General features: G+C 66.2%; 39 protein-coding genes (2 of these 39 only partly in view). 10 read left to right on the top strand and 29 right to left on the bottom strand.

The genetic code is table 11. From position 1 onward, the window contains the following. The 4 genes from ON32_RS03710 to ON32_RS03695 form a co-directional block, all read right to left on the bottom strand. Nucleotides 1-11,089 carry the start of a LacI family DNA-binding transcriptional regulator gene (locus tag ON32_RS03710; RefSeq protein ID WP_040788662.1) on the bottom strand. It extends 53,153 nt beyond the left edge of the window, so 11,089 of the gene's 64,242 nt are visible here — the first part of the coding sequence; its start codon is at nucleotides 11,087-11,089; its stop codon lies beyond the left edge, outside the window. A 99-nt stretch (nucleotides 11,090-11,188) separates the two neighbouring features. Then, nucleotides 11,189-11,719 carry a YbaB/EbfC family nucleoid-associated protein gene (locus ON32_RS03705; protein WP_040788661.1) on the bottom strand — a complete coding sequence of 177 codons (531 nt, stop codon included), beginning with the start codon at nucleotides 11,717-11,719 and terminating at the stop codon, nucleotides 11,189-11,191. A 4-nt stretch (nucleotides 11,720-11,723) separates the two neighbouring features. Continuing rightward, complete coding sequence (locus ON32_RS03700; protein ID WP_040788660.1) at nucleotides 11,724-12,065, bottom strand: hypothetical protein; 342 nt, start codon at nucleotides 12,063-12,065, stop codon at nucleotides 11,724-11,726. A 43-nt stretch (nucleotides 12,066-12,108) separates the two neighbouring features. Next, the gene (locus ON32_RS03695) at nucleotides 12,109-13,623 is read right to left on the bottom strand and encodes a hypothetical protein (RefSeq protein ID WP_245550780.1); all 1,515 of its coding nucleotides are present in this window, start codon (nucleotides 13,621-13,623) and stop codon (nucleotides 12,109-12,111) included. Between the two features lie 450 nt (nucleotides 13,624-14,073). Between ON32_RS03695 and dtd the strand changes: the two genes are divergently transcribed. Continuing rightward, nucleotides 14,074-14,517 carry a D-aminoacyl-tRNA deacylase gene (gene dtd / locus ON32_RS03685; RefSeq protein WP_040788850.1) on the top strand — a complete coding sequence of 148 codons (444 nt, stop codon included), beginning with the start codon at nucleotides 14,074-14,076 and terminating at the stop codon, nucleotides 14,515-14,517. A 28-nt stretch (nucleotides 14,518-14,545) separates the two neighbouring features. On the opposite strand, the gene map is transcribed toward dtd, so the two are convergent. From map to rpsH, 9 genes are all read right to left on the bottom strand, one after another. Beyond that, nucleotides 14,546-15,346, bottom strand: coding sequence for a type I methionyl aminopeptidase (map, locus tag ON32_RS03680; RefSeq protein WP_040788658.1), 801 nt, complete (start codon nucleotides 15,344-15,346; stop codon nucleotides 14,546-14,548). A 44-nt stretch (nucleotides 15,347-15,390) separates the two neighbouring features. Next, nucleotides 15,391-15,957 (bottom strand): adenylate kinase, encoded by a 567-nt coding sequence (locus ON32_RS03675; RefSeq protein WP_040788657.1) that lies wholly within the window; start codon nucleotides 15,955-15,957, stop codon nucleotides 15,391-15,393. Continuing rightward, nucleotides 15,954-17,276 carry a preprotein translocase subunit SecY gene (gene secY / locus ON32_RS03670; protein WP_040788656.1) on the bottom strand — a complete coding sequence of 441 codons (1,323 nt, stop codon included), beginning with the start codon at nucleotides 17,274-17,276 and terminating at the stop codon, nucleotides 15,954-15,956. The genes ON32_RS03675 and secY overlap by 4 nt, the downstream gene beginning before the upstream one ends. A 233-nt stretch (nucleotides 17,277-17,509) precedes the next feature. Beyond that, nucleotides 17,510-17,956, bottom strand: coding sequence for a 50S ribosomal protein L15 (gene rplO / locus ON32_RS03665; protein WP_040788655.1), 447 nt, complete (start codon nucleotides 17,954-17,956; stop codon nucleotides 17,510-17,512). 1 nt (nucleotide 17,957) lies between these two features. Then, nucleotides 17,958-18,137, bottom strand: a complete 180-nt coding sequence (gene rpmD, locus ON32_RS03660; RefSeq protein ID WP_040788654.1) for a 50S ribosomal protein L30 — start codon at nucleotides 18,135-18,137, stop codon at nucleotides 17,958-17,960. Between the two features lie 2 nt (nucleotides 18,138-18,139). Then, nucleotides 18,140-18,784, bottom strand: coding sequence for a 30S ribosomal protein S5 (rpsE, locus tag ON32_RS03655; protein WP_040788653.1), 645 nt, complete (start codon nucleotides 18,782-18,784; stop codon nucleotides 18,140-18,142). A gap of 64 nt (nucleotides 18,785-18,848) precedes the next feature. Continuing rightward, nucleotides 18,849-19,280, bottom strand: coding sequence for a 50S ribosomal protein L18 (rplR, locus tag ON32_RS03650; RefSeq protein WP_051132815.1), 432 nt, complete (start codon nucleotides 19,278-19,280; stop codon nucleotides 18,849-18,851). Between the two features lie 2 nt (nucleotides 19,281-19,282). Continuing rightward, a complete protein-coding gene (gene rplF / locus ON32_RS03645) occupies nucleotides 19,283-19,822 on the bottom strand; it encodes a 50S ribosomal protein L6 (protein ID WP_040788652.1) in 540 nt (179 codons plus the stop codon). 14 nt (nucleotides 19,823-19,836) lie between these two features. After that, nucleotides 19,837-20,235 (bottom strand): 30S ribosomal protein S8, encoded by a 399-nt coding sequence (rpsH, locus tag ON32_RS03640; protein WP_040788651.1) that lies wholly within the window; start codon nucleotides 20,233-20,235, stop codon nucleotides 19,837-19,839. 376 nt (nucleotides 20,236-20,611) lie between these two features. Between rpsH and ON32_RS03635 the strand changes: the two genes are divergently transcribed. The 3 genes from ON32_RS03635 (at nucleotide 20,612) to ON32_RS03625 (ending at nucleotide 23,122) form a co-directional block, all read left to right on the top strand. Next, a complete protein-coding gene (locus tag ON32_RS03635) occupies nucleotides 20,612-21,190 on the top strand; it encodes a DUF2231 domain-containing protein (protein WP_051132848.1) in 579 nt (192 codons plus the stop codon). A gap of 167 nt (nucleotides 21,191-21,357) precedes the next feature. Further along, nucleotides 21,358-22,065 carry a hemerythrin domain-containing protein gene (locus tag ON32_RS03630; protein WP_040788650.1) on the top strand — a complete coding sequence of 236 codons (708 nt, stop codon included), beginning with the start codon at nucleotides 21,358-21,360 and terminating at the stop codon, nucleotides 22,063-22,065. A gap of 145 nt (nucleotides 22,066-22,210) precedes the next feature. Then, entirely contained in the window at nucleotides 22,211-23,122 is a 912-nt protein-coding gene (locus ON32_RS03625; RefSeq protein ID WP_040788649.1) for a manganese catalase, read from the top strand. A gap of 55 nt (nucleotides 23,123-23,177) precedes the next feature. On the opposite strand, the gene ON32_RS03620 is transcribed toward ON32_RS03625, so the two are convergent. The 3 genes from ON32_RS03620 to ON32_RS03610 are packed head-to-tail and all read right to left on the bottom strand — an operon-like array spanning nucleotide 23,178 to nucleotide 32,705. After that, nucleotides 23,178-31,769, bottom strand: coding sequence for a LuxR C-terminal-related transcriptional regulator (locus tag ON32_RS03620; RefSeq protein WP_040788648.1), 8,592 nt, complete (start codon nucleotides 31,767-31,769; stop codon nucleotides 23,178-23,180). Nucleotides 31,770-31,793: 24 nt separating this feature from the next. After that, nucleotides 31,794-32,303: a YbaB/EbfC family nucleoid-associated protein gene (locus ON32_RS03615; RefSeq protein WP_157224062.1), complete on the bottom strand. Its 510-nt coding sequence runs from the start codon at nucleotides 32,301-32,303 to the stop codon at nucleotides 31,794-31,796. 54 nt (nucleotides 32,304-32,357) lie between these two features. After that, nucleotides 32,358-32,705: a hypothetical protein gene (locus ON32_RS03610; protein WP_157224061.1), complete on the bottom strand. Its 348-nt coding sequence runs from the start codon at nucleotides 32,703-32,705 to the stop codon at nucleotides 32,358-32,360. A gap of 437 nt (nucleotides 32,706-33,142) precedes the next feature. Here ON32_RS03610 and ON32_RS29855 point away from each other — a divergent pair, with 437 nt between their 5' ends. Together ON32_RS29855 and ON32_RS03600 are read left to right on the top strand one after the other, a co-directional pair. Further along, nucleotides 33,143-33,463 (top strand): helix-turn-helix domain-containing protein, encoded by a 321-nt coding sequence (locus ON32_RS29855; RefSeq protein WP_051132813.1) that lies wholly within the window; start codon nucleotides 33,143-33,145, stop codon nucleotides 33,461-33,463. After that, the gene (locus ON32_RS03600; RefSeq protein WP_040788646.1) at nucleotides 33,460-33,780 is read left to right on the top strand and encodes a hypothetical protein; all 321 of its coding nucleotides are present in this window, start codon (nucleotides 33,460-33,462) and stop codon (nucleotides 33,778-33,780) included. Before ON32_RS29855 ends, ON32_RS03600 begins: the two co-directional genes overlap by 4 nt. Before the next feature lie 114 nt (nucleotides 33,781-33,894). Here the strand turns inward: ON32_RS03600 and ON32_RS28675 are convergent, their stop codons facing one another. Further along, complete coding sequence (locus ON32_RS28675) at nucleotides 33,895-34,152, bottom strand: hypothetical protein (RefSeq protein ID WP_157224060.1); 258 nt, start codon at nucleotides 34,150-34,152, stop codon at nucleotides 33,895-33,897. A gap of 288 nt (nucleotides 34,153-34,440) precedes the next feature. On the opposite strand from ON32_RS28675, the gene ON32_RS26825 reads away from it, so the two are divergent. Beyond that, nucleotides 34,441-36,129 carry a hypothetical protein gene (locus ON32_RS26825; protein ID WP_051132812.1) on the top strand — a complete coding sequence of 563 codons (1,689 nt, stop codon included), beginning with the start codon at nucleotides 34,441-34,443 and terminating at the stop codon, nucleotides 36,127-36,129. Nucleotides 36,130-36,174: 45 nt separating this feature from the next. Here the strand turns inward: ON32_RS26825 and ON32_RS03590 are convergent, their stop codons facing one another. From ON32_RS03590 to rplN, 8 genes are all read right to left on the bottom strand, one after another. Further along, nucleotides 36,175-36,672, bottom strand: coding sequence for a hypothetical protein (locus ON32_RS03590; RefSeq protein WP_157224059.1), 498 nt, complete (start codon nucleotides 36,670-36,672; stop codon nucleotides 36,175-36,177). 46 nt (nucleotides 36,673-36,718) lie between these two features. Beyond that, a complete protein-coding gene (locus tag ON32_RS27540) occupies nucleotides 36,719-37,990 on the bottom strand; it encodes an alpha/beta hydrolase (RefSeq protein WP_083873963.1) in 1,272 nt (423 codons plus the stop codon). A gap of 468 nt (nucleotides 37,991-38,458) precedes the next feature. Then, complete coding sequence (locus ON32_RS03580; protein ID WP_040788643.1) at nucleotides 38,459-39,406, bottom strand: hypothetical protein; 948 nt, start codon at nucleotides 39,404-39,406, stop codon at nucleotides 38,459-38,461. Nucleotides 39,407-39,488: 82 nt separating this feature from the next. Next, the gene (locus ON32_RS03575; protein ID WP_040788642.1) at nucleotides 39,489-39,677 is read right to left on the bottom strand and encodes a hypothetical protein; all 189 of its coding nucleotides are present in this window, start codon (nucleotides 39,675-39,677) and stop codon (nucleotides 39,489-39,491) included. Between the two features lie 329 nt (nucleotides 39,678-40,006). Beyond that, nucleotides 40,007-40,192 carry a type Z 30S ribosomal protein S14 gene (locus tag ON32_RS03570; RefSeq protein ID WP_040788641.1) on the bottom strand — a complete coding sequence of 62 codons (186 nt, stop codon included), beginning with the start codon at nucleotides 40,190-40,192 and terminating at the stop codon, nucleotides 40,007-40,009. A gap of 4 nt (nucleotides 40,193-40,196) precedes the next feature. Beyond that, a complete protein-coding gene (rplE, locus tag ON32_RS03565) occupies nucleotides 40,197-40,760 on the bottom strand; it encodes a 50S ribosomal protein L5 (protein WP_040788640.1) in 564 nt (187 codons plus the stop codon). Between the two features lies 1 nt (nucleotide 40,761). Next, a complete protein-coding gene (gene rplX / locus ON32_RS03560) occupies nucleotides 40,762-41,079 on the bottom strand; it encodes a 50S ribosomal protein L24 (protein ID WP_040788639.1) in 318 nt (105 codons plus the stop codon). Between the two features lies 1 nt (nucleotide 41,080). Then, nucleotides 41,081-41,449, bottom strand: coding sequence for a 50S ribosomal protein L14 (gene rplN / locus ON32_RS03555; RefSeq protein ID WP_014349098.1), 369 nt, complete (start codon nucleotides 41,447-41,449; stop codon nucleotides 41,081-41,083). Nucleotides 41,450-41,788: 339 nt separating this feature from the next. Between rplN and ON32_RS03550 the strand changes: the two genes are divergently transcribed. Further along, nucleotides 41,789-43,825 (top strand): M13 family metallopeptidase, encoded by a 2,037-nt coding sequence (locus ON32_RS03550; RefSeq protein ID WP_040788638.1) that lies wholly within the window; start codon nucleotides 41,789-41,791, stop codon nucleotides 43,823-43,825. An 86-nt stretch (nucleotides 43,826-43,911) separates the two neighbouring features. On the opposite strand, the gene ON32_RS03545 is transcribed toward ON32_RS03550, so the two are convergent. Continuing rightward, complete coding sequence (locus ON32_RS03545) at nucleotides 43,912-44,391, bottom strand: hypothetical protein (RefSeq protein ID WP_040788637.1); 480 nt, start codon at nucleotides 44,389-44,391, stop codon at nucleotides 43,912-43,914. A 194-nt stretch (nucleotides 44,392-44,585) separates the two neighbouring features. Between ON32_RS03545 and ON32_RS03540 the strand changes: the two genes are divergently transcribed. Both ON32_RS03540 and ON32_RS03535 read left to right on the top strand, forming a co-directional pair. Beyond that, on the top strand, nucleotides 44,586-45,563 hold the full coding sequence (locus tag ON32_RS03540) for an ABC transporter substrate-binding protein (RefSeq protein WP_040788635.1): 978 nt from the start codon (nucleotides 44,586-44,588) through the stop codon (nucleotides 45,561-45,563). Between the two features lie 319 nt (nucleotides 45,564-45,882). Beyond that, entirely contained in the window at nucleotides 45,883-46,509 is a 627-nt protein-coding gene (locus ON32_RS03535; protein ID WP_051132811.1) for a GNAT family N-acetyltransferase, read from the top strand. A 169-nt stretch (nucleotides 46,510-46,678) separates the two neighbouring features. Here ON32_RS03535 and ON32_RS03530 read toward each other — a convergent pair whose 3' ends face one another. The 3 genes in view from ON32_RS03530 to ON32_RS03520 are tightly spaced (at most 44 nt apart) and all read right to left on the bottom strand, a layout consistent with a single transcriptional unit that may run on beyond the window. Further along, nucleotides 46,679-50,218 carry a non-ribosomal peptide synthetase gene (locus ON32_RS03530; protein WP_040788842.1) on the bottom strand — a complete coding sequence of 1,180 codons (3,540 nt, stop codon included), beginning with the start codon at nucleotides 50,216-50,218 and terminating at the stop codon, nucleotides 46,679-46,681. A 44-nt stretch (nucleotides 50,219-50,262) separates the two neighbouring features. After that, on the bottom strand, nucleotides 50,263-55,311 hold the full coding sequence (locus tag ON32_RS03525; RefSeq protein ID WP_040788634.1) for a non-ribosomal peptide synthetase: 5,049 nt from the start codon (nucleotides 55,309-55,311) through the stop codon (nucleotides 50,263-50,265). A gap of 39 nt (nucleotides 55,312-55,350) precedes the next feature. Continuing rightward, nucleotides 55,351-57,671, bottom strand: the 3' portion of a protein-coding gene (locus tag ON32_RS03520) for a non-ribosomal peptide synthetase (RefSeq protein WP_040788632.1). It continues 2,215 nt past the right edge of the window; 2,321 of the gene's 4,536 nt are visible here — the last part of the coding sequence; the start codon falls outside the window, past its right edge — the gene reads right to left on this strand; its stop codon occupies nucleotides 55,351-55,353.

The raw sequence follows: 57,671 nt of genomic DNA, 5'->3' as shown, positions 1-57,671 counted from the left end.
AGGCCAGCGTGGCGGACAGATCGCCGTCATGGGCGGCGAGAGCGCGCGCGAACGCCGGTGCCTGTCGGTTCTGCCCACCGACGCCGTCGGTGCGAACGAGCAGGACATCGGTGGCGGCCAGCTCACCGTCGGTGAGGTAGCGATGGTGTCGTTGCGTACCTTTCGCCGGTGGTCCGCCGGCCGAACCGTAGCCTTCCGCGTTCCGGGTGCCCAAACCGAGCACATTCATCAACCCGCCGCTACCGACCGGCGCTTCGCCGACCACCTGCGAGACCTCGTCGACCAGTTCCGCGGTGGATTTGGTCGAACCATTGGCCTTGGCGGCGTCGACCGCGTCGAAGAGCATGCCCATTCCGACGAAGGAATGGTCGAAGGTCACCGTCCGCGACTTGCCCGGGTCGGTCGGATCGAGGACGTCGACCCGACTGTCACCGACCCAGCCCGCCGTGTACCGGCCAGGCCTGCCGTCCTGCCCCGGATCCACCAGAACCAACGCGATGGTGGCCTGCGGCGGCAACTTGATGCTCTTCTGGTCGGCGCCTGCCGTGATATCCGCCTCGGCCTTCAACCGCACCTCGCGGTACTCCCGATCGGTCAGCGCCATGACCGCGTTCTGCGCCGCGGCGATCGCCTCGTCCACCATCTGCCGGCGCTGCGCGTCGGTGACCGGGGTGCGGGAGTCGTGCGCCTGCAAGGCCGTGCGCAGGCTTTCGCGGGCTGCCGCGACCGCCGCCGAGGAGGCGCGGTGACCGTCCACCGACCGGGACACCCCGTCGGAGACGATCGCGAACCGGATGGGCCTGCCGCCGACGAGGACCACATCGGCGGCCATCGCGTCCTGGTTGCCGTTCTTGTCCGGGCCCCGATCGCTCACCCCGACAACGGAACCCAGGTCCAGGTTGTCCCGGGCGAGTTGTGCCCAACTCGTCCGCAGCGGCTCGATCGCGGCGAGTGCCCGATGGACGAGTGCGCGTACCTCGGCTTCGTCGCCCGGGTGCAATACCGCGTCGCGCACGGTGTCCACCACGGTGGACCACTCCGGCAGGGCGTCGGCGAATCGCCCGGCCGCGGCAAGCCACTCCGGGGTGTGCTGTTCCCGCTCGCGCAACTCGGCGAGCAGCACCTCGACCTGCCCGCGCATACCGTCGAGTTCGTGATAGTGGTGCGTGTGCGCGGCCAACTCGGTCCAGCCGAGTCGCGGATCCTGTCCCGGGTCGAGCGACCGGCCACCCGCCCAGGCGAGCCGCGGATCGGCCGACGCCGCGGGTTCCTCGGGCACCAGGTCGCGCAGACGGCGGAGTTCGGTGTCGTACTGCCCCGACCGCAGCGCGACCCGCGTGGCATCGTCCACCGCCACACCCGTGGTGTGCAGCCGGTCCATCGCGGTTTCCATCCGAGCGCGCGCGGCGTCCCGTCGCGCGGCCAGATCGACCAGCGCCTGTCCCAACAGACGCCGCGTGCGCTGCGGCGGCGATGGGTCCGCACGGGCGGTCCCCACCCGAGCAACCCCGCCGGCTGCGTCGATATCCGGCTGCCCGCCGATATTCGAAACGGGGAACGAGACACCCGCCAATCCGCCGGTTCCGCTGTCGCCGAGGGGCACCACCGCGGTCCCGTCGGCGGCCCGCACAATACCGTGCAACCCCACCACACCCGACAAACCATCACGCCACACCGCGAAATCGACCGCCGGACCATCCCCATCCCGCACCCACAGCCGACCGTTCTCCCGATACACCCGCACCGCATGCGCACCCACCGCCCCCGGACGCTGGAAACCCTCGAACGCCACCGACGCGACCATCACCCCGCCCTCGGGCACCGCCGCCGCCAATGCGTCGAAATCGGCGAACCCCTCCCGGTGCCAATCCGCCCCCATCCATTGCGCGCCCGCCTCGCCGGACACCCCGTTCAGCGGCGCCGACGCCGGCTCCAGCATCGCGATCCGCGCACGCAGATCCGCCACCACCGCATCGTTCTCGGGATCAACACCCGGCATCCGCAACCGGACCGCCAACGAATGTCGCAACGCGCCCCGAGCCGCGACCAGGAAACAGTCGTTGGCCACCCCCTCCAACCGATGCGCGGGCAGCCACCGCGCGACCCCCGGGTTCCAGGCGTCGACATCGACACGGTCCCGGTACTCCGCCAGCGCCGCGTCGTCCAGGGCATGCAGCACCAGGTCCGGATCGGCCTGGGGGACTCCATCGCGCCGCTGCGCCACCGGAGTGGCGTCGTCGTGCCCGACCAACACCACATCCGGCGTTGAAAGACCACGATCGGCGCGGGTTTCCAACATCCCGGCCACATCCCGGGCCAGGGCAGGACCGTCCGGTCCGACCCACACCACCGCCGCCGCGGGCCGGCCGGCGGACGCGACACCGTCGACCGCGGCCGAGGTGGCCTGCATCAGTGTCGCGGGCCCGTCCTGGCTGTGGCGGTCCACCGCGTGGAAGCGGACCTCTTCCGCGGTATCCAGATCGCCGATCACCAGCATCGGCCCGGTTCGGCCGATCAGGTGCACCGCCGGATGCCCCGGCGCCTGCGCCGTCCACCGCTCGGCCGCCGCCACCAGGTCCACCCAGGAATCCAGCGTCGCCGCCCAGCGCGGGTCGGTATCGGACTGCTGCCGCAGTCGCTCCCGCTCACGCCGCAAGGCCAACCGCATCGCCTCGTCGCGGACCGCGGGCGGAATTCCCTCGGTTTCGGCGATCACCCCTGGCAACACCTGAATGAGCGCCCGCCGGGTGTCGTGATCGGTCGACGCCCACATATCCGCGACATCGGCGGGCGTGAACGCCGTCGCCTGGAAAACCCGCCACCGCAGTACGGCCCGGTCACGCTGCCGCTCGGTGAACCCGTTGTCCAGGGGCAATGTCGGCCGGGGCCGAGCATCCAGGGTGTCCGTTCCGTCGCCATGGGCCCGGATGCGCTGTTCGAGCGCATGCACCCGCTGGTCGGCCCGGTGGTATCGCTGTGTGGCGCGGATCAACCGGTCGATATCGCGCACCAGCGCCTCGTTCCGCACCCGGTCGGCCTCGAACCGGGCCAATGTATGCGGGTCGTCGGGGGACGCATCCGCCGGCAACTGCCGCGGCGCGTCCGAGTCGGGCGAGACCTCGGCCGCCATCCGACGCAGCACCTCGAGCGCATCGGCGTGATCGGCGGACACCAATTCCTCGACGGTGACCGGTAGTCCACCGATCGACGCGCGCAAAACCTCCCGCGCGTTCTCCCGCTCCGTCACGAGTAGCCGGTAGCCGTGCCGCAAACCGGGCGGGATCTCCAGGCTTCCGTCATACGACCGGGTGTCGTCGAGTCGCCGCACGCTGCGGTCGACCTCGTGAGACATATCGATATAGCGACGCGCCGCGTCCGCCACCCGCGCATTGTCCGGGATCTGCTCGTCCACCCGGATCGAACCGGGAAGTTCCGGCAGTCGCATCAACTCGCCGTGGCGCTGCTCGGCCACTGCCGCCTCGGCATCGGCCAGTGCGCCTTCCCGCAGGTCGCGCAGTGAGGTCGACCAATCCGACAGAGCAGCAAGGTAATTGGTCTCGTCCCGGGTCCACTGTGTCGGTGACCGGTCACCGGCCGTATCGAGCCACTGCCGCAGCTCGGTCACTCGTTCGGTGAGCGCGTGGAAATGGCGCGCTGCAATCTCCGCCCGCACCCGCGCCTCCGGGGCGGCATCCGCATCCGCGAGGCGCCGCATCTCGGCGGCGAGCCGACCCGGCACCGCCAGGCGTTCCGGATTCGCTCCCGCCGGCGCGGCCAATCGCCACAGTTCGGTGCGGGCCCGCGCGTATTCCTCGGCCAGAACCCGATAGTGCCGCCGAACCTCACCGGGCATATCGGCCGGCGGCGGGGGCAGCCTGTGCGGTGTCGGTCCGGTCGAGTCACAGGACACCAGCGTGAGGGTGATGTGGTCCGCGCCACCGTTGAGCAGGGCCCGGTTCAGCAGGCGGGCGCCCATATCCCGCAGATCGCTGTTTCGCCCGCCGTCCAGGACGATATCCATCTCGTCCGGTTCCGGGTTGGTGCCCCACAGCCCGTCGGTGCTCAGCAGCACGATATCGGTTTCCGACACCGTGCCGGAGGTGATGTACTCCCCGTGCAGGGCGTCGTTCGGGGGCGGCGGGCCGGCGTCGCGGCCGAGCACCCACGCGACACCGTGCGCATCCGGGTCGCGCAGTGCCTCCCGCTGGCTCAATCCCTGATCCACCAGATACGGCAGCGCCGAATGGTCCCGGGAAACCGCCTCGGACTCGCCCTCGGCCCGCAGCACCTGTATTCGGGTGTCGCCGACCCAACCCGCCGTGTACTGCCCGGGCCTGCCGTCTTGTCCCGGCCGGACCATGACCGCGGCGATCGTCGTCCGGGGCGGATTGGGGATGTCGGCGTACTCCTCCTCGGTCAGCCGCACCACCGCGGCCTGGGCCGCGTCGATCGCCTCCTGCATCGCCTGGTTCGCCTGCTCGGTGGTGAAAACCCCCCGCTGCTCGAATGCGAACGCGGCCAGATGCAACCGGGCGGCCCGTGCGGCGACCCGCGCGGCGCGATGGGAATCGAGCGACGACCCCACCCCGTCGCACACCACCGAGATACGGACCGGCCCTTCCGGGGTGTCCACCACCGCCGAATCCATCCAGTCCTGGTTGCGCCCTTTGTATATGTTGGCGCCCCTGTCACTGACCCCGAAGATCGTGTCGAGATCAATGTCGAAATGGTCGACCGGATCGGTGGAATTGTCGGGGACGGTGGTGTCCGGGGTGAAGGTGACCGGCCCCCACCCGCCGTCCACCTCGGCGACCGGCCGCAGGACGGGATCGGCGGCGAGCTGCCGAGCCATTCGGCGAACGTACTGGGTCTCCTCCTGGAACGGCCAATCCTCTTCCCCCTCCTGCAACAACGTCGCCACGTCCACGTCCCCCGACGGCGAAAGCCACGACTTCGTGGTCTGCCACTGCGCCGCCGCGGAGCCGAATTCCAGCAGTAGCTGCCGCTGATACACCGAAATCCCGTTCGGCGTTTCGGCGCCGAGTCGCCGAACGAATTCGTCGACCGCCCGCTGCGCTTCCATATAGCGGGCGACGGCGGATCGGACCGCACCCCGCACCTGCCGTTCCCTTGGGCCCGGTCCGTTGTCGTCGGGACGTTCGTCCAGCCCCTCCTCGTAACGTGCCTCGTCCAATCCGCGCGCCGTACGCAATCTGTCCGCCGCGAGAACCATCTCCTGCCGCGCATTGCTATAGGCGACCAGGTCGTCGAGCCCCGTCCGCAGCCACGACGCATCGGGGCGTCCCGCGGGTTCCGACGACACGGACTCCGGATCCGACGACGCAGACTCCGGATCCGACGACACGGGCTCGCTCGTCGTGGCTTGTACGGCGACACCGGTGATACTGCCCCTGGCCCCGGCCGCGCGAGCGTCGTCGACCAGGTCGGTCAGCGCGCCGCGCAGATCACCCGGGTTGTCGGCGAAAGCCTGGGCGAGTGTGGGCGTTCGACGACCGATATCCCCCCACCCGGCCGTGCGCGCCAGCACGATCTGCGCCTCGGCGAGTCGACCGGTGGTGATATAGCGGCCTTCCTCGGTCGGCGGGCCACCGGGGGTCTCGGGACGGGTGCCGAAACCGAGCGCGTGATCGAGTCTGCGGCCCGCGTGCCCGAGTTCCGCGTCCGCGCCGGCCTCACTTCCGGCGATCACGTACCCGGCCTCACCCGCGGCCTCGGCCATGGAATTTCCGACCGGCGAATGGTCGAAGGTCACCGTCCGCGCGGTATCCGGGTCGGTCGGGTCGAGCACATCGACCCGACAGTCGCCGACCCAGCCCGCGGTGTAGTTCCCGGACTCGCCGTCACGACCGGGATCGACCATCACCACCGCGATGGAAGTCTGCGGCGGCATGACAACCAGCCGGGCACCCGCATTGATCGCCCGTTGCGCCCGATCCCGGTCGTCGGTGTACTCCCGATCGGTCAGGTCCATGACCGCCGTCTGCGCCGCGTCGATGGCCTCGCGCACCATACGAGCCCGGTCGGCTTCGGTGAGTCCCTCTTCGGACGAGTGCTCCCGCAACGCATTTCGCAGACTCTCGTACGCCGCCGCGGTCGCCACATCGGCGGCCCGGTGGCCATCGATGGAATCGACCACCCCGCCGGCGGTGACGGCGATACGGATCGGGCGGCCGGCCACGACAATGACATCGGCTGCCATTGCATCCTGATTGGCGTTCTGCTCCGGTCCTCGATCGCTCATCCCGGCGATCGAGGACCGATCCAAAACCTCCTGTCCGAGTCGGGTCCAGTTGGACTGCAACGAGTCGGTCCAGTCGAAAAGGTCGCTGATGATCCGGGACATCTCGGGTTCGGACACGCGCGTCAGCGTCGCGTCGCGCGCCTCACGCAGCGCGGTGGCGACAGTGGTGGCCAAGGTCGCGTGCCAGGCCGCCGCGGACAGCCACCGTGCCGAACCCCGATCGTGATCCCGGATCTGCGCCAGCAGCACGGTGCACTGCTCGACCACGGCCACCAGCTCGTGATAGAAGTGCGTATTCGCCGACAGCACCTGCCACTCACGTGACGAGTCCTGCACCCGGGTCAGTTCGGTATCGAAATCCGGCAGGGACAACGCCCGGCGAGCGATATCGTCCAGCCCCAATGCGGTCGCAGCGCTTTCCATTTCCTGGCGTGCGGTGTCCAGCTCACCGCTCAACCGGGTGACCGTCTCGGTCAACCGCTGCAATGCCCTGGCGCGGTTCTGCGTGATCTCCTCGTCTTGGGCGGACCGATTGTCGTCCGGGGTGGCCTGCCTGTTCGGATCCGTAAGCGCCGACAGCTGTTCTTCGGAGGCCCGGACCTGCTCGGTCAGCGTGTGGTGACGCCGAACAACAGCATCCAGTCGTTGCAGCTCCGCCGCGTCCACGTTCTCGGCGCGCAATCGGGCCAATTCCGCCTCGAAGTCCGCCGTCAGCAACCGGGACAGCCGAGCCTGCGAAATCTTCCCGGCGAAAACCTCCACATCCCGCAGCGAGCCCGCCCACCTCGCCAACGTGTCGGCGTGCATGTACACCCGCACAATCCGCTGTGGGTCCGCCGAGGCCGGGCCCGACTCCAGTTCCGCGAATCTCTGCAACGCCCGCCCGAGCTCGTGGAAGCGCGGCACCACCACACGCAACCGGTCGCGGGCGTCGAGGATCCGCTCCAATTCCGCCACCGGCGTGTCGTCATCGACCGCCACTCCGGACAACTGATCCAACGCATCGGCGAACCGCGTGGGATCGCGCAGCGCGTCGAGCTCGCCCGCCGTGATCCGGCCGGTGCGCGCCGCGTCGGCGAACTCGTCGAGCGCGCCGCGCTGCTGGTCACGTAGGAGGGACAGCCCCTCATCCAGCAGCTGCTGGGCCCGTCGCTGTTGCTCTTCTCGATAGAAGGTCCGGGCGGCGCGACGCTCTTCCTCGGTGGGATCGTCGTTCGACCCCGAACCGGCGACCAACGGGTTCACCATCGAACCGTCGGCGCGAATCCCCATGACCCAGATTCGCTTCAGATCCGCGGGCACATTGTCCGGATCGAACGCTCTCGGCGGCCCGTTCTCGGGATCGTCGACCATCACCACGCCGTCGTCCAGGTACATGGTGAACGAGTGGCCGAGACCCACCCCGTCCTCGTTCTGCGTGGTGTATGCGTAGACCACGATCAGCGTGCCGCCATCGCCCAGCTCTTCCACCTGCTCGGCGAGGTGGGCGTGCTCCGGTACCGACTTCCAGTCGCTCTTGGACTGCTCTCGGCGGTCGGCCGCCAGAGCCCGCAACCGCTGCCGCTCCGCCTCGGCTTGTTGCAGCAGTTGCTGGGCCTGCTCCTCGGCCTTTTGCCGCTCGCTCCGCAACACCCGCTGCGGCACCTCGTCCAATCGGTCGATCCGGCTCTGGAGGTTGAGCAATCGGTCGTTGATCTGGCCCCGGAGCTCGCGCACTCGAGTGGCGTGCTGGTGCAGTTCCCTGATGCGCCGGACGGCCGTACTTCGCAGCTGCTGTTCCTGCTGCCGCGCCTCGTCCTGCAACCGCTGCTGCGCTTCCGGTTCCGCCTCTTGGAGCTGCTCCGCCAACCGCTGCTTCTGCCGCTGCACCTCCTGCCGCATCTCCGCGGCCACAGCCCGCTGCTGTGCCTGCAGGTCGCGAACTCCCGCATCCGCGGTTCGCGCCTCCGACGCCAGTTGCTGCTGCTGTTGGACCAACCGGTCTCGGGCCCGTTCCACCCGCGCGGTTCGCCGCTTCGCCCGTTTCCTGGCCGCGTTCGTCACCTGGTGACTCATACCGGCCACACGGTCGTATTCCGTGGCGGCCGACAGCCGCAGTCGCAACGCTTCCTGCCGCGGCGTAACACCCCGATCGCTGCCCGATTCGGTCAGCCTGCCACCCATGTGGCGCTGGAAATCCGTGGAGGACACGCCGTCTCGCCCCGCACGCCCCATCGGGCGGAATCCCGCATCGGGGTGACGCCCGATAACCGTGGCCACCGTCCGTGGAGCACACTGACCGTCCAGGCTCGCGTCGAGATCCGAATCGCCCTGTATATCCGGGTCTTCGGAGTCATCCATATCCGGGTCGGACGCACCGTCGTCGGAGTCGTTTTCCCCGGTGGTCGAGTCGTCCGGATCCGCAGTATCCGGGTCGGTCCGAACATCCGAATCCCCCCGATCCGCAACATCCGGATCGGACCGAACATCCGAATCCCCCCGATCCGCAACATCCGGATCCTGACGACCCGCGGTGTTCGGATCACTGTCACCGGCAGGCGAATCGTCCGCGTTTCTCGTGTCCGGCTCCCCACGACTCGTCGTGTCCGCACCGTCCCGCGCCCCGGTGGCGGTGGCAGTGGTGGTGGATCGATCCGTATCCACATCCGTCCGATTCCCCGCGTTCGGGGCGGTGTCACCGGTCGGGTCGCTCTCTCCCGACCGCGCCGAAGTGGCCGCATCGTCTCGGAGGGCCGGTGCTTGCGCCGATTCGGCATCGCTGTCGGGTTGCGCCGTCACCATGGAGGTATCGGCATCGGCATCCGTACGCCCCGAAGCCGTGACATCCACCGACGGCGCTTCGCTGTCGGCAATACCGGCCTGTATCGAACCACCCCGTTGGGAACCGCCCGTCCCGGATGTGGCGGCTCCCGCTCCCGTCCCGGTAGCGGCCGATGCACCGGATCCGGCCGTATCGTCGGCCTGTCCTGCCGACGATTGATCCTCCGATGTCCGATCCGACGATCGATTCGTAACGCGCGATGAGCCGGGGGAACCACTCGATGATGCCGCGGACGACCTCGCCCCGGACGCGGCCGACGAGGACGAGGAGCTCGTCCCGGTGGCAGGCGTGGAGCCGGAAGCCGACCCCCCGGACGCGGATGAGCCGGCCGACGCCCCGGACGCGACCGACGCCCCGGACACAGCCGCCCCACCGGATATAGCCGCCCCACCCGACGCAGCCGCTCCACCGGACACGGACGGGGTACCGGATACCGAAGTCCCATCGGCGCTCGCCGAAGCACCGGCAACCCCTGCTCCGCTGTCCAACGCGCTCGTTCCGACGGAGCCCTCCGGAAGCAAACCGGATGAACCGGAGTTTGCGGCCGTACCGTCTACCGTGCCCGCTCCGACCCCTTGCGTGCCGACGGAGCTCGCCGATGATCCGGAATTCGTTGCCGTAGAACCGCTCTCGCCGGTGGTTTGCGACCCGGTCCCGCCATCCGACCTGCCTGTCGTCGCCGCGTCGGTCCGCCCGGATTCCGGACGGGCGCCCGAACGCGCATCGGTATCCCCCTCGGCGGTACCGGTATCTCCTTCTCCGGGGCGGCCCGCGGTATCCGACTGCGCATCGGTGGTCCCGGCGGAGGCACCTGGGTCACCCTCTCCGGTGTGACCGGAAGTACCCGATTCGCCCTGGGTTGCCGGTGCGTTCGTGTCCCCCTGAGCGCCCGAAGCATTCACTGCCCCAGAGGAATTCGTATTTCCGGCATCGCCGGGAGCCGCACCCGCACGTCCCGAACCGTCGCCCGAGGCACCGTCCGGAGACGGCGCGGTACCGTCACCGACATTCGGGGTGCTGCTACCGATCTGCATGAAGTCTTCACGACGCATCGGCCTACCGGAGTAGTCGCTACCGCCGTGCCAGCCGTAGTACATACTGGGCCCGATACCGCCGAGCACACCACCGGTAAGTGATCGCGGGTCCAGCGTCCAGTCCCCCGAACTCAAACCGGTTGCGCCCCAAGCCGCGAGCGCACCGGCCAAACCGGCACCCGCGCCGACGATCGCGCCGCGTCCCAGCCCGCCCCATCGGTCGGGCCGCCACGGCAGCCGCTGCGTGGCCCGGTGCAGTCCATGACCGGCGGCCCCGCCGACAGCGCCGGCGACACCGGAAATCCACGCGTTCGTCCAGATCGCGCCCCAGTCGTAACCGTCTTTGTAGTCCTGCGCGATCAACGTGGTCTGTACGGCGACTTCCTGGGTGGTGCCCTGGAAGATCTCGACGAAACCTTCCTGGATCATCTCGTAGACGACCTTGGAGGCGATCTCGGTCACGACGGTGTTGGAGATGACCTTGCCCAGATAATGCTCGATCATCGCGGTCAGCCGAGTACCGATGAGCCGGAACAGCATCTGCGTATAGCTGATCGCCGCGATCTGGATACTGGGTCCGACCGGGCCCATCACCACGGCCCAGGCGAGTTCCCCGGCCAACCAGGCCAGACCGATGATTCCGTTCAGTTTGGCCGAGACGATCTCACCGCCGAAACCGTGAATGCCTTCGGCGAGAGCGCCGTAATTCTTCGCCGCCTGCTCGGCCTGTTCGCGAAGTTCCTTCAGCCCCTTGATGATCTGCTCGCCGCCCCGACCCGAGGGATAGGCGATTTCGATCTGATGAATGGCATCGTCGATCTTGGGCAGCTCTTGCTCCCGGATCTGCTTCTGCAGCTCCTGGAAGCCCTCCCGCATGACCTGGGCATAATCCTCGTTGCCGACCGGGATCTCCGAGCCGGCGACATAACCGAGCAACCAGGCCAGTTCGGCGGGGGGAAAGGGGATGGCCACGTCAGCTCACCACCGGTTCACCGGGAAGCACCCGGATACCACCGACCCCGGCTCCCCCACGCGACGACATTCCGTCAATCACCACACCACAGCACGAACTCACCAACCGGAATCGGAAACCTCGGAAGCCCGGTCGGATTTGCGCTGGTGATCGTATTCCTCGACGTCGGTGAAGGTCATCGCCGCCTCTTCCGCCGCCGACTCCTCCGCGGCGTCGAACGCGGCACGTTCGGCCGAACCGGGTGCGGCGGTGGAGACCTCCGGTTCCTCCGGCATCCGGAATTCGGGTATGCCCTCGAGGATATCCGACAGTTTCGGTCGGGCCGCCCGCTCGGCCAACAGCGGCTGCGCCAATTCGTTTGCCCGGCGGGTGACCTCCTCGGACGCTTTCTGCGCGGCCTCGGTCACCGCCGCCGCGATCTCTTCGTAGCTCAATTCGTCGATATCATCGGCGAATTTGGTTTCGATTACCGTGTTGTTGGCATTCACGGTGACGGTGACCCGTTTGTCCCGCACCGATACGGTCGCGGTCAACCGGGCGCGCTGCTGTTGCAGCTGCGCGACCAGTTGCATCTGCCGCTGAAAACTCTCCATGGCCGCCGCGGCCGCGTCGGAATACTGTGCGGACATCGGCTCAGTCCGCCCACCGGAAGTTGCCGGCGGAGGCCTGCTCGGCTCCGTTCAACAACGGCTGGGCACCCAATGCACCACCGACGCCCTGACCGTAGTTGTCGAACGAGGTGGACAGGTTCTCGCTGTTCGTGACCGCCGAGGTGACCTTCTTTCGGAATCCTTTTTCCCCGTCGGTGAACTGATGACCGAAATGATCGTCACCGCACGCCGTGGTCATATGGCCCATGAGGCTCCTGGTGCGGGCGGCGATACCCTCGAAATCGTCGCGAAGCTCTTCGAGGACGGTCATCGCGTCTTTCAGACCACCGTCCTCATCCGCGTTGACCTCTACATTTTCCGGCATGATCGCACCGAGCCCTTCCTGGTGTGTCCTCGAACGGTCCCCATCACGCCCGCGCTCCCTGACGTTCCTGGAAGCGCTGCTCGAATTCCTTCACGAATGTGGTCGGGGCAATCGACGAGGACGAGTGCTCCAGCACACCGTCGTCTGCGATATAGAAGATGGCTCGACCGATCGCGATCTCCCCGCGCGGCACCGGAACATAAACCATCCAACCGCAGCTGAACCGGTCGGCGACGAGCTGATCCAACGGGTATCCGGTGGTGTCCAGCCCGCGGCCCTCGATGTAACTGCGCACGCGGAAGATGGCCTCTTCCTCCGGCATCTGCTGCGGCAGCGATGCGGTGACACCGGCCAATGTCAGCTGATACATCGCCCCATCGATATCGAACCGACCGTCGTCGCCGAACAGGTTCACCACGGTCTCCCGGGTGACCACACCGACCTCCGCGGCCGACACCAAAGCCGCCGCGGCGGAACGCTGTTCGGCGCTCGGCGGCTGGGCTACCAACCCGGCGACGATACCGACCACGGTGTTCGCGGTCCATACGCCGGGCACGGCGGTGGCGCATTCCTCCGCCGAGGGGGACTCACCGCGATACCAGCGCCCCCCGTCCCACCAGTAGACGAACGACATCAATCCGGTGGCGGCGCGCGGGTTCAGCACCGGGTTGGCCACCCAGTCGGGCGCGCCCGCAAAGAACTTCGGCATCGGGGCCCCCGCGTTGTACGTGGCATCCAGATTCGGGGCCTCCCAGACCCCACCGGACAGCACGGCGCGACCGTTGGGCAACGAATACAGCGTGGCGCCACCGCGCCGTGAACTCTCGAACCAACCCATCGACGGCAGTATCCGTGGGCCCCAATCGGATCCGGCGGCCACGAACGCGGCGGAGATACACGCCCATCGCGCCCACATCTCCGGAAAATCGGGAAACTCGTTCTCCGCCAATACCGGCCATACCTTCGCCGCCCGGTCGGCCCGGGCCGCCGCGGCGGCCTCCTGCGGAGTCCGCGTCTGCCGATTGCCGTGGCCGATGTATGCCGCCAACCACACCGGCAGCGTCTCGCGCGGGTACTCCGCCAGGTCGGCACCATAGGCCTCCGGATCGAACAGCTGCCCTTCCGGGAACGGTTCGTCACCGAAGTCGTAGTCGACCTCGAATTCACCCTCGGAGCTCAACCGCACCAGCAGCCGCCACCACGGCTCCCCGTCCAGCTCCGCGACCAAGGCCCGGTGCTCACGCACCCGCTCCAACACCGGCGCGGGCGGCTCGGCCCGCATGGAGCGCTCGCCGTCGGTGTACACGACCTCGGCGACCCCTGTCGTCGTGGTCAGTGCGAACACCGCGTCCAACTGCTTCCAACCGGACGGACCGACCTCGCCCAGAGCGTCGGCGATCTCCCGCGCCAACACCCGGTCCCGACTTTCCGCGGCGTCGCCTTCCTCGACGGGGTCGCTCGGCTCCGCGGTGCCGTCCGGCGTCAGACTGAAACCGACATCCGGCACATCATTGTTCTCGTCGGTGCCGCCGGGGTTCTCTTTGTTCTGGTCGCTCACAGTCCGTTCCCGCCGATCATCATCGTGCCTACCCGGACATACTGACACAATCGCGCGATCCGATCGCCGGACGGCGAAATCCGACCGGATGTGCGCCCGAGGTTCCGCGCGGCCGTTCTCCGCGACGGATCGACGGCGCCCGGCAGACCGATGAAATCGAGATCACCATCGTTCGGCATGACGGGCCCTCATTTCCTCCTGGCTCATATCCGCGTTTCGTGCCTACACCCGAGACGTATTCGGTGGCTTCGCTCGAATTCGCCGAACATCATGGACCTGAGCCGGCGCGCACTCGTCCATAGTCTGACATGGCGCACTTTCAACCGAGCTTCCATTGATGGGAAGAATTCGGGACTCATCCAGCGGGTTCGACGCGAAACTCGGATGGCGGCGGCCGAGAACAATCGGCTCCGACGAATACGAGGACACCCCGCCCGGCATGATCTGGGTGTGCGAGTGCTACTACAACGAGTCACGTCCGCCCGGGTGGTGGTCGGCGACGAAGTCGTCGGCCGGATCGATCCCACCGAGCACCGTGTTCCTCACGGGTTGGTGGCATTGGTCGGGGTCACCCATGGTGATACCGAAGCCGACGCCCGCGCCCTCGCCGACAAGGTGTGGCGCCTACGCATCCTCGACGAACAACGCAGCGCCGCCGATCTGGGCGCACCGATCCTGGTGGTCAGCCAGTTCACCCTCTACGCCGATACCCGCAAGGGCAGGCGTCCGTCCTGGTCCGCGGCCGCACCGGGACCGGTGGCCGAACCACTGGTCGACACCTTCACCGAGGTCTTGCGCGAGCTCGGCGCACCGGTCGCCACCGGACGTTTCGGCGCGCATATGCGGGTCGAGCTGACCAATGACGGGCCGGTCACCCTGCTGTTGGAGTCGTGACCGTCGTGCGGCCCGAGCCGCTATCGGGCTACTCGGGCCGCACGGTGAGAATTCGTGGACCGTCCTCGGTCACCGCGACGGTGTGCTCCCAATGGGCCGCGCGGGAACCATCCACCGTCACCACGGTCCAGTCGTCGTCGAGCACTTTGGTCTCGCTGGTGCCGAGGGTGAGCATCGGTTCGATGGCCAGCACCGAGCCGACCACCAATCGGGGCCCGCGCCCCGGGTGTCCCTCGTTCGGCAGGAAGGGATCGAGGTGCATCTCCCGGCCGATACCGTGCCCACCGTAACCGTCGACGATGCCGTAGGCGCGGTCGTGTTCCCGTTCCGCCGCGCGGGTGCCCAACTCGATGGCATGCGAGACATCGGTGAGCCGATTGTCCGGCACCATGGCCGCTATACCGGCCTCCATCGCCTGCTCGGTGGCCACGCTGAGCAGGCGATCCGCCTCGATGAGGGTTCCCACGCCGAACGTCCAGGCCGAATCACCGTGCCAGCCGTCGAGGATGGCACCGCAGTCGATGGACACCAGATCCCCTTCGGCGAGGACCTCGGCGGCCGACGGGATGCCGTGCACGACGCGGTCGTTGACCGAGGCGCAGATGGAGGCGGGAAACCCGTGATAACCCTTGAAGGAGGGCACCGCCCCGGCATCGCGAATGACCTGCTCGGCGACCTCGTCGAGTTCCAGGGTCGACACCCCGGGCGCCGCGGCCTTACGCACCTCGACCAAGGCGCGACCCACGATCGCCCCGGCGGCCGCCATGGCGTCCAACTCACCGGGGGTGCGGAACGGCACCACCTTCTTGCCCTTGCGGCCGAAAACCATGGGGGATCAGTTCTCCATAACCGGCTCGGTGACGGCGGACCGCACTACCGCGAAGCTCCGCTGCTCGGACAGTTCAACGCGGACAGCGCGCGCTCGTTGACCTCTTCCACCTCGCCGACCCCGTCGACAGTGACGACCAGGCCGTCGTAGTAGTCCAGCAGCGGCGCGGTCTCGGTGTGGTAGACCCGCAGCCGGTTGCGGATGACCTCTTCGTTGTCATCGGCGCGGCCACGCGACAGCATCCGCGCCACCACGGTGTCCTCGGCGACGTCGAAGCTCAGCACCGCGTCCAGTTTGGTGTCCATCTCGCCCAGCATCTTCGCCAGGGCATCGGCCTGGTCGACGGTGCGCGGGTAACCGTCCAGCACGAAACCGTTGGCGGCGTCCGGCTCGGCTATCCGGGCCTCGACCATTCGGTTGGTCACATCGCTGGGCACCAGATCGCCGGCGTCCAGGTACTTCTTCGCCTCCAGACCCAGCGGGGTCTGCTGGCCGATGTTCGCCCGAAAAAGATCCCCCGTCGAGATGTGCGGTACCCCCAGTTTCTCCGACAGCAGGACGGCCTGAGTGCCTTTGCCCGCTCCCGGCGGTCCTAGCAGTACAACTCTCACTTGAGGAACCCTTCGTAATTTCGATTCATCAGTTGGCTTTCGATCTGCTTCACGGTGTCCAATCCGACACTCACGATGATCAGTACCGCGGCACCGCCGAACACCATGCTCTGCGTACCGCCCGTGGAGCCGATATCGAGGAACACACTCGGCAGGACGGCCACCGCGCCGAGGTAGATCGAGCCGGGGAGGGTGATCCGACTCAGTACGTAGCTCAGATGATCGGCGGTCGGTTTACCAGGGCGATAACCCGGGATGAAACCGCCGAACTTCTTCATCTCGTCGGCCCGCTCCTCCGGGTTGAAGGTGATGGCGACGTAGAAGTAGGTGAAGAACACGATCAGACCGAAGTAGATCGCGATATACACCGGGTTGGTGGGGTTGACCAGATACTTCTGGATTATCTCCTGCCACCAGCTCGGATCGGGGTCGTTGCTGGAACCGACCAACTGCACCAGCAGGTTCGGCAGATACAGCAGCGAGGAGGCGAAGATCACCGGGATCACACCGGCCTGGTTGACCTTCAACGGCAGATAGGTCGACGAACCGCCGTACATCTTGCGGCCGACCACCCGCTTGGCATATTGCACCGGGATCCGGCGCTGCCCCTGTTCGACGAAGATCACCGCCACGATGACCGCCAGCGCGGCCACGCAGACCACCCCGAACACCAGACCACCGCGGCTGTCCAGGATCATATTGCCCTCACTGATGACGCGGGCTGCGATACCGGAGAAGATCAGCAGCGACATACCGTTGCCGATCCCGCGTTCGGTGATCTGCTCACCGAACCACATGACCAGGGCGGCGCCCGCGGTCATCACGACCACGATGATGATCATCCCGAAGATGCTCGTATCCGCGAGGATGTCCTGCTGACAGCCCTGTAGCAACTGTCCGCGAGCGGCCAGTGCGACCAGACCCGTGGCCTGCAGAATCGCCAAGGCGACCGCCAGGTAGCGGGTGTACTGCGTCATCTTGGTCTGGCCGGTCTGGCCTTCCTTCTTCAGCTCCTCGAACCGAGGGATGACGACGGTCAGCAGCTGGATGATGATGCTCGCGGTGATATAGGGCATGATGCCGATCGCGAAGACCGACAACTGCAGAAGCGCGCCACCGGAGAACAGGTTGATCAGCTGGTAGATACCGGCGTTCTCACCACCGGAAACCAGGTCGACGCATTCCTGGACCGCCTGATAATCCACCCCGGGCGAGGGCAGCGATGCACCGGCGCGGTACAACGCGACCAGGCCCAGCGTGAAGAGAATCTTCCGCCGCAAATCCGGAGTCCGGAAGGCCGATACGAAGGCGGAAAGCACAGATCCTCCTGGCGAACGACATGGTCATGCCATGGAATTATTCAGCGGTGTCCCGGTGGAGATCGCCGAACCCACGACTGGTCTTGGCAGACAACACTTGAACTCTAACAGTGGCACCGGACGAGCCTTCACTCGTCCGGTGCCGCTGTACCGAATTTGCGACCGCGCTGCCCCTCGTGACCCCGTATGCTACCGCCTTCGGGGCCCACACAGCCGCTGGGTGAACTCTTACGTCAGACCAGCTCGGTGGCGGTGCCACCGGCCGCGGCGATCTTCTCCTTGGCGGAGCCGGAGAACTTGTCCGCGCTGACCTGGACGGCGACGGAGATCTCGCCCTCGCCCAGTACCTTCACCGGCTGGTTCTTGCGGACCGCGCCCGCCGCCACCAGCTCGGCCTTGCCGACGGTACCGCCCTCGGGGAACAGCCGGGCGATCGTGCCGACATTCACAACCTGGTATTCCACCCGGAACGGGTTGTTGAACCCCTTGAGTTTGGGCAGCCGCATGTGGATGGGCATCTGCCCACCCTCGAAGGCGGCCGGCACGTTCTTACGCGCCTTGGTGCCCTTGGTACCGCGGCCCGCGGTCTTGCCCTTGGAGCCCTCACCACGGCCGACGCGGGTGCGGTCGGTCTTGGATCCGGGAGCCGGACGCAGGTGGTGCAGTTTGATAACGCTCATGTCAGACCTCCTCAACGGTCACGAGGTGGCGCACGGCATTGATCAGACCGCGGTTTTCCGGGGTGTCCGGCCGGATCACCGATTTGCGGATACCCCGCAGACCGAGGGTCCGGAGGCTATCGCGCTGGTTCTGCTTGGCGCCGATCGAACTCTTGATCTGGGTCACCTTGAGATCTGCCATTGTCAGACTCCTTGTCCGGCACGGGCGCGCAGCATACCCGCGGGAGCGACGTCCTCGAGCGGCAGACCACGACGGGCCGCGACCTCTTCCGGACGCTGCAGCTGCTTGAGCGCGGCAACGGTCGCATGGACGACGTTGATCGCGTTGTCGCTACCGAGCGACTTGGCCAGGATGTCATGGATGCCCGCACACTCCAGCACGGCGCGCGCGGCACCACCGGCGATCACACCGGTACCCGGGGAGGCCGGGCGCAGCATGACCACACCGGCCGCTGCCTCGCCCTGCACCGGGTGGGTGATGGTGGAGCCGATCATCGGGACGCGGAAGAAGCCCTTGCGCGCTTCCTCGACACCCTTCTGGATGGCCGCGGGAACTTCCTTGGCCTTGCCGTAGCCCACGCCGACCAGACCGTTCCCGTCGCCGACGATCACCAGGGCGGTGAAGCTGAAGCGCCGACCACCCTTGACGACCTTCGATACACGGTTGATCGCGACGACCCGCTCGAGCTGATTCTTCTCGGCCGCGCTGTCGCGACGGTCACCGCCACGGCGGTCGTCACGACCCCGCCGCTCGCGACCGCCCTCGGGGGCGCTCCCGTTCTGTCCGGCGGGTCCGCTTCCGCCGTCACGCCGCTGACGTCCCGGCATCAGACGTTCCTTCCGTTCGTTGACAGCAGATCGCTGGTCAGCTGTGTCTTCCGAATGCTTGGCATTAGAACTTCAACCCGCCTTCCCGCGCGGCATCGGCCAGCGCCGCGATACGGCCGTGGTAGTCGTGGCCACCGCGGTCGAACACCACGGCCTCCACACCGGCGGCCTTGGCGCGCTCGGCGATCAGTTCGCCGACCTTCTTGCCCTTGGCGGTCTTGTCGCCCTCCAGCGCCCGCACATCGGCCTCGATGGTGGAAGCGGCGGCGAGGGTACGGCCGGCCGAATCGTCCACCAACTGGACGTGGAGGTGGCGCGAGGAGCGGTGCACCACCAGACGGGGCCGCTCGCTGGTGCCCTGGATCTTCTTGCGCAGACGGAGATGGCGGCGCGCCTTCGACAGGCGCCGCCGGGTCGATACGTCCTTGCCCAGCGGAATGCGCTTGGCCTGCTTCTTCTCCTGGCCGGCAGTCGTCTTCGCTGTCGTCTTCGCCATGATCACTTACCCGTCTTTCCGACCTTGCGGCGCACGACCTCGCCGGCGTAGCGGATGCCCTTGCCCTTGTACGGATCGGGCTTGCGCAGACCGTGAATGACCGCCGAAACCTGGCCGACCTTCTGCTTGTCGATCCCGGACACGGAGAACTTGGTGGGCGATTCCACCGCGAAGGTGATGCCCTCGGGCGCCTCGATCGGCACCGGGTGGCTGTAACCGAGGGCGAACTCGAGGTCCTTGCCCTTCTGTTGCACGCGGTAACCGACGCCGAAGATCTCCATCTTCTTCTCGTAGCCCTGCGTGACCCCGGTGATCATATTGGCGATCAGGGTCCGGGTCAGGCCGTGCAGCGAACGGCTGCGCCGCTCGTCGTCCGGGCGGGTGACGACGATCGCGCCGTCGTCGTTCCTGCTCACGGTGATCGGCTCCGCCACGGTCAGCGACAGCTGACCCTTGGGGCCCTTCACCGCGATGTCCTGCCCGTTGAGGGTCACCTCGACACCCGAGGGGACCGGAACCGGATGCTTACCGATACGCGACATGGTCCGTACCTCCCTTACCAGACGTAGGCGAGGACTTCCCCGCCCACACCCTGCTGAGCCGCCTGACGGTCGGTGAGCAGGCCGGTCGACGTGGAGATGATCGCCACGCCGAGGCCGCCCAGGACCTTGGGCAGGTTGGTGGATTTCGCGTACACGCGCAGACCCGGCTTGGAGACGCGGCGCAGGCCCTGCAGGCTGCGCTCCCGGCTGGGGCCGTACTTGAGATCCACGACCAGGGTCTTGCCCACGGTCGCGTCCTCGATGCGGTAATCGGCGATGTAACCCTCGCGCTTCAAGATCTCGGCGATATTCGCCTTGAGCTTCGAATGCGGAGCCTTCACCTGATCGTGGTACGCCGAGTTGGCGTTGCGCAGACGCGTCAGGAAGTCTGCGATTGGATCGGTCATGGTCATGGTTCGACCTCGACACCTTTCTCGCTGCGGTTCCCATGCAGCACCGGACGCGCAGATGCGCGGCCGATCGTGGGCCTTCAGCAATTCGGCTGGTCCGGCCGGCAGTTACCGACCGGATGAGTTCGTCGTCGCTCTCGGACGCCCGTACGTGGCCGTACACGGACACAGGGGTGCCCGAGCAACCGGTCCAGTGTAGGCAATGGCGCGGTGGGGACAAAATCGGGCCCGACTTTTCCGAAACCGTTTCGGCATGGTCCGGGTTCGGTACCGGTCGAGCGGGTATGGCGGCGATATGAACAAGCGCGGCGAAACGAATATGCAAACGAATATGCATTCGCATATACATTCGAATATGCATTCGAGTATGCGTTCGAGCATGCATCGACTTCTGCGCGCGGCCGAGGAGAACACCGCCGCGGATCGGCCGGCCGCGGCATTGTCCGCCGGAATCGGCCGCATCCTGGGCCACGGCCGCATCGCGAGATGGCTGCGGGGCTCGTGGTTGGGTCATCCGGTGCATCCCCTGCTCGTCACCATGCCGATCGGCGCTTGGACGAGCGCGGCCGTCCTGCGCGCGACCGGCCACTACGAGTCCGCGCAGCGTCTCGTCCTCATCGGCCTATGGGCCACCGCCCCTACCGTGGTCACCGGTCTGGCCGAGGTTCCCGGTCTGAATCGGCGACAGCGGCGAGTGGCGCTCGTCCACTCCGCCGCCAATACCGTGGGCAGTGTCCTGTTCCTCGGGGCCTATCTGCGCCGGGGCCGTCCACTCGACGCCACGATCCTGGGCGCGGCAGGATTGGCGACGGTGAGCGCCGGCGGGGCTCTCGGCGGGCATCTCTCCTACGCGCTCGGCGCCGGGGTACACCGATGGCAGAACCGCACCGGAACACCCAAGGCCGATATCACCGCTGTCCGCACCGCCACGCAGGACGAGATCCGAATCGGCTACTGAGGGCGAATCGGCTACCGAGGGCACGGCCACCCACCGAGGCCCCTGCGGCGAAGCGACCTGTCGCGCGAACGAAACCCACAACAGCGGCGGCCGGGCCGAGCCAGGGCGAAGTTTGCCGTGAACGGCGCGGGGTAGGCGTGCGACGAGACCGATCACGAGGAGGACACATGCTGCGATCCCTGGCCGGTCGGAGCGAAAAAGAACTCGGTGGCCGGCGCAGTGTGCTCGCACTGCAACGACGCGATCACCGAGCACTCGACGAGTTGTTGGCGCGTATCGCCGACAGCGCCGGAGACGAACGCGCGGCGGCGTTGAACGCGCTGTGCCGGCTGGTGTTTCCGCATGCTTTCGCCGAGGAAGCCGTCCTGTGGCCGCTGTTGCGCCGCCTCCTGCCCGACGGAGCAGAACTGACACTGCGGGTCGAACAGGAGCATCAGCAGATAAACGAGTTGTTCACCGAACTGGAGACACTCGACCCGGACGGCCCCGAGCATCATCGACTGTTCGAGCGGATCGCTGCCCTGCTCCGCGCGGACATCCGCGACGAGGAGGACGTTCTCCTGCCGAAACTGGAGCAGGTCGTGGCACCCGAGACCTTGCGCCGCATCGGATGGGCCTGGTGGGTGGTCCGGATAACCGCGCCCACCCGTCCGCATCCGACCGTGGCACGGCGCCTTCCCGGTAATGCGTTGGCCGCCCTACCGCTGTCACCGCTCGACCGCTCCCGGGACCGGCTCGACACCGCGGCACGCCGCGCTCCCGCCCGTATAGCGGCGGGATGTAGGCGCACCGGTCGGGCCCTGGCGGGCGCGGCCGGAGTCATCGAACACCTCCCCCCGCTGCGCAGCGGGGAACACCCGTCCACTCACCGCTGACCGGCCCGACGATCCCACCACGCTCAGAACTCCGATCGATGTGGTCCGCCCGTCCTTCGGAGGTGGCGGTTTATCCCACGAGGGTCGAGGTATCCGCCGGCGAAGAGGTACGTGCCAGGAACCGTTCGACCCCAGTGGAGGCCCGATGTTCCGCCATACCGATTATCTGCAGTTCGACGTCAAGCCCGAAAAGCCCGACCCCGTGTACGCACGCAAACTCCAAGAGTTGATCGGCGGCGCGTACGGCGAGATGACCGTCACCATGCAATACCTGTTCCAGGGATGGAACTGCCGAATGCCGGGCAAGTACAAGGACATGATCATGGACGTGGCCACCGAGGAAATCGGGCACGTGGAAATGATCGCCACCATGGTCGCGCGGTTGCTCGAGGGCGCCCCCGCCACCCGCGCCACTCAGGAAGCGGCCGCCGATCCCGTGGTCGCCGCGGTGCTGGGTGGAATGGACCCGCAGCAGGCCATCATCTCCGGAGGCGGGCCGACGTTGGCCGACAGCAACGGGGTGCCGTGGAACGGCCGATACATAGTGGCCAGTGGAAACCTCCTCGCCGATTTCCACGCGAATGTCACGGCCGAGGCGCAGGGCCGGGTCCAGACCGCACGGCTGTACCACATGACCGACGACCCCGGTGTCAAGGACATGCTGAAGTTCAACCTGGCCCGCGACACCTACCACCAGAACATGTGGTTGGCCGGGATCGAACAACTCCAAGAGGACGGGTTGGCGGACACGATCGCTCCGACGGCGCTGTTCGACGAAGAGCATTCCGAGCACGCCACGAGCCTGTGGCATCTGTCCGACGGAACCCAGGCCGATCAGGGCAGATGGGCTTCCGGCACCGCCCCCGACGGGGCGCACCGGAACGGTTTCATCGCCGATCCGCAACCGCTCGGGGACAAGGCGTCCGCGCCGCCGCCGGATCCGAAACTGTACGCCACCTACGACGGGTCCCAGGGCGAGCCACGTTCGGCCGCGCTCGGCACCGAGTCCGGCATCGTCGGCAAGGTCAAGAGCGCGCTGGACCCCAACAAGCCCTGAGTGTTCGTCACGGCCGGTAGCACCGGCACCCTCCGATTCCGGGTGGGTGCCGGTGCTACCGGTCGTCCCCGGTGTCCCACGCGGTGTTCACGGCATCGAGGTCGCTCACGCGCACGGGCTCATCGGGGTCCGCGTTCAACAGCCCGGACCCGACCGTCGTCTGCGGGCGACCGACCCACGGCCCCGCCGGGCGCCCGGTGCTTTCCCGGTCCCGACTCGACGCACCGGTCGCCTCGTCGTAGCAGAACTCCTCGGCAGCGCCGTCATCGGTGCGTACGGCGAGTCGCAGCCGGCGGGCACCCCGCGCCCCTGTCACCGTGGCCTCCAATTCGCCACCGCCGTCGCCCAACAGGGTCCGCGCACCACGCTCCATGCGGTCCAGTACGGCATCACGATTTCCGTGGTCCGTCCAGCACCAGGCCATTCTGAGCAACCACCGGGCGTCGCCTGCCCACAAAGCGTTGCCCGAAGCGATGCGCAGGCGGACACGGAATTCACCGGTATCGTTGTGCAGCGCCACCTCGAGCGCCACGCGACCGGCGCCATCGGTGACGAGCAGGATGTCCACATCGCCGACCACCACCACCCGAGCCGAGGAGTCGGCGATACCACCCAGCACATGTGCGGCTATCGCATTCGTTCGAGATCGCGTGTCGATATCGACGGTCGTGGCGGCGCTCAGGAAGGTCGAGACCCGAACCGAATCGGAATCGGCCCCGTGATCCGCTTCCGCGGGAGATGACTCCGGTGACACCGGGACGTTCTCCGCTTCCGCGAGCAACCGACGCACCCGTGCCTGCACATGGGGAGTTATCGGGTCGGCGGTCGTCCGCCGCCGGGTACCGGTCGAGCCGCGTGCGGACCGCTCTGTCGCTATCACCGCGTCCGCCGTCGCCATGATCCGCCGAAGATCCCGGTCGGAGCGCGCGTCGGTGGCCCACGCCCCGAACAACTGTGGTTTCGCCGCTTTCAGCTCGAGCACCTGCTGGGCCAACTCGCGGAACCGAGCGCGAGCTCCTTCGGACAGTGGGTGGGTCGGGTGGCCCGAGTCATCGAAGACGCAGGCGCGCAGCGCTGCGAGCTCGCCTCGGGGTCGAGGCGGGAACTCGTGTAGTTCGACGCCATTGAACTCGGATACCAGCAGCCGGCCGTCGAGGGACAGCAACACGTAGGTGTGTCCCTCGTTGTTCGTATGGTCCTCGCTGACCAACGCGAAGCCATTGGCGGGCACGACCCGTTCGAGGTCGTCGTAGTCCTCGACATTCACCACATCGGCGCCGAGCGCGGCCCACATGTCCAAACCGGAGGTCCCGATAACGGGTTCGAACTCCAACAGCTCGATATCCGGGTTTCCGGTGAGCGTCGCCAGCGCCATAACCGAGAAGGGGCCGCACCCGTTGCCCGACGTCCGCGCCGGTTCGGGGACCGGTCGACGTGCTGCCAATGCCTCGTTCAGGTCTCGGTCGAGACGTGCGAGGTCCGCATGTGCTCGAGCCGTCGCGGTCCGCAACCGGCGCACTTCGGCAACGGTCGCCTCGCCGCGACCCAGGGCTTTTTCGGCCGCCCACACCCTGGCCCGTAGCACGTGATGCACCAGGGCGGCCTGCGTTCGCTTGCGTTCCAGCGCCCGCAACTCGGTGATTTCCGTGGTGATCCACCGGTGTCGTTCCAGGGATTCCATGAGCTCACGAACGGTTACCGCCTGCGGTCCGTCGACCGATGCCGCCAGTTCACCCATGAGGTTTTCACGGTTGTCCGGCCGCAACCGTTCCGCAGCCACCCCCAACCGAGCGGCCTGACTCAGTACCCGCCGCCACTCGAGTGCACGTTCGACATTCGCGTTGTGCAGCCGCCAAACCTCGCCCTCGGCACGGTCTCGAACAAGCATGGAGCCGAACGGCGGCGGGCTGTGCCATTCGGGATCCATCGGATATTGCGCGGTGCCGTTCGGATGCACCGCGAGCGCGAACATCATTTCCGCGGCGATGGGGGGTGGCGTGAACTCTTCGGCCGTCCCCGAATCGCGAGCCAGTTTCACCACGGTGCCCGTCCGGTTGACCAGTACGTAGCGTTCGGCATGGACCTGTCCGCGGGCGACCGCCGGATCGACGTTGTACTCCACCACGATGATCGCAGAACCCGGTCCGAGTTTCTCCGACCGCCGCACCAGATCCGCATACGTGCGCACCCGCACCAGCCGACCACGCACATGTTCCTGCAAACGGGTATCCGGGTCGGTGGCACCGATCCGGATACCGGCAGGCAGGACCACGCCGGGGCCGTAGAGGTCGGTAATAGTACGGACCGCAGCCGCGATCGGCGCATCGGGATCGTTCTCGATGGACCCGGCGGTCGGCGGAGTCGGTACGACCAAGCCCTCCACCAGTGCCATGGCAGCCCGTTGCGCCCGCTCGCCGGTCTCCCGCAGCGCGTCGAGCGCTGCGGCGAGCTCGGGAAATGCCTCTCGCCGAACGGTGTCCCACTCTCGGATACCCGACTCCAGTCGCTTTCGCAGCGGACCTGCACTCACAACGGGAACATCGAAAGCCAGTAGTCTGCGCTCCGCCACACTCGCCCAGTGCGCCCGATCCAGCAGGGCGGCGGTGAGTTCGGCACTCGTGGCGTCCATTCGCATGCAGGCCTGCTGTAGGTCGTGATGGCGGTGCACCATCTCCACCAACTCACGCCGCTGTTCCTCGGCGATATTCGCCGGGTCGCCCAACGTGACCATGTGCTCGGCGATCGAGGCGGCGGGATCGAGGCCCAGTCGCCGCACCGCGTCCCGATACCGCTGCGCCGATTCCGACCTCCGGAAATCCGCTTCCCGCTGGGCCCGCACCACCGTCCGCAACAGCGCCGTCAATTCGGCATCGCGGTGCTCGAAATCGGTGGTGGACGGCGGTACGGCGCCGCTGCCCGGCCTCCGGTGGGCGTGCGTGGACAGATCCTTCTCACCGAAGGCGTACCAGGTCGCAGCGCCCGTCGGGTCCGGTGGTCCACCTCGACTCGGCGGCATCGGGGGAGATTGTGTTCGTTGCGCTGCCGTTTCGGTGGTCGCGGTGGATTCCCCGGGCAGGTCGAGGAGGTTTCCGACCACACCGCTGCCCCCCGACTCCTCATCCACGGCGGACCGTCGACTCCCGGACGGCCCCGGTTCCCGCTCCGGGCCCGTACCCGACTCGTGCCGGGCGAGGCCTTCGGGAATATTCTCCGAATCGAGATACCCACGACGCCATGCCTCGACAACCGCTCCGGTGCGGTCCTCGACGCCGAGTTTCCGGAACAGGCTCTGCAGGGCCGATTTCACGGTCTCGGGGGAAACGCCCAGTAGCGATCCGATTCGTTTGTTCGTCAACCCCGCCGCGATGAACGGCAGCACGCTCCGCTCTCGAGGAGACAGCCGAACGGGCTCGCCTTCCGGGCCGTTCGACGATCTCGCGGGCGCGCGTTCCAGGGGCGCTATACGGCTCGGGGAGATGATCCGATGCCGCAACGCCTGCACGACCAGATGAGTCCGGTCGTTCGCGTCCAGCTTCTCCATGATGGTCGATATGGTCTTCTTCACCGAAGCCACGTCGACCGAAATTTTCTGCGCGATTTCCGGATTCGTATGGCTCGTCGCGACCAATTCGAGTATTTCGAACTCCGTTTCGAGGAGGCCGCTGGTGTGTACCCCCGCGAAAAAGCCCTCCGTCGATCTCGAGGAAATCTCGGCCACCTCGAAAACCAGTTTGTTGACCGCGCTGAACCTGATAAAACTCACCTGGCCTCCGGATCGAACCAGGTCGGCGGCGGCGCCGACGCGGCGCCGCTGGACGAAATCCAAGCGCGACATGGCTTGTTCGAATGTGGCCCGGTCCGTACTCATCAGCATCAGTGCGGCATCGACCAGATCGAGATCTTCGTCGTACTCGCGAATTCGGCGCACCAGTTCCGCATCGGAGCCCGATACCAGGGCGCGGGCGACGTCGGGAGCCAGTACCCGGCTGCCGGTCAGGAAGGACAAGGCGATCCGACGTCGGTATTGCAGGAACGCATGATCGGCCGGCCCGGACATCGATTCGGCGAAAACGTCCGCGCGGATCGGCGTGTCCGGAGCGGTGGCCATGACCACCATATCGCCCCGTTCCGCGACACCGAGCTTACGGCCGATCAGTGTGACATAGCCCTTGACGGTCGTCTCGGTGATATGCAAGAACTCGGCGATTTCCGCGTTTCCCCTACCCTGGGCGACCAGGCGAAGGATGATTTTCTGACGCTCGGAAAGCGGACGAATCGCCTGATCCAGCAGGGCCGCAAGGAAAATATCCAGGTTCCCGACCAGCTCGTTGCGGTTCGATACGCCGAGCTTGTCGTATATCCGCTTGACATAGGACCTGACGGTATATTCGGACAGGCCCAGATTCCTCGCGATGCCAGGGTTTTTCACGCCCTGGACGATCATTCTCAGAATGCCGAGCTCGGTTTGCGACAACACACGTGTGCCCCCGCCCCGTATGAGCTCGGCGAGCGCTTCCTCCCCGATACCCACCAATTGGTTGCGATCCGTTATCCCCAGCCGGTCGTAGATACGCTTGACCTGGGATTTCACCGCTGATTCGGATATCTCCAACCGCGCCGCGATATCCGTGTTCGCCATACCTCGAACGATCAGGTCGACAATGGCGCGCTGGGCCGGGGACAACGGCCGTCCGCCGGTTCGACTCCGACCGAGAAGGGAGGAGTCTGCGCCGATGAACCGTTGCGGGTCGGTCGGGGATCCGAAGACGAGGGTCTCGGCACGCGGCATGTACAGACCCGGGATCGCCCTGGGTTCTTCACCGGGGGCGAGAGCGGCCTCGAGTACCCCGTCGTAGGACTGAATGGAGGTGACCCGGTGTGTCTCGTTCGCGAAGGCACGAATGAACTCGGCCGCCTCCGCCCGGCCCGCATGGGTGTATTCGAAACCGCCGTCGAAGCTGTGCTTGATCACGACCTCGTGCTCGGGATCGTGTTCGGCGAAACCGGCGTGCCCGAAACCGTCGGAGTACTCGACGACGAACAGGACCCTCATTCCCGGTGTGGTCATCACCTTGTGGATCAGCTCGGACAGGCTCCGATGGTGTGTGCGGTCCCTGTGCCAGTCGCCGCGCACATGTTTGGCGATATCGGTCGCCGAATCGCCGCGCAACGGATTTCCCGGTGGGGGTTTCACCGGACGAGGGCCCACCCGACCACGCGCCGCCCAGTTCGCGAGCTCGAATTCGTAGGCCGCGTATGTCGCGCATTGCCCCACCAACAACGGCTCGGCATCACGACCGACGGTGGCCGGCGTCTTCGGCTCGGCGCCGCCGCGATCGGCCATACGGGTCGTCGGCGTCGCGGGCAGCGGTCCCGCCCCCGGCCCCGACCGGGACGTCTCCGTCCCGGATTCGGTGGCCGGATCCCGCGACCCGGCCAACGGGTCGGAAATGCCCTTCCCCGTCGGATCCGCATTCGTATCCGATGTCGGCTCCGGCGTGGATGTCGGCTCCGAGACCGCTACGGCGGGTTCGTGCCCCGGGACCGTCACGGGCCCGATGCGCGGGGCGGCGCCGGCGGCAGGCGTATCGAACACGGAATGGCCGGATGCCGCGAATACCGATGGTACGGTTCCGCCGGTGGTCCGCGCCCCGGACTCCGCCACCTGCCCACCATCCGTATCCCGCACCCCCGGCCCGGCGACCGACACCGGTTTCGGCACGGTCCCGGAACCCTTCGGCTCGATTCCCCCGACCGGTTCGGTGTACGGGAGTCCGAAACTCGGGTTCTCGACGTAACTCCAGTGCTCGTAACCACGGTCGTCCAGCGGGTCCAGGTCGGTTTGATGGCGGCCGACCACGAACTCCCCTCGCACCCCTCCCGGGAACACCACCACACGTCCGCCATCCGGCAGATCCTGTGCGAAACCCCCCGGTGCGTCGATCACGTAGATACGTACCGGACCGGCGAACTGCCGCGCGGCTTCCAGCGAGTCGTAACCGACGACCACATCCATGCCGGGCTCGGGCTCGATCCCCTCGGTGAACGGCGATCTGCCGGACCCCGCCTCCGATATCGGGCAGTACACCGGTCCCGAGCCGCTCTCGCCCTGCCAGACCGGAGCCTTCCCGGACTTCCCCCATCCGGCGAACAACCCGGGCATGTCCACACCCTCGGTCCGTACCGCCGCCGGCATCGGGTTCTCCCCGGGCGGGAAACCCGTCGCCACCATGCCCGCTTCGACGGCCTGCTGCGTGGCCTGTTCTCGCTGCATCGCGGCCACTACCCGATCGGCCGCCGAGATGTTCTCCCCCGGGCGCGGCGGAGTCAGGGGCGCTTCCCGTACCCCCGATCTCGGGCCCGGCCGACCCCTGTTCGAGGTCTCCGGATCACGTGTCGAACCACCCCCGGACCTGGTGGCCGGATCGGGCTTCGCCCCGGGTTGCGGCTGCCCGGGCTCGCGCGGCGATCTCGCGGTAGTCGGCCCGGCCGGGGATCCCGCGTCCGGGCGGGCGGGAGGTGGGCGAGCCGGATCGAAACCCGGATTCGCCACATGAATCGTCCCCATCTCGGTGTACTCGTACCGCCCGACCACGAACTCCGGCGCGACTCCCCCCAACAGGACCACGGCCTGGCCACCGGATGACAGGTCCTGGACGAAACCGCCCGGCGCATCGACCACATAGACCACCCCGGAACCGTATTCCCGCGCCTGCGCCATCGAGGTGAAACCGTGAACGAGGCCTGTAACGGGATCGGGCAGTACACCTTGTTCGAAGATCGGCGCTCCCGGTCTGCCCGGAAAATACACCGGATTCCGCCCCGGGCCCCGCCACTGCGGCACGGCACCACCGGCATCGGCCCACCGATTCAGCACGGCCTCGGGATCGACACCTTCCCGAACGACCGCCCCAGGCATCAGATCCTCGACCCCCACCGGCACCCCCGCCGCCTCACGGCCGCGCCGCTCGACCGCCTGCAGGACCTGGTCCACCGCAGAGCTCGAATCCCCCGCATCGGGGATCGACCGATCCGACGGAGTAGTGGTCGTGGGTGACCGGGCCGCCACCACACCACCACCGTCCCCGGTTGACGCGGACCGCGCCGCGGGCGCCACACTCGATCGGCCTTCGACGGCCCTACCCGCATCGGGCCGCACCACGAGGGATTTTCCACTACCACCGTCCCGAACACCGCTTTCGGGAACCACCACCGACCGGGCACCACCTTCGGACGAGCGACCACCGGATTCGGGCGATCCCGCTCGGGGACCGGATGCCTCCGCACCGAATTTGCCCCCGCTGTTCGGATGCGGCGCGGAACCGTCGTTCGCTCCCCCGTTCCACAGCCCCTCGCGGTACATATTCCATTGGTGTCGAATCTCTTTCAGTCGACTTACATGCCCCTCGTAGTACTCGTTGTTCCGACCGACACCCTTGGCCTGGTTTCTGATCTCACTGACTTCCGCGTAGAGCTCGGCAGCCCGAGCCCGCGCGGGTCCTTCCGGATATTTGTCCGGATGCAATTGCTTCATCAGCTCGCGGTAGAGGGCGCCACCCTCACGACGCGACTGCGGGGTCAGCTTCCCGAGATCCGCCACACGGGCCGTACCGGCCCCCGGGGCCCCTCCCCCCGAGCCCGGTGGCACCGGCTGTCCCGCTGCGTGCAGCAACCCCAGCCCGGCACCCACCCCCAATACGTGCGGATCGAAGGAGGTGTCCACATTCGCCCACTCCACGCCCCCGGTTTCCAGCAGCCCCACACCCACCTGCCCGACGATGCCGCCGGCCCACATACCGGCCATTCCGGCCTGTCCGGTGACAACCCCGAGAAGCAACCGCTTCGCCGTCAGCGGCGCGGTCCATGCCGACAGAGCCCTCGACATCGCCCATGCCGCGGGACCACCCGTCAACGGTGCGAATCCCCACGCAACACCGGAGATGAATATCGACTGCCATTCGAGGTCCGCCCCAGCGGCCAACGAGGCCACCCCATCGATCACCGCACCCAGCGCGGCCGCCTTCCCCGAGGCCCGCAGCAGTTCGTTGCCGAGAAGCTTTCCCAGCGGCCCCAATGACCCGAACCTCGTCAGCAACGGAGCCAGCGATCTGTTCATCGTCGCCGCCGCCATCTCGGCGCTCACCCGGGCGGCACCTCGCGTCGCCGCAACGGCCACCAGTTCTCTTCCCGCCGCCACGATCCCCGCCTCGATCGCGGGCAGCGCGACCCGCCCCCACGGTGTGATCGAGAACAGCACTCGCGCTTTCCACAGCAAATAGAGTGTGTAGGCCGCGAAACCCAGTTGCATCAACTGGGTTTTCGTGACGGCGTCCGCACTCCTTTGGATGGACCGTCCGAACTCCTCCATCGCGTCCGCCAGGGTATCCAGCGAGTGCTTTCCGCGCGTCAACTTCCGCATCTGCTTCAGCAGCGGCTCGGTCGCCCGACCGGTATAGATATCTTCGATATCCCCCATGGTTTCCTGCACGAACGGGGTGATCGCCCGCATCTGCGCGGCGGGACCCAGCCAGACGCGCTGCGCGAGCGCCGCCATATCCCCGCCGCGGGCATCCGGGTATTCGATACCGAAATTCAGAACTCGAGCAATCCCCTGCAGCCACCCCGGGATCTCCACGTTATAGGCCACAGCAGAGCCCCGTCCCGAAACACATCACCAGGAGGGGTCGAGCACCCCGGAGCTCGAAGTACCGTCCTCGAGCTGTTCGGTATCGGAGAATTCCATGGCTTCGGACTCCGCCATACGACGTTCCGGCGCACCCGGCGGCGCGGTCGAGACCCGTGGCGGCTCCGGAACGAGCCCCATGAGGTCCGGGGCCTCGGGGGCGAGTTCGGCGAATGTGGGAATCCGGGAGTCGTGTTCGGCCGGCAACGCCATAAGCGCGGCCGTTTTACCGCGCAATTCCGCCATCGCGGCCCGAGCGGCCTCGGTGACGGCTTTCGCGATCTCGGTGTAGTCGAGCTCACCGATATCGTCGGCGAACCGGGTTTCGATGACCTCTCCTTCGGCATTGACCGATACCGAGACACGCTTGCGCGCAGCGAACCCTGTCGCAGTCAGCAACGCCCACTTCCGCTGCATCTCTTCGAGCGATTTCATACCGGCCTGTACGGACTCGAACATATCCGTCAACTGCGCCATCGATATCTCGTTGTCGGTCATCTCGGCCTTTCTCCCGGTCCCGGCCACCAGCCCACGAGCTCGCCCTTTCGGCGGTCACACGACGACCGAGCGCACGATAGTGCGGCTATTGGCGAGCTCCACCTGGGTGAGGATGCGGGCGGCCATACGGAATTCGGGTGAATAACCCTCGTCCCCACTGAGAAAGTCGATCTTGGATTCGATGACCTCGCGATTGTGTTTCGATGTCTCGATATAACCGTTGTCACCGTCGCCGTGTGCGAATTTCTTCCCGGTCCTTCCCGTACCCCAACATCCCCACAGGGCCGATTCCTCCGCCACCATCGTGTCGAGCACGGCCCTGATTCGATCGGCTACGGCATCCACCTTGCTCGCGATGGCCGCCGCGTGCTCTGCTTCGAAGTCCAATACATCTTCGGCCATCTCGCCCACTTCATCCCTCGCACCACGACAGAACCCTTGCGCAGCATCGAATCCGACCAGAGCCGCATCTCATCTTGACACCGCCCGGACATCCCTCTTTCCCAGCGTGGAGAAAACAAGGCCCGATCAGCACCGATATCAATACGGCCACTATTCTGCCCTCCGCCGAGCACATCCAGGGACGCCGGACGGGTACTGCTCCGAGAGGGCTTCTAAAGGGCTCCGAGAGGGCTTCGAAAGGGCATAGCCCGCCTGCTCGAGGACGTGGGTATGGAGGTGGTCGGACGGGCCGACGACGCGACGGCACTACTGCACTCGATCCGCGCGCATCGTCCCGATATCGCGGTCGTGGACATCCGGATGCCCCCGCCTGCACAACCGAAGGTATCGAGGCCGCGCTCGCCATTCGCCGTGAATTCCCCGCTACCACGGCGCTGTTGCTGTCGCAATACATCGAGACCGGCAGCGTCCTCGACCTGGTCGGCCGCCCGGTCTCCCGACCCCACCACGAGCGACCACCGCTCGACCGGCTCTCCGCCCGGGAACGAGAGGTCCCGCGACTCATGGCCGAGGGACGATACAACCGCGCAATCGGCGCGGCGTTGTTCCTCGGTGAACGCACGGTCGAAACCCATGTACTCGGTATCTTCGTCACAATCGGACTACAACCGGAACCCGACGATCATCGCCGCGCCTCGCGGTGCTCACCTACCTGCGGGCCGACAACCGAGGACGCGACCTATAGCATCCACGGGTGAAACTCGGAAAGATTTCGCTGCCGGCAACTCTCGCCCTCGCCGCAATGGCGGTGGCAGCCCCCGCCGCCTCCGCCTTCCCCACCGGTTCCTCCGGTATCGAAGACGGACGTGAAGTGGTGATCATCGACAACACATTGGAACTGAGCGAACCGGACTCGTGCTGGGCCAGTGGCTTCGCACGCGATATCCGGATCGATAATCGCAGCTCGCGCAACTTCCTGGTATACGCGACCGGCGACTGCACGGGTGCGCCCGTCGCGGTCGTGGCCCCGCATACCTTCGCGCAGCATTACGGCTGGTCGGCCAAAGCGGGCTAGTACGAGTCCGATTCGCCGACCCGATACCGTGGTCTCGCGACGAGGCCGCGGTTCGGCGGCACGCCGAACAAGGACGATCCGGTTCCGGCCACCATGCTCACCGGAACACCATGCTCACCGGAACACCGTACTCACCGGAACAGTGGATACCGAAGAGCCGTCGACATGCCCATACCCTGCATCCTCCTGTTGAGTCGAGATAAGCCATTGTCCAGCAAAAGATTCGGCGAGTTCTTCGCTGGGAGGATCACCCACAGTGACCATCCGGTGGAGAATCGGGTGGTCCGACAGACGACGCCGCGATGTGATCGCCTCCGTGCCCGGTGAAACGACTTCCCACAGCATGTGACCGGTGTCGAACTCCTCACTCACCGCAGGTTTACTCCTCATCGACAACAAGCACGGTATTCGGCCCATCACATACGGCGCCGGTGCAGCGGTGGTCGAGGTCTGCGATGTCGCGGGGCGAACCCGGTGCCCGGCCGAAGGCGACGACCCTTCACCCCGTTGTCCGACGAAGCCGAGTACCCACCTTCCGCGCCTGGTACGAGCGGGTTTCGCAGATTGTGAAGCGATGACGAACAGATCAACATAGCCCACCGGATGTAATGTGGCCGAGCGAGTCTGGAACACTCGATCATCAGAAAGGTTTTGTTGCTGATGTTCCGTCGTTTCACGACCCCCGCGCCTTCCGAGGCCCCGGTGGACGATCTGGTGTCCGGTGCCCTGCCCGACAGGGTGCAGATCGCCCACGAGCGCCTGGCGCACCAGGACGATCCGGCGCTGCTGGAAGCATTGTCGGAGCGGGAGCTCGCCGCGTCCCGCGAATTGGCCGAGCTGGTGCGTGAGCACGAACGTAACGAGAAACGGGCCCGCATCCAGGCCGCCGCCGATGCCGCCGAGCGAGTGCGGCGCACGGCGGCCGAGCTCGCCGAACGTGAAGCCGCCGACCTGTTGCGCGCTGCCCAGGCCATCGGCGAGCAACGGCGCAGCAGCAGTCCACACGCCAAGGTGGCTCGGCTGCACCAGCGCAAACCCCGCGTCCTGGGCCTGCTCGCCGGGGTGGTGGCGTTCTCGATGGTGTTCTCCGCGGTCACCGTGCAGCAGAACATCGCCCCGGCCGGTGGGGCGACCAATCCGATGTTCTGGCTGTCCTACGGTTTGGAAGCGCTCATCAGCGCCGTCCTGGTCGCGCTGATGCTGTCCACCGCCGACACCGCCGAATGGGGTGTGATCGACAAGCTGTGGCAGATCTACGCGGTGGAAGGCGTGCTGCTGACCGCGAGTATCACCCTGAACACCTTCCCGTATGTGAAGACCGGTGATGTGACCGGTTTCGGCATCCATGCGATCGCACCGATCATGATCGGCGTCGCCCTGGTCACCCATCGGCTCGTCGCCGAACGATACGGACGGGCCATCGAGCAGGCGACGGCGGCGGTCCCCGATCACGAGGACCTGCAGGCCAGACTCGCCGCGCTCACCCATGTGGGCGATGCCGCGAACCAGATCCTGCCGAGCATCCTCACCGAACAGGAGTCAACGGCCCGTTCCACGGTCGCGACCATCGATGGCTCGCCTCAGGATCCGGGCATTGCGCCGACACCGCGGCCCAGGGCCGAAACCGCTCCCCCGAACCCCGGAACCGCACAAACCGCTCCCATCGGACAACCCGAGTCCCCCGCCAAACCGGCACGGGTGTCCTCCGTGCGTATCACCGACCCGCAGCAGCTGTATACCGAACTGGGCATGGCCACGACTCCGCCGGCTCCCACCGCCCAGAGCCGTCCGGCGGGCCCGTTCGAGTCGAACCCCGATGAGCACGGACCGACCGAGGCCGAGCTGGACGCGCGGCTGGCGGCGGCATTGCGCGAAACACTGGACCGGCTGCGGTCCGGCGCACAGCTTCGGCCTCCGGCGACCCCCGACCAACCGCAGCACAACGCGCGAAGTGCCCCGGCGGAACCGCAACGGAATCGAACCGCTGTGATCGACGCGCCCACCCAACCGATCGGGAACAACGGCTCGAAACCGGCCACCGTATCCCTCTCGCCGAATGGCACGCCCGCGCGGGACGGCCACACGCCGCACCCGGAGCAGGTACCACCGGCCACGAACGGAAACCCTTCGGGCGAGCGAGAACCCGAACCCACCCCGCCCGACGCGCCCCGACAGCAGCTTACCGATACCCTCCAGCTCCCGGTGCTCACCGAACCCGAACCGAACACCGAGCAGCCGCCTGTCGCCGAATCCACCGCCGGCAGCAGAGATCAGGCCGGCAGTGATGGTGCCGAGACCATCGAAACCACGGTCGCCCATCTCCCCGACCGGACTCCGGTCGGACGCTGAACAACTTCCTTCCCGGAGTCGACAACGGTCCGCAACCGGAGCCATCTAGTCCCGCGCCCACGGTCCCGTTCTGCTGGATCTCGTCTCGGTTCTTTCGATGCGTTGGGGTGGCGGCGGACCTTCCGGAGTACCAGGGGCGAAAGGTGGAGTCGAGCCGGACAGGCTCAGGTAGCCGTTGACACTTTCCCGGACCGAAAGCCCGTAGCGGTCCGGGGTTCGGGTGTAGGCCGCACGTGGCCGCACGGTGCGGTCCGTTCGAGTCGGCCAGCCATCCCTGCTCCAAGAGCGCACGATGAGGTCGAAGTATTCATCGGCGACATCCGGAGCGATGCCGGTGATCCAATACGAGATATCGAAAAACTCCGTGACCACTTCTGTGGCGGTTTCTTCGTAAGGCAAGGTGACACCCTGATGTAGCCCCGCTTGCGGGAGCTCCGGATGCACCAGTGACAACGCCGATTCAACCGGGAGCACGCGTAACATCTGCCGAAAATATCCGTACAATTGTTTCCGAGCCGCCGCCTGGGTCTGTTCTGAATTCATACCACCATCCGTCTCCATCTTCTACCATAACCTCCAACCGAGCAAATCAGGAAATCATGTCACCATGTCCGGTAATAATCAGTCCGATATTTCCCGAAGCCGGGCTCGATGAATCGAGATAGAACGATGAATTATGCTCGAAACGGTTTATAATACCACCAAGCCCCGAGGGGGGATCCAATTTTGTGGCACCGAATTCGGGATGCCCGGGGCGTAGCCCGTGTGTATCAGGCATGGTTTGAACGTGGTCACCAGCAGAGAATATGTCGTATGCATATTTTCCCATATTCTCCGGAGCGACCCCGGAGATACTCAACTCACTGACATGGTTCACGCCGGTTCCCCAGCTACCCATGAACAGGAGAGCGTCGGTGTTCAGTGTTGCTCCATGACCGGCGGCATGACCGAGGAGAACACTTCCGTAGGAATGACCGACCGTGGTGGTGTGCGCGGGCGGCCCTTCGTGTGTTGCCCGCAAACCCTCGTGGTACGCCCGCACCCGGTCGGCGCCTTCCCGGGCGAAATGCGGAAATATCGCCTGCACCATGGACTGGGGCTGATCGTAACCACCCCAGTAGGTCACCGACGTCCTGGCGTTGGGATCGGTGAGCTGCGCCAGGTTTCGCAACATTTCCGCGGTCGGCACAGAGTATTCGAAATCGTCAAAACTTGGAACGGCAGGTTTCAACAATACAACATTGTTATCGGAGAAATCGGGATTGTCCATAGAGAATGCAATCCTTCCTTCGTTGTCGAGGTAGGAAAGATAAATCGGCGGCCCTCCTTCTCGCGGATTTTCGATAATTCTCTTCACCCTTGCCAGATAATTGGACCTCTTATCGTCTCCCGAATCCCTGGCTTGTTTCAGAAGATTCTCCAGATTGCGACGGTTGTACCTGTCCCGGTCCGCCTGAGGAATACCATCACGATTGCCGAGGAATGGATCTCGAAGAAATAGCTTTTCCTTACGGGATTCGGAAAGTTGTCCCCATCGTTCTCTGAGTTGGTATGGATCGTCCGACAATCGAACCGGAAATCGGATACGCGCAGGTGTGAACCGCGGCGGGAGCTCGATCGGCTCCTGCTTCAGCAGTTCTCGGAGCACCCGAGTAGTATCCTTATCGGAAATAATAAAATCATAATTGCCGCGGATAACCGCATTCAGAGTTCTGCGATATAGCGTTTCGGAGATCCCCTCGCCCATCTCCATGACTATTTTCTCCAGCCGCCGAGCCAATAGTCTCGCCTGCCGGATCGGGGGATGAAAATCTTCCAGGAAGGAATCGATCTCGTGCTGCCCTCGCCCGGAACTCCACATATCATCCCCTCGCCGACCGTGTGGGAGAACGGCCGACTCCGACAAGTCTCCACAGCACAGGAGCCGAAGGCACAGGAACCATCGAGCGAGTATGCCAGATCACAGGTGCGACATGGTTTCGTTCACCTTGAAGGACCCAGCGGAACGGGGTGTGAGTGAATGTGAGAACCGGATGGCGTAAACGTTTTCTCGTCCGGTGCCAGGAGCCGGTTGATGAGGCGACGCCTGACCAGATCCACCTCGACCAGGTCGTCGAGGACGAGATCAGCGACGACGAGAGATCCCCATGGATCGGGCGAAGTGATCGCCGGTTGCACGGACCGGACCCCGTGCTCGGCTGCCGCATGTATCACGGGCACGGGCCTTCCACTTCTCGACCGGCCGGTGTGGTCGACGCTCGAATTCCTGCCGCTCGCTATCGGGCCAGGTATCGGGGTCGGATGAACTCACACTCTTCCGGGGGGATCTTCACAGCTTCTTCATCCCATGCCAATACGACCCTCTCATCAGCTTTTCGCCGAGTTTCGGGTCGTCTCCCGCGAGCAGCACCAGTTCCTGAGGAGAGGGAAACCCGACGACCGGTCCATCGAATCGTGCTCTGATATCTCGGAGCACGGCAATGTCCGCGGCGCTGAGAAAGCCCTCCTCACCTTCGAGCACCTCATCGATTCGGGACTGCATGCGCTCGACGGTTTTGGCGAGCCGGGTGGGTTCGAGATCCCAGTCGTATCCGGCCTTGGCCCAGGCGACTCCCCCGTCACGCATACTCGCGGTCACCAACATCCGATCGACTCCCGACCGCCGAAAGTACTCCTCGGTGGAGGCGGAGAATGCCGTGGAGAAACCCTTACCTCGGAAATTCTCGTTGAGCTCGGTGAGATCATTGGTGACCACCAGTTCACCATCGGAATCACGGCCGAAACCGTAGATCACTATGCCGGCATTGGCACCGTTGTCATCGACGATTCGGGCCTCGAAACCGACCCCTTCGGGGCGCACGGTGCCATCGGGCCGTGTCGAAACCGGTTCATACCAGGCGTTCGCGTCCTCGAGCCGGAAGGGACCGTAGCGTTGCCGCAACCCCCCGAACACCCTCGTGAGCTCGAGGTCGTCGAGGTCACCACGTAGCGCACCGTCGACCACCTCCCCCAGCGGGGGCATATGCGAAAGATCGGTGAGCGGAGTCCTGGTCCGCGGCGGTGCGGATACCGAGGACTCGATACCGCCCTCACTCATCGCAGCGCGAACTTCTTGCGCACCGAGGTTTTCGCTGCCCCGGGCACTGTGCGCGATATCGACCATGCCACCCGTACTGTGGCGTATCCGGTCGGACTCGCCCTGCGCTCTACGCCGATGCAACTCGATCAGAAGATCACGGAGCCGTTGCATCAGCTCGTCAGGCCACCGCTCCTTCATTACCGACCGGCCAGGTCACCACTCACAGGAGCACTGTCACCGCTACCGAACGCCCGAGTCAAGTGGTGTGAAAGGAAAATGGTTACGAATCGGCCGTCATATCAACGGATTCGAGCATCCGCTGGGCCACTCGCATATCGTCGCGATCGACCGCCGGGATGAGTACGGTGCCTTCCTCGGCCGAGGTGAGCAGCTCGTCGAGAACGAGATCGGCAACGCGGCGGTCTTCACCGAATCGCGCGATCGGCAGGCGGTCGATCTCATCGAGCACCGGCGCGAGACGACGGCCACCGATACGGACAGTAGCTCGCGGACGCGTTCGTGTGCCTCGGTGGCACGGTCATAGGCTTCGTCGAACAGGTACTCACTGGTGGCGAAACCCGGGTACCCCGAATCGAATGATGGCCCCGGCCTGCTGCGACGCACCATGTGGATGCGCAGCAGTACGAGGTCGATCCCCTCACGAATGAGATCGGCTCCCGACGCCGACAGCGCCGAACGGCGCTTCGTCAACCTGTCGGCGGCACGACAAGGACCCGGGCCTCGGGCCCGGGTCCTTGTCGTCGTTATTGATTCCGCAGCGCTATGCGCCGCGTCGGCTCACCAGGAGCTCTTGTGCACACCGGGCAGCTCGCCCCGATGCGCCATCTCCCGCAGGCAGATGCGGCACAGCCCGAACTTGCGGAACACCGAGTGCGGCCGGCCGCAGCGCTGGCAGCGGGTGTAGGCGCGGACCGCGAACTTCGGCTTCCGGTTGGCCTTGTTGACCAAAGCTTTCTTCGCCATGGCTTTAGTTCTCCTTGAACGGGAAGCCGAGGTGCTTCAGCAGGGCACGGCCTTCTTCATTGTTGGTCGCGGTGGTGACGACGGTGATGTCCATACCGCGCGGGCGGTCGATCTTGTCCACGTCGATCTCGTGGAACATCGACTGCTCGTTCAGACCGAAGGTGTAGTTGCCGTTGCCGTCGAACTGCTTCGGCGACAGACCGCGGAAGTCGCGAATACGCGGCAGGGCGATGGACACCAGCCGGTCCAGGAACTCCCACATGCGGTCACCGCGCAGGGTGACCTTGGCGCCGATCGGCATGCCCTCGCGCAGCTTGAACTGGGCGATGGATTTGGTGGCCTTGCGGATCTGTGGCTTCTGACCGGTGATCAGGGCCAGATCCTCGACCGCGCCGTTGATCAGCTTCGCGTCACGGGCGGCGTCGCCGACACCCATGTTCACGACGACCTTGACCACGCCCGGGATCTGCATGACGTTGGCGTACTTGAACTCGGCGTTGAGCGCGTCGCGGATCTCCTCGCGGTAGCGCACCTTCAGCCGGGGCTGGATCTTCTCGGTGGTGGTCATATCAGATGTCCTTCCCGTTGCGACGGGAGATACGGACCCGCTTGCCGGTCTCCTCGTCGGTCCGGTAGCCGATGCGGGTCGGCTTGCCGTCGGAGTCGAGGACCATCACGTTGGACACGTGGATGGGGGCTTCCTGGGTCACGATGCCGCCGGAGGAGGCGCCGCGCAGGTTGGCCGAGTTCGCGACGTGCTTCTTGATCCGGTTCACGCCCTCGACGAGGACCCGGTTCTCCTTCGGGTAGGCCTGGATGACCTTGCCCTTGGCACCCTTGTCCTTGCCCGAGATGACGAGCACGGTGTCGCCCTTGTGCACCTTCATGTCAGAGCACCTCCGGGGCCAGCGAAACGATCTTCATGAATTTCTTGTCGCGCAGCTCGCGGCCGACCGGCCCGAAGATGCGGGTGCCGCGCGGGTCGTTGTCCGCCTTGATGAGCACGGCGGCATTCTCGTCGAAACGGATGTAGGAACCATCCGGACGACGCCGTTCCTTGGTGGTACGTACCACGACGGCCTTGACGACGTCACCCCGTTTGACGTTGCCGCCGGGGATTGCGTCCTTGACAGTGGCGACGATCACGTCGCCGATACCGGCATAGCGGCGCGACGAGCCACCGAGAACCCGGATGCAGAGGATCTCCTTCGCACCCGTGTTGTCGGCGACGCGCAGTCGCGACTCCTGCTGAATCACTTCAGCCTCCTCGACCTGGACGTAAAAGCACGCCGGATTGCCGACCCGACGGGCATGGTCTGCTGCCACCCGTACGCGCGCCTGCCAGCGGTTTCGTTCGATCGGATGGATCAACCGCTGGGGGTTCGCGGCCGGATTGCGGGCACAGCTCCCGCAGGCAACCGGTCCAGTGTAAGCGAACGACCTGGTCGAAAAGAAATCGGCCCGGCCGCGGCCGACCCGAGAGCGGCACTCTCCAGGATTGACCGGACGTCGGCTCCGCACCCCGGTAGCCTCGGGCGAGCTGGTTCACCGAGAACACGGGTGTGGGAAGAAACCACATCGGGGAGAGGAAATCCTGTGTCGTCGTCGGGTCGCCCCTTCGTATTGGATCGCCGTGCGTTCCTGGTCGCGCTGGGCGTGGTGCCCGCGGCCGCGGTGCTCGTTTCCTGCAAGGAGGAACAGAAGCCGCTGAACAAGGTCGACATGAGCGGCTCCGATCCGGCAGTGCGTCCGCAGGACGACCTCTATCGGCATGTCAACGGCAAGTGGCTGCAGGAGTATCGGCTGCCGCCGGACAAGGTTTCCTACGGCGCGTTCTCCGAGGCGAGCGAGCGCGTACAGCAGCAGCTGCGCGAGATCATCGAATCCATTTCCGACCCGGAGCCGGGTTCGGAGGCGCAGCAGATCCGCGATCTGTACGACGCCCGGATGGACCTGGACGAGATCGAACGGCTGGGCCTGACCCCCTTGGAGGGGATGTTCGCCGAGATCGATGCGGCGAAGACCAAGCCGGATCTGGCCGCGGTGATGGGGCGACTTCCGCTGTCCGGGCTGATCGGGTTCGGGGTCGGAATCGACCGCAAGGACTCCACCCGCTATATCGCCTCCATGGGACAGGCCGGTATCGGTCTGAGCGAGCAGTACTACCGCGAACCCCAGTACGCCGAGCAGTTGGCGGGTTATCAGACCTTCACCGAGCGGGTCGCCAAGGCCGCGGGTATGCCCGACCCGGTCGGGGTGGCGCGGCGCCAGCTGGATCTGGAGAAGCGGATAGCCGCCGCGCACTGGGACGATGTGCGCAATCGCGATACCGACGCCACCTACAACCGGCTCACCTGGGACCAGACCAAGGCATTGGCGCCGCAATTCGACTGGGAACCGTGGCTGGCGGCGATCACCGACCGACCCAAGGATCTGTTCGGTGAGCTCGTGGTGCACCAGCCCTCGTTCATCACCGAGGCCGGAAAGATCTGGGCCGAAACCGATATCGCCGATTGGCGTGATTTCTTGAAGCTGCAGCTGCTGCGGCAGTACGCCAAATATCTGCCGAAGGAATTTTCCGACGCCAATTTCGATTTCAACGGCCGGCTCATGGCGGGTCAGCAGGAACGCCCGGAGCTGTGGAAGTCGGCGGTCGGGACGGTGAATTCGAACCTGAGTGAGCAGCTCGGCAAGCTGTATGTGGAGAAGCATTTCCCGCCCGAGGCCAAGGACCGTGCCCTGGAGATGGTGGCCGATCTGATGGCGGCCTACCGGGAGAACTTCGCCAATTCGTCGTGGATGACCGAGCCGACCCGACGGGCCTCGATCGAGAAACTGGACAAGATCGAGGCCAAGATCGGCTACCCCGACAAGTGGGTGGACTATTCCAAACTGAAGATCACGCGCGGCAAACTCATCGAATCCCTGCGCGCCATCAACGATTTCGAAGTGAAACGTTCATTCGACCGCCTCGGCACCCCGGTGGACAAGTCCGAATGGGGCATGTCACCGCAGACGGTGAACGCCTACTATTCGGCCACCACCAATCAGATCGTCTTCCCCGCCGCCTTCCTGCAACCACCGTTCTTCGACAAGGACGCCGAATCGGCGGTGAACTACGGCGGCGTCGGCGCCATCATCGGCCACGAGATCGGGCACGGCTTCGACGACCAGGGCTCCAAGTACGACGGTGACGGCAACCGTCGCGACTGGTGGGCCGCCGAGGACCGGGCCGCCTTCGAGGCCAAGGCCCAGCAGCTGGTCGAGCAGTACAACGAACTCGTGCCCGAGGGGCTGGACCCCGAACAACATGTGAACGGTGAACTCACCGTCGGCGAGAACCTGGCCGATGTGCGCGGTCTGCAGATCGCCCTGGCCGCGTTCCGGATCGCCGAACAGCGCGCCGGGGTCGACGAGCCCGATTACCGGAGCATGTTCCTGTCGTGGGCTCGGACCTGGCGCAGTAAGCAGACCCCGGAGGTCACCGAGCAGCTGCTCGCCTCCGACACCCACTCCCCCGACGAGTTCCGGTGCAATCAGGTGGTCCGCAATATCGAGGAGTTCTACCGGACGTTCGGGGTGGTGGAAACCGACAAATTGTTCCTGCCGCCGGAGCAGCGGGTCGCCTTCTGAGAACCGGAGTCCGGAAGATCCCCGGACGTGTCGGTGGTCGGCGGGAACACCGCCGACCACCGAGGGGGTGTCCCGCGCGGGACGGTTCAGGGCACGATGATCTCGGCGCGTCCCGCGATATGCGGATGATCCGTCGTGGCGTCCACGACGACGCGTCCCGGTCCGGTTTGCACCCACGTGGCGAAGCAGTAGCTGATGTCGCAGCTGTCGGGAACCACGATTCGCGTGGTCTTGACCCCGGTGGCCCCGGTATTCAGGTTGTGCCACCGCAGCGTCAACCGGAACGCGCAGTTGCCGGAGATGGCCGGTAGACCGAAGACGGTTTCGGTGCGGGGCGCGGAGATGGTCACCGTGCCCGGAGTCTCACCCCTGGCGTGGGCCTGCAGATTCTGGCGCGCAATACATCCACCGCTGGTCACTGTGGTCACGGGACTGAAATCGATGCTTTCCGCTTTCGCCGGGGCAGCGAGGGCGACCAGGCCGAGGAGAACCGCCGCGAGCACGAACAGCGAAGTGAACAGGCGATGCGTGGTTGTGGAGAACACCGAGAACACCGAGAACACCATGAAGGCACACTAAGGTCGCCGGCCGTGGTGGCGACAGCCCCGGAAAAACCCGTCTGGTCGGCCGTACAGTTCACACACCGGTTACCGCCATAAGTTAGCCAAGCCTGTCCTATGCTGAGGCAGGCCCCGGTGCCCTTTCGAGGGGAGCACCGGCGCCCTTCCGAGGAGATGCCTCGGCGAAGGAGGAAGTAACGATGCAGGTGGTACGGAGATCCCCCGGAGGGCTACGAGCGGTGTTCATCGCTCTCGCCGCCGCGCTGGCCCTGGGACTGGCCGGATGCGGCGCCACGAACGACACGACCGGCAGTGGCACAGGGGTCACCATCGGCCACGCCCACGGTGAGACCGTGGTCGAGGGCACACCGACGAGAATCGTCGCCCTGGGCAATCAGTGGCTCGATGCCGTCCAGGCACTGGGTATCACCCCGATCGGCTATCTCGACAATGTCGCGATCGGAGCATCGCGCACCCCGCCGTGGGAACCGAATCCGAAGGAAGCGGCCACCTCCATCGATATGCACGGCGATATCCCCGAACAGGTTGCCGCGCTGGCGCCGGATCTGATCCTGGCCGATACGTTCGTCGCCGACCCCATCACCTACGAGAAACTGTCCAAGATCGCCCCGACGCTGCCCGGTCTCGCCCCCGATACCGTGACCCCCTGGCAGGATCAGGTCACCGCACTGGGTCGGGTGTTGGGCAAACAGGACGAAGCCGCCAAGGTGATCGAGGACATCCAGGCCCGGATCGATGCTCTCGCCCAGGCGTATCCGGGATTACGTGGTAAGACCTTCGCCAGCACCTACCTGGCGGGCCCGACCCAGTTGATGGTTCTCAACGACCCGAACGACGGCTCGACCGAACTCTTCACCTCGCTCGGCATGAGCATTCCGGAACACATCCGATCACTGCCCGCCACAATGGGACGCGCCGCGCTGTCCGCGGAACGAGCCGGTGAGCTGACCGTCGATCTGCTGCTCGCCGGATATGCCAATGGTCTCGACGGGCAATACCGCAAGCTGCCCGGATACGAAGATCTTCCCGCGGTGCGGAAGAACGCGGTGGTTTTCCTGGACTACACCGATATCAGCGCGATCAACCAGCCGACGGCACTGTCGCTTCCCTACATTCTCGACAAGCTCCGCCCCGCGCTGGCCGCCGCCGCGAAGTAACGCGGCGGTCGGTACGGCGACGAGCCCCATCCATACCAAAAGTAGGTTAGCCAAACCTATTAATACTGCGCTAAGCTTTCGAGCGACAATTTCGGACCGCGGTATACGGCACGATCGAGGAGCGACAACGGCGGCCCACGGAGCCGGTACCACAACGGGCCGGCCGCACCATGAGCCGACCAGGTCCCGCGCGAGCGCGGTTCGCCGTGAACTTCGCCGACCCGGTACGGGCCCATCCCCGGAACCCGAATACACCCGTGACGGTGTGGACCGCGAAGCACCTGCGCAATGCGCTCGAACAACTCTTCAAGGAGATGCCATGCAGTTCGACTCGATAATCTCCAGGCAGATAGTCGCCGGTCCGCCGCCCGAGGTATTCGCCGCACCCGAACCGCCCATACCGAGCCTCGACGCGCCGTTCTCCGTTCGACCCGTGGATCCCGACGGTGACGATCCGGCGCTCATCACCGAGTGGATGTCACTTCCCCACATGGTCGAAACCTGGGAGCGCGGCGCCTGGTCGGCGCAACAGTGGCACGATAATCTGGCAGCGCAGCGCAAGGGAAACTACTCCCGCCCCTGCATTGTCGAACTCGAGGGTCGACCGATGGGCTATCTGGAGATATACCGCCCGGCCCAGGACATCGTCGCCACCACTTTCGAGGCACGCCCCCATGATCTGGGACTCCATGCCGGGATCACGGATCCTCGGCTCATACACCGCGGCATCGGTACGGATTTGCTGCCGCGTCTCATCGCGAGCCTGTTCGCCAACGATCCACACTGTGAACGAGTCGTCTTCGACCCCGATCACCGAAATATCAACGTGCACAAGCTATGTGAGCAGGTGGGCTGCGAGTTCCTCGGAGAGCGGCCGATGCAAGACCGCCGCATCCGGCTCTACGCCATGCTCCGGGATCGGCAAAACCGCGACATAGCGGTGTAAACCGGAATCCACAGCCACATATCGCACTCTGCACCGATGATCCGACGGCGTCGCGGCGACCGCAGCGGTATCGAGCGGTCCCGCGCACACCCGTACGTCGACGCGGGCCCGCCGCGCTTCGGGAACCGAGACGGCGGCCACGATACCCCGGTGGCCGCCGCCCCGTCGTTCACGTCTGGGTCATGATCTCCTCGTCGCTCATCCCCGCGACCTCCAAATACAGTTTTGCCACGGCGAGCAACCGACCAGGGGTTCCACGCTCCGCCTCCCGGGCGTTCAGTCTCGCCGCGAAACCGGCGACGGTACGGGTCGCGAACAGGTCCGCGACCAGAGCATGATCGACATCGAGCCACTCCCGCACCTGGGCGACAACGGCGGTGGCGAGCACCGAATCCCCACCGAGGGCGAAGAAGTCGTCGTACACCCCCACCGTATCGATATCGAGGACAGAGCCGACGATATCGACCAGCGCCGCCTCCAACTCGTCGCGCGGTGCGTCGTCCCGCGTGTCCGGCGCACCGGACCCGAGCAGGCCGACAACCGCCCGCCGATCCAGCTTGCCGTTGGGGGTGAGCGGCATCTGCTCCAGATACCGAACGGTTGTCGGAATCATGTAGGCGGGCAACAATTCCGCGAGCGCGGCGGTTATATCCCCGAGGCCCTGCGGGTCGCCGGCAACGGCGGCGGCGAGCACCGGGGACCGGTCACCGATCACGGCCGCGACCGCGTGCCGCACACCGGGCACCGTGCGCAACGCGCTCTCCACTTCCCCCAACTCGACACGGTAACCACGGATCTGCACCTGATGATCGGCCCGGCCGAGGAATTCGATGGTGCCGTCCGGCCAATATCGGGCCATATCGCCGGTTCGATACCAGCGCAGGCCGTCGTATTCCACGAAACGTTGCGCGGTGCGCTCCGGATCGTTGTGATAGCCGGCGGCGACTCCCGCTCCGCCGATCCACAATTCGCCGGGAACCCAGTCCGGACAGTCGCGACCGGCCGGTGAAACCACACGACACCGCACATTGCGCAGCGGCACCCCGAAGGGAATCGTCGCCCATTCGCTCGGCGGATCACCCTCGACCTCACAAATAGTGCTGTGGATCGCCGCCTCGGTCGCCCCGCCGAGACCGGCGAACCGACACCCCGGCGCCTGCCGGGCCAGTCGACGGGCGAGATCGGCGCCGACCCAGTCGCCGCCGAGCAACACCGCGCGCAGCGAACCCAGATCGTCCCCGCCGATCTGCAAGATCATGTCCAACAGGCCGGGTACGCAGTTCAGCACGGTGGCCCGATGGGTGCGCAGCAACCGTACCCATGTCGTGGCCTCGGCCCGTTCCTCGGCGCCGACGGCGACCACCGCGCCACCGACCGAGAGCATGCCGAAGATGTCGTAGACCGACAGATCGAATTCCAGTGCCGACAATGCCAGGGTGCGGTCGGCGGGACCGACGGCGAAGTGATCGTTGAGCGCATCGATGGTGTTCATGGCCGCACCGTGCGAGACATCGACGCCCTTGGGCACCCCGGTCGAGCCGGAGGTGAACAGAATGTAGGCGATGGCCTCGGCATCCGGGTACACCGGAGCCGCCAATGGCTCGTGGGTGCGGGCCTCGTCGATCGGGAGGCAGGGGAAGGCCGCGCCCATATCGGCGCCCGTGATGGTGAGAGCCGCGCTCACCTCGGCGGTGCGCAGGATCTCCGCCCGGCGACGGACCGGCTGGTCGAAACCGATCGGCACATAGGTGGCGCCCGCGGCGAGCACCCCCAGGACCGCCGGGATCTGATCCGGTCCCTTCGGCAACTGCACCGCCACCGCGTCGCCCACCCGCACACCGGCGGCATGCAGGGCCCCGGCAATGGCCAGTGCCTCGGCGGCCAGGCTCCCGTAGGTCCGCTGCCCCTGCTCCGAGTCGAGCCCCCACACCATCGCGGGCGCGTCCGGATGGGTGGCGGCGTGTTCGAAGAACCCCTGGTGCAGGCGTCGACCACTGACCGGACCATCGGTCGCATCGACCGCCGCGCGCACCGCGGCCTGTGCCGCGGGCAACCGCGCCGCGGACTCGGCGTTCCATCCGGCCTCGCTCTCCCCGAGCCGTTCGACGGCCGCGGTGTAGCGCTCGAACATCGCCTCGACCAGGCCGGCGGGGAAGGCCGACGCCCGGACGTCCCAGTTCAGCAGCAGACCGCCACGAACCTCGGTGACCTGCGCGTCCAACAGCACCTGGGGGCCTTGGGAGATGATCCAGACCGGTTCGCCGAAGGTGTCGGTGACCTGATCGGCGAACAGCTCCCCCAGATTCAGCGCACTGGTGTACACGATGGGGGCCAGCACCGGCTCGCCGCGGTACCGCCCGAGATCGCGCAATACCTCGAGCCCCGAATAGGCCGTGTGGGCGCCGCTTTCGTGCATGGTGCGCTGCAATGCCCGGGCCCGCTCGGCGACGGTCAGATTCTCGGTGAGATCGACTTCGAGCATGATCGACGAGGTGAAATCGCCGATCACTCTATCGATGTCCGGATGCACCGGCTCCCGATGAAACAGCGGCACGTTCAACAGGAATTTGCTCTGCGCCGACCATCCGCCGATGGTTTCGGCGAATACCGCGGCCAGCGCGGTCGCGGGGGTGATTCCCCGTTCGTGCGCGGCGGCGAGCAACCGCTGTTTGGCTTCCGGTGCGAGCCAGTGGTCGTACCGCACGGTGCGCTGCGCGGCACCGCGTTCCCCCACGGACACGGTCGGCAGTTCGGGGGCTCCCGGTAGTTCGGGCAGCCGTTGTTGCCACCACTGTCGGTCGCGCGCGTGTGCCCGCGGATCGACGGTGTGTTCGAGCCGATAGCGGCGATAGCTGTAACCGGGCTCGGGCAGAACGGCGCCGTGATACAGAGCGGCAAGGTCGGAGATGAGCACGCGGTAGCTCATGGCGTCACCGGCGAGCATGTCCACATCGACGTGCAGTCGAGTGCGCTCGGCGTCACGCAGGGTGAGCGTGATGTCGATGACCTGTCCGTCCTCCACGGCGAGCCGCTGATGGGTCTTCTCGTCACGCAGACGAGTCAGCTCGGCTTCGGCGTCGGCATCCGAATGGTCGCGCAGGTCGACAACCCGGAATACCGGGCGGCCCGGAGCGGGGAGGGTCTGCTGGGTACCGTCGGGGAGAAACCTGGTGCGCAGCATGGGATGCGCCGCCACGAGCCGGTCCACGGCCTGTTCCAACCGCAACGGATCGATCCGCCCACCGTCGAACTCCACGTACAGGTGTGCGGCGACGCCACCGAGTTCCTGCTCGTCGGAGCGGCCGATCCAGTAGGCGTGTTGCATGGTCGCCAGGGGAAACGGCGCGTATTCGTCGTCCGGCTCCGCGTCCGTGGTCTCGACGGCGCCGTCTGCCGTGACTGCCTCCCGATCCGAACCGGGGCGGGACCGCTCGGGTTCCGGTTCCGCCGCGACGGAACCGGCGAGCGCCTCGAACCAGGCGGCGACCGTGGGCGTGGCGGCGAGCTGGGCGAAGTTGACGTCGAACCCCTTCTTGCGCCATCCACCGGCCAGTTTCATCGTCCGGATGGAATCCAGGCCCAACTGGATGAGGTCGTCCGTATCGGAGATATCCGTGGGGGCAAGACCCAGTTGGCGCGCCACCGCGGCACGGATTTCCTCCTTGCCGATTGGCTCCGACTCGGCGCCGGGCCGCTGTGCCGACTGCATCGACCACTCCTTGTTCGTCTGCGGCTCGTACCCACCGTTCCCGGTCATCGCTGCGCCGCCCACGACCGGCGCAGCATGGCCAAGGCGTCCTCCGACAGCCCCGATGTCGACATGGGCGCGTGTCGGTGTTCGTCTACGGCCGGTTCCGTGCTCGGCGCGGATCCGGCGGTATCCACCGCCGCGGCCAGTTCGGCGATGGTGAGGTGTTCGAAGACCATCTGCGGGGTCAGCGCCAGCCCGCGCTCACCGGCGCGCGCCGCCCATTGAATGGCCATGACGCTGTCACCGCCGAGGGCGAAGAAACCGTCGGTCCGTCCCACATCGGTGATCTCCAGCAATTCCTCGAGCAGCGCCACCAACGCCTTCTCGGTCTCGGTGCGCGGCGGCCCGTCCTCCACCTCCGGCGAAGTCCCGGTGTCCTCGGTGCGACGCACCACGGTTCGTGCGGAATCCCAATCGGCCGGCGCTGCCCCGAGGGTGGTGATGGACCGGTCGGGGTGCTCGGCGAAGGCATGCAGGATGGCGGCCAGTACATCGGCGAACACTTCGCCGGTCGACGGATCGTACAGTTGCGAGTTGGTGATCACCCGCACCGTCAGCTCACCCGTCGCGGTCTCCAGGAAATCGAGGTGGAAATCCATGAACGCGACATCGAACTGCGGCGCCTCGACCGTGACCGTCACATCGCCGTCGCCGAACGACGAGACCTGGGTCTGCTGCCCGAACTGCATCAGGATCTGGAACAGCGGGTTACGTCCCAATACTCGCGGTGGGTTGAGCGTTTCCACGATTCGCTCGAACGGCACATCCTGATGGACGAGCGTCCCCAGAGCGGACTCGCGTACCCGACCCAGCACCTCTCGGACGGTCGGGGCACCGGACAGATCGGTACGCAGTACCGCCATATCCGCGAACAGGCCGACCAGATTACGAGTGTCACCACCCGGCCGGTTGGCCACGGTCGCGCCGATGGGCACATCGTCACCCCCGCCGAGGGTGTGCACCAGTACGGCGGCAGCGGCCTGGCAGAGCATGAACTCGGTTGCCCCGGACGATTCCGCCAGTGCGCGCAACGCCCGCCAGGTGGTGGCGGGGAGGGTGCGCGAGGCGGTCGTGCCGGCATAGCCGAGGTGGGCCGGTCGGGGACGGTCGTGGGCGACCGCGATCTCGACCGGCAACCCGTCCAGGGCGGCACACCAGTAGTCGAGTTGTCGTTGTCCGTACTCACCGAGCTGTTCGCGACCGGGAACGTGATCGAAGGTCTCCCGCTGCCATATGGCGAAATCGGCGAACTCCAGCGGCAGTTCCGGCCAGGTGGGACGCGCGCCACGCAGGCGGGCCCGGTAGGCGACCGAGAGATCCTCGACGAAAACCCGGCACGACTCGCGATCGGTCACCAGATGGTGCATGAGCACCGACAGCACATGCGTATGCTCGTCGAGCTCGAACAGCCGCAGCCGATACAGCGGCCCGGTGGCGAGATCGAAAACGTGTGCGGCCTCCGCCTCGAGCGCTTCCGTCAGCAATTGTTGCGGTGATCGGGAACCATCGGCCCGCAGCACGGTGCGCGGCAACTCGACCGTCTCGGACGGGAGTATCTGCTGGTAGGCGACACCGGACTCCTCGGGGAACACCGTGCGCAGCGCCGAATGACGGTCCAGCACGTCGCCGACGGCCGCGTTCAGGGCCGCGATGTCGAGCGGGCCGTCGAAACGCAGTGCGAGTCGGAAGTTCTCCCATGCGAAGGCGCCCTCGAGTTTGCGCCGCAGCCACAGCGCCCGCTGTGCGTACGACAGCGGCAGCCGCTCCGGGCGTTCTCGTTTGGTCGGCAGCGAAGTCATCGCCGCGCCGGCGAGTTCATCCGGTACGGCCTCATCGAGGTTGCCGCCGACCTGTTCGGCGTACACCGCGACCAGGTGGGCGGCCAGCCCGGCGACGGTCGGGGTCTCGAACGGCACCCGAACGTCGATATCCATGCCGAACGTAGCCCGGATCATGGTGACCAACCGAGCCGCGAGCAGTGAATGACCGCCGAGTTCGAAGAAGGAATCGTCGGCCCCGACCCGTTCGGCGTCGAACAGCTCCTGATAGATCCGCGCCACCCGGATCTCGGTGGGGGTCTCGGGTTCCCGGTAACCGTGGGTGGTGGTGACGACGGGAGCCGGAAGCGCTCGGCGATCGAGTTTGCCGTGCGCGGACAACGGGATCTCATCGATGACGGCGAAGGCCGCCGGCACCATGTGCTCGGGCAACACCCTGGCGACGAATGCGCGGACCTGCTGCAGGTCCAGTGTGACATCGTCGCGGGGCACCAGATAGGCGGCGAGAACCGGTCCGAGGGTTTCGTGTTCGGTCACCACCGCCACGCAGCCGGCCACACCGGGGTGATCGGCGATGGCCGCCTCCACCTCGCCGAGTTCGATACGGAAACCGCGCACCTTCACCTGTTCGTCGGCGCGACCGATGAACTCGATCTCTCCGTCGGCCGTACGGCGCGCGATATCACCGGTCCGGTACAACCGCTCGCCGGGCAGGAAGGGGTCGGCGACGAATCGTTCCGCGGTGGCCCCGGGGCGGTCCAGATAGCCCCGGGCCAACTGCCGCCCGCCGATGTAGATCTCTCCCACCACCCCCGGAGGGACCAGACGCAACGCATCGTCGAGCAGGTACAGGTACACATTCCGGTTCGGGTACCCGATGGGAACGATTCGCGTACCCTGCGGCCCCTCGACGGGCATGGACGTGGAGCACACCACCGCTTCGGTGGGCCCGTAGTGGTTGCGCAGTTCCGCGTCGAACTGGGTGGCGAACCGGTCGGCCACCTCACCGGGCAGCGCCTCCCCGCCGACCGGGACGTGCCGCAGCGCACGCCAGTCGGCGGCCTCCGGCAGACGCAGGAAGGTGGCCAGGATCGACGGAACCATGTGCAGGATCGTGATCTCGTGCCGAGTGATCAGATCCGCGATATACGGGATATCGCGGTAGGCGTTCGGTTTCGGAACCACCACGCAGGCACCGCCGACCAACGGAAGGAAGGTGTCGCCCAGGGAGGCATCGAAACTCACCGAGGTGGTCTGCAGAACGCGGTGCGCTACCCGGTCGCCGGTGTCGGTGATGGCCATCCACTCGGCGGCGAAGTTCACCATGTGGTCGGCAATGGCCTCGTGCGGGACCGGAACACCTTTGGGTTTGCCGGTGGAGCCCGAAGTGTAGATGACGTAGGCGATATTGCTCGGATACAGCGGGGCGATCCGTTGTGTGTCGGTGGGATTCGTCTCGACCAGTGCGGCCGCCGCCTCCTCCGCGACAGCGATGTCCTCGGCGGCGAGGACGAGCCGCGGCCGGGCATCCGACAACAGGTACTCGATGCGGTCGGCGGGATAACCGGGGTCGATCGGCAGATACGCCGCACCGGATTTCATCACGGCGAGAGCGGCGACGATGAATTCCACCGAGGTGGCGATCCGCAGAGCGACAAGGTCTTCCGGGCCGATACCGCGGCCGATCAACCAATGCGCCAAACGATTCGCGCGCGCGTGCAACGCACGGTAGGTCAGTTCCTCGTGGTCCCCGATCACCGCGATATCGTCGGGTGTGGTCGCGGCCTGCCGCTCCAACAGATCCACCAGCGTGGTGGGTTCGATATCGACGATCGGTCCGTGGGAGATCTCGAGAATCCCGGCGCGGCCTTCGGCACCGAGCATATCCATGGCGTGCAGTGCTCGACGGGGATCACGGAGCGCCTCGCCGACGAATTCGAGATAGTGATCCAGTAATTGCGTGACCAGTTCTCGACCCAGTTGGTCGACCTGATAGGTGAGTTCCAACCGGGGGCGATCCTCGTCCAGAACGACCATCATTCCCAAGGGTTCCTGCGCGACCTGACTGCTCAGGTCCAGTTCCCGCGCCCGGACCCCGGGCAGGTCGAACCCATTGGCGCTGCCTCGCGTACCGAAACTCAACTGCACCAGTTGCGCCAGACCGTCACCGCCCGACGCCCGACCCGCCGACACCTCACGGACCACTTGTTCGACACCCAACCCTTGGTGGGCGAATGCGGCGGTGCAGGTGTCCCGGGTCGCCGTCACCAGATCGGCAAATGTCCACGTCGGTTCGGTACGTGCCCGGATGAGCACGGTATTGCCGAAGTATCCGATCAACGACGGGGCGTGGGAGCCACGCCGGTCGGTCACCGGCACGGCGACCAGGAAATCCGATGCCGCGGTATAGCGGGAGAGCACCGCTTCGAACGCGGCCAACAGCACGGTGAAAGGGGTGGCGCCGAGCTCTCGGCCGAGCGCGGCGACCCCCTCGACGAGCTGCGCGTCCAATGGGCGCAACACCTTGTCGGCCACACGCGAGGACTCGCGGGCGCCCGGCGGGCCGGGAAGCTCGATCCGGTCGGGCAGCGGTTTCAACTGTTCGCGCCAGAACGCGGCATCTGCCTCGTCGGTGGGTCGTCCCACCGTGGCCACATCCGCATACTGGGCGCGCAGGGCGGGCAGTTCCCCGCCGCGGTAGGCGGCATTGAGTTCGGTGAAGAACACCGACCAGGAGTCGTCGTCCCAGGCGATGTGGTGGGCCACGAGGATCAGCACGTATGCGGCGGCATCGAGCCGCACCAGGGTGACCCGCAGCGGCAGATCGTGTTCCAGGTCGAACGGACGCGCGAATTCCCGCCGGGCGAGCACCTCCACACCCCGCTCCCGGCCCTCCGCCGAACGTTGGCTCAGATCGTGTTCCTGCCAGAGCACCCCGACACCGGTCCGCGGAACCTGCACCGGGAGCCCGTCGGCACCCACCCGGTAACCGCTGCGCAGGACCTCGTGCCGCACCACGATCGTGTCGAGGGCAGAATGCAATCGGGCCGGATCCAGCTCACCGTCCAGCCGGTAGGCCACGCACACATTGAGTGTGGTGTCGTCGGGATACCGGTTCTGCAGAAACCACATCCGCTGCTGCCCCGGCGAGAGCGGGGTCGGCTCGTCGGGGCGGCGGGTGATCGTGGGTTCGGAATCGGCCGCCAACAGCCTCTGCTCACGCATGCGCTGCCGCAGTAGCTGCTTTCTCCGCTGAAGAGTTTCGTCTGACATGGTGTTTCCTTCGAATAGGGTGCCGGGCGGCGCGAATGATCAACGGATGGTTGCGGTGCCGGACAGCAGCGCGTGCTCCAGCACCTGCGCGGCCGCGCGCCAGAGCTCGGCCAGTCGCTCGATATCGGCGTCGGTGAATACGGCCGAACTCCACCTCAGCATCGTCACCAGCTGGGGGCGTCCCCCCGCGGCCCGCACGGCGCTGACGACATCCAGCGCGTAGCGCACCGGGAAATCCGGCTCCGCGACGGCGGGTAGCGCTTCGTGCAGAGCGAGGTCGGGTATCGGCGCCCACGGATCTCCGGCGCCGGCCATGTCGAAACGACCCAGATAGTCGAACAACACCTGTGGGTCCGCACCCGCCAGGGCGGGATCGGCCGAAAGGTAGCGCAGCACACCGTAGTCGAGCCCGGCATTGGGCATGTTCGCCAAATGCTCGGTGATCCCGACAAGCAGATCACGGGCCCGCGTGGGATCGGCCTCGATGGCGGCGATATCGACCGCTGCGTCACCGCCTCCCAACCGGACCGGCGCGATACTGGTGAACCATCCGACGGTGTGCGCGGTATCGATATCGCCGCCGAGGGCCTCGTCCTGTCGACCGTGCCCCTCCAGGGCGATGAGGGCACCGGCAGAGCCGTCCTGTCCTCGCTCGGCTCGCCAACTGGCCAGGGTCACGGTCAAGGTGGCGAGCAGGAACTCCCGAACACCGGCCGAGTTGCCGAACCCGTCCAGGATTGCCTCGGTGGTATCCGCGGTGAACGGCACCGGGCATACCCGATACGAGGCCCAGGTGTCGGTGCGGGGATCCGGTTTGCGTGTGCCCAGAGCCGGATCCGGCGCCGCCACCTGCGCTGCCCAGTACTCCCGCTGCGCGGTGACCGCGGTGCTGTCGGCGCGTTCGCGCAGCAGTCGGGCCCAGGTGCGGTAGGGGGTGTGTTCCCGGGGCGGACAGACCGGTTCACCCACAATGTACTGCGCCCACCCCGCGGCGAGATCGGCGGAAATGATGTGCCAGGACACCGGATCCACGGCCAGGTGATGCACCGTCAACAGCAGCACATCGGGCGCATCGGAGCGCACGAACCAGACGGCACGAATCATCTGCCCGGTCGCCGGATCGATCTGCTCGACGACGGTATGTCCCCATTCGGCGAGGGTCGCGGCGAAATCCGTGTCGACATCGACCCGCGAGAGGATATCGACCGCGCGTACACTGCCCGGCTCGCGAGTGCAGAATTCGTATCTCTCGGCGTCACCGGTGAATCGGGATCGAAGCACGGCGTGACCGTCGAGCAGGGCCTGCAACACCGCGGTCAAACCCGGCTCGTCGATATCGTCGGGCAAACGCAACAGCGTGCTCAGCGACAATCGGCGATATCCGCCGTATTCGTGCATCCACGACACGATGGGCACCGCCCCGATCGGACCGGGCACCTCCGGCGGCAGGTCCGCGCCGACGGTATCGACCCCCGCATCGATCCGCGCGGCCATTTCCCGAATCGATGCCGAACCGAGAACGGTCCGGGGGCCGATCGAAATCCCTTCGCGGCGCAATGCGTTCACCAGGGAGATGGCCACGATACTGTCCAGTCCGAGCTCGACCGGATTGTCGTCCACACTCGGCACCGCTCCCCCGGACAGCTGTGCCAGGACCGCACAGATGCGTTGCTCGGTGGGTGTGCGTGCGGGCGCCATATCCGCGGGGGCGCTGTTCAGCTCGGCCCGGGCCAGCTCACCGAGGGCACGGGTATCGAGTTTTCCGTTGGGCGTCACGGGAAGTCGGTCCACCACCAGCACCCGCTGGGGAACCATATAACCGGGCAGCCGTTGCGCGACTGCCGAACGCAGCTGCGTCGAGGACAGTTCGGTCCCGGTCACGAACCCGATCAGACTCGAACCACTGCGTCGACCCACCACGGTCACCGCGGCGGCCTGCACCCCGGGCAGCGCCGACAGGGCGGCCTCGATCTCCCCGATCTCGATGCGATAGCCACGAATCTTCACCTGATCGTCGGCACGCCCCAGATAGCTCAGCTCTCCCGTGGCCCGATACCGCACCAGATCACCGGTCCGATACATCCGCTCACCCGGGCGGAACGGATCGGCGACGAACCGCTCGGCGGTCAGCCCCGGCCGTCCCACATAACCGCGGGCCACCTGCGTACCCGACAGATACAGTTCACCCACCACGCCCGCCGGGACCTGACGCAGCCGCGAATCCAGGACATATCCGGTCATACCGGTGACCGGGAATCCGATCGCGGGTTCGGCGTCGGCATCCGACACGCTCGCCACCACCGCCTCGACAGTGGTTTCGGTGGGCCCATAACAGTTGTGCACGGCGGTGGTGGGCAGGG

The organism is Nocardia paucivorans NBRC 100373 (genome assembly GCF_000308675.1).
Classification (GTDB): Bacteria; Actinomycetota; Actinomycetes; order Mycobacteriales; family Mycobacteriaceae; genus Nocardia; species Nocardia paucivorans.
The sequence above is the reverse complement of the archived record's forward strand: the minus strand, read 5'-3'. Positions and strand labels throughout refer to the sequence as shown.

What these genes read in the sequence shown, in the direction of transcription:
- rpsE (WP_040788653.1), bottom strand. Translation starts at nt 18,784, where the DNA reads ATGCCGGGACGTCAGCGGCGTGACGGCGGAAGCGGACCCGCCGGACAG.
- ON32_RS03615 (WP_157224062.1), bottom strand. Translation starts at nt 32,303, where the DNA reads ATGACCGACAACGAGATATCGATGGCGCAGTTGACGGATATGTTCGAG.
- rplO (WP_040788655.1), bottom strand. Translation starts at nt 17,956, where the DNA reads ATGAGCGTTATCAAACTGCACCACCTGCGTCCGGCTCCCGGATCCAAG.
- ON32_RS03530 (WP_040788842.1), bottom strand. Translation starts at nt 50,218, where the DNA reads ATGCAGTCGGCACAGCGGCCCGGCGCCGAGTCGGAGCCAATCGGCAAG.
- map (WP_040788658.1), bottom strand. Translation starts at nt 15,346, where the DNA reads ATGGTTTTCGGCCGCAAGGGCAAGAAGGTGGTGCCGTTCCGCACCCCC.
- ON32_RS03705 (WP_040788661.1), bottom strand. Translation starts at nt 11,719, where the DNA reads ATGTCCGCACAGTATTCCGACGCGGCCGCGGCGGCCATGGAGAGTTTT.
- ON32_RS27540 (WP_083873963.1), bottom strand. Translation starts at nt 37,990, where the DNA reads ATGTGGAGTTCCGGGCGAGGGCAGCACGAGATCGATTCCTTCCTGGAA.
- ON32_RS03625 (WP_040788649.1), top strand. Translation starts at nt 22,211, where the DNA reads ATGTTCCGCCATACCGATTATCTGCAGTTCGACGTCAAGCCCGAAAAG.
- rplE (WP_040788640.1), bottom strand. Translation starts at nt 40,760, where the DNA reads ATGACCACCACCGAGAAGATCCAGCCCCGGCTGAAGGTGCGCTACCGC.
- ON32_RS03610 (WP_157224061.1), bottom strand. Translation starts at nt 32,705, where the DNA reads ATGGCCGAAGATGTATTGGACTTCGAAGCAGAGCACGCGGCGGCCATC.
- ON32_RS03545 (WP_040788637.1), bottom strand. Translation starts at nt 44,391, where the DNA reads ATGGTGTTCTCGGTGTTCTCGGTGTTCTCCACAACCACGCATCGCCTG.
- ON32_RS03525 (WP_040788634.1), bottom strand. Translation starts at nt 55,311, where the DNA reads ATGTCAGACGAAACTCTTCAGCGGAGAAAGCAGCTACTGCGGCAGCGC.
- ON32_RS03540 (WP_040788635.1), top strand. Translation starts at nt 44,586, where the DNA reads ATGCAGGTGGTACGGAGATCCCCCGGAGGGCTACGAGCGGTGTTCATC.
- rplR (WP_051132815.1), bottom strand. Translation starts at nt 19,280, where the DNA reads ATGGCGAAGACGACAGCGAAGACGACTGCCGGCCAGGAGAAGAAGCAG.
- ON32_RS03630 (WP_040788650.1), top strand. Translation starts at nt 21,358, where the DNA reads ATGCTGCGATCCCTGGCCGGTCGGAGCGAAAAAGAACTCGGTGGCCGG.
- rplF (WP_040788652.1), bottom strand. Translation starts at nt 19,822, where the DNA reads ATGTCGCGTATCGGTAAGCATCCGGTTCCGGTCCCCTCGGGTGTCGAG.
- ON32_RS03580 (WP_040788643.1), bottom strand. Translation starts at nt 39,406, where the DNA reads ATGAAGGAGCGGTGGCCTGACGAGCTGATGCAACGGCTCCGTGATCTT.
- ON32_RS03535 (WP_051132811.1), top strand. Translation starts at nt 45,883, where the DNA reads ATGCAGTTCGACTCGATAATCTCCAGGCAGATAGTCGCCGGTCCGCCG.
- ON32_RS03635 (WP_051132848.1), top strand. Translation starts at nt 20,612, where the DNA reads ATGCATCGACTTCTGCGCGCGGCCGAGGAGAACACCGCCGCGGATCGG.
- ON32_RS03590 (WP_157224059.1), bottom strand. Translation starts at nt 36,672, where the DNA reads ATGAATTCAGAACAGACCCAGGCGGCGGCTCGGAAACAATTGTACGGA.
- rplX (WP_040788639.1), bottom strand. Translation starts at nt 41,079, where the DNA reads ATGAAGGTGCACAAGGGCGACACCGTGCTCGTCATCTCGGGCAAGGAC.
- ON32_RS03570 (WP_040788641.1), bottom strand. Translation starts at nt 40,192, where the DNA reads ATGGCGAAGAAAGCTTTGGTCAACAAGGCCAACCGGAAGCCGAAGTTC.
- rpsH (WP_040788651.1), bottom strand. Translation starts at nt 20,235, where the DNA reads ATGACCATGACCGATCCAATCGCAGACTTCCTGACGCGTCTGCGCAAC.
- rpmD (WP_040788654.1), bottom strand. Translation starts at nt 18,137, where the DNA reads ATGGCAGATCTCAAGGTGACCCAGATCAAGAGTTCGATCGGCGCCAAG.
- ON32_RS03700 (WP_040788660.1), bottom strand. Translation starts at nt 12,065, where the DNA reads ATGCCGGAAAATGTAGAGGTCAACGCGGATGAGGACGGTGGTCTGAAA.
- ON32_RS26825 (WP_051132812.1), top strand. Translation starts at nt 34,441, where the DNA reads ATGTTCCGTCGTTTCACGACCCCCGCGCCTTCCGAGGCCCCGGTGGAC.